This is a genomic window from Promicromonospora umidemergens (assembly GCF_024171995.1).
In the GTDB taxonomy this organism is placed as follows: Bacteria; Actinomycetota; Actinomycetes; order Actinomycetales; family Cellulomonadaceae; genus Promicromonospora; species Promicromonospora umidemergens.
The window spans coordinates 1-57,671 of sequence record NZ_JAMTCT010000012.1; the positions used below are offsets into that span (position 1 = coordinate 1).

General features: G+C 71.3%; 47 protein-coding genes (1 of these 47 running past the window's edge). 30 read left to right on the plus strand and 17 right to left on the minus strand.

The window, feature by feature from the left end:
• Positions 1 to 189 precede the first annotated feature (189 nt).
• Positions 190 to 2,244 carry an acyltransferase family protein gene (locus APR04_RS17850; protein ID WP_253872529.1) on the minus strand — a complete coding sequence of 685 codons (2,055 nt, stop codon included), beginning with the start codon at positions 2,242 to 2,244 and terminating at the stop codon, positions 190 to 192.
• 281 nt (positions 2,245 to 2,525) lie between these two features.
• Here APR04_RS17850 and APR04_RS17855 point away from each other — a divergent pair, with 281 nt between their 5' ends.
• From APR04_RS17855 to APR04_RS17865, 3 genes are all read left to right on the plus strand, one after another.
• Positions 2,526 to 3,770, plus strand: a complete 1,245-nt coding sequence (locus APR04_RS17855; protein WP_253872531.1) for an acylneuraminate cytidylyltransferase — start codon at positions 2,526 to 2,528, stop codon at positions 3,768 to 3,770.
• A 57-nt stretch (positions 3,771 to 3,827) separates the two neighbouring features.
• Positions 3,828 to 4,721, plus strand: coding sequence for an N-acetylneuraminate synthase family protein (locus tag APR04_RS17860; RefSeq protein ID WP_253872534.1), 894 nt, complete (start codon positions 3,828 to 3,830; stop codon positions 4,719 to 4,721).
• Between the two features lie 334 nt (positions 4,722 to 5,055).
• Positions 5,056 to 6,072: a glycosyltransferase family 2 protein gene (locus APR04_RS17865; protein WP_253872536.1), complete on the plus strand. Its 1,017-nt coding sequence runs from the start codon at positions 5,056 to 5,058 to the stop codon at positions 6,070 to 6,072.
• 52 nt (positions 6,073 to 6,124) lie between these two features.
• Here the strand turns inward: APR04_RS17865 and APR04_RS17870 are convergent, their stop codons facing one another.
• The 3 genes from APR04_RS17870 to APR04_RS17880 all read right to left on the minus strand — a co-directional run bounded on the left by APR04_RS17870 (position 6,125) and on the right by APR04_RS17880 (position 9,592).
• The gene (locus tag APR04_RS17870; protein WP_253872537.1) at positions 6,125 to 7,165 is read right to left on the minus strand and encodes an LAVTG motif-containing sortase-dependent surface protein; all 1,041 of its coding nucleotides are present in this window, start codon (positions 7,163 to 7,165) and stop codon (positions 6,125 to 6,127) included.
• Between the two features lie 142 nt (positions 7,166 to 7,307).
• Complete coding sequence (locus tag APR04_RS17875; RefSeq protein ID WP_253872539.1) at positions 7,308 to 8,540, minus strand: DUF6716 putative glycosyltransferase; 1,233 nt, start codon at positions 8,538 to 8,540, stop codon at positions 7,308 to 7,310.
• Positions 8,537 to 9,592: a hypothetical protein gene (locus APR04_RS17880; protein WP_253872541.1), complete on the minus strand. Its 1,056-nt coding sequence runs from the start codon at positions 9,590 to 9,592 to the stop codon at positions 8,537 to 8,539. Before APR04_RS17880 ends, APR04_RS17875 begins: the two co-directional genes overlap by 4 nt.
• Before the next feature lie 155 nt (positions 9,593 to 9,747).
• Between APR04_RS17880 and APR04_RS17885 the strand changes: the two genes are divergently transcribed.
• Positions 9,748 to 10,743 (plus strand): ABC transporter permease, encoded by a 996-nt coding sequence (locus tag APR04_RS17885; RefSeq protein ID WP_253872542.1) that lies wholly within the window; start codon positions 9,748 to 9,750, stop codon positions 10,741 to 10,743.
• Positions 10,736 to 11,716, plus strand: coding sequence for an ABC transporter ATP-binding protein (locus tag APR04_RS17890; RefSeq protein WP_253872544.1), 981 nt, complete (start codon positions 10,736 to 10,738; stop codon positions 11,714 to 11,716). Before APR04_RS17885 ends, APR04_RS17890 begins: the two co-directional genes overlap by 8 nt.
• 85 nt (positions 11,717 to 11,801) lie before the next feature.
• On the opposite strand, the gene APR04_RS17895 is transcribed toward APR04_RS17890, so the two are convergent.
• The 3 genes from APR04_RS17895 to APR04_RS17905 form a co-directional block, all read right to left on the minus strand.
• Positions 11,802 to 13,169, minus strand: coding sequence for a hypothetical protein (locus APR04_RS17895; RefSeq protein ID WP_253872546.1), 1,368 nt, complete (start codon positions 13,167 to 13,169; stop codon positions 11,802 to 11,804).
• Between the two features lie 70 nt (positions 13,170 to 13,239).
• Positions 13,240 to 14,502, minus strand: a complete 1,263-nt coding sequence (cysC, locus tag APR04_RS17900) for an adenylyl-sulfate kinase (RefSeq protein ID WP_253872548.1) — start codon at positions 14,500 to 14,502, stop codon at positions 13,240 to 13,242.
• On the minus strand, positions 14,499 to 15,509 hold the full coding sequence (locus APR04_RS17905) for a sulfite exporter TauE/SafE family protein (RefSeq protein ID WP_253872551.1): 1,011 nt from the start codon (positions 15,507 to 15,509) through the stop codon (positions 14,499 to 14,501). Before APR04_RS17905 ends, cysC begins: the two co-directional genes overlap by 4 nt.
• A gap of 253 nt (positions 15,510 to 15,762) precedes the next feature.
• Here APR04_RS17905 and APR04_RS17910 point away from each other — a divergent pair, with 253 nt between their 5' ends.
• From APR04_RS17910 to APR04_RS17925, 4 genes are all read left to right on the plus strand, one after another.
• Entirely contained in the window at positions 15,763 to 16,644 is an 882-nt protein-coding gene (locus APR04_RS17910) for a 3'(2'),5'-bisphosphate nucleotidase CysQ (RefSeq protein WP_253872553.1), read from the plus strand.
• Positions 16,641 to 17,543: a sulfate adenylyltransferase subunit CysD gene (cysD, locus tag APR04_RS17915; RefSeq protein WP_253872556.1), complete on the plus strand. Its 903-nt coding sequence runs from the start codon at positions 16,641 to 16,643 to the stop codon at positions 17,541 to 17,543. The genes APR04_RS17910 and cysD overlap by 4 nt, the downstream gene beginning before the upstream one ends.
• Positions 17,543 to 18,865 (plus strand): sulfate adenylyltransferase subunit CysN, encoded by a 1,323-nt coding sequence (gene cysN, locus APR04_RS17920; RefSeq protein WP_253872559.1) that lies wholly within the window; start codon positions 17,543 to 17,545, stop codon positions 18,863 to 18,865. Before cysD ends, cysN begins: the two co-directional genes overlap by 1 nt.
• Before the next feature lie 303 nt (positions 18,866 to 19,168).
• The gene (locus APR04_RS17925; RefSeq protein WP_253872562.1) at positions 19,169 to 21,250 is read left to right on the plus strand and encodes an acyltransferase family protein; all 2,082 of its coding nucleotides are present in this window, start codon (positions 19,169 to 19,171) and stop codon (positions 21,248 to 21,250) included.
• A 93-nt stretch (positions 21,251 to 21,343) separates the two neighbouring features.
• Here APR04_RS17925 and APR04_RS17930 read toward each other — a convergent pair whose 3' ends face one another.
• The gene (locus APR04_RS17930) at positions 21,344 to 22,846 is read right to left on the minus strand and encodes a S8 family peptidase (RefSeq protein WP_253872564.1); all 1,503 of its coding nucleotides are present in this window, start codon (positions 22,844 to 22,846) and stop codon (positions 21,344 to 21,346) included.
• Positions 22,847 to 23,060: 214 nt separating this feature from the next.
• On the opposite strand from APR04_RS17930, the gene APR04_RS17935 reads away from it, so the two are divergent.
• The gene (locus APR04_RS17935; RefSeq protein ID WP_253872567.1) at positions 23,061 to 25,187 is read left to right on the plus strand and encodes an acyltransferase family protein; all 2,127 of its coding nucleotides are present in this window, start codon (positions 23,061 to 23,063) and stop codon (positions 25,185 to 25,187) included.
• On the opposite strand, the gene APR04_RS17940 is transcribed toward APR04_RS17935, so the two are convergent.
• Positions 25,126 to 27,378: an acyltransferase family protein gene (locus APR04_RS17940; RefSeq protein ID WP_253872569.1), complete on the minus strand. Its 2,253-nt coding sequence runs from the start codon at positions 27,376 to 27,378 to the stop codon at positions 25,126 to 25,128. The genes APR04_RS17935 and APR04_RS17940 overlap by 62 nt on opposite strands.
• A gap of 210 nt (positions 27,379 to 27,588) precedes the next feature.
• Between APR04_RS17940 and APR04_RS17945 the strand changes: the two genes are divergently transcribed.
• The 4 genes from APR04_RS17945 (at position 27,589) to APR04_RS17960 (ending at position 30,617) form a co-directional block, all read left to right on the plus strand.
• Complete coding sequence (locus tag APR04_RS17945; protein ID WP_253872572.1) at positions 27,589 to 28,299, plus strand: FMN-binding negative transcriptional regulator; 711 nt, start codon at positions 27,589 to 27,591, stop codon at positions 28,297 to 28,299.
• The gene (locus tag APR04_RS17950) at positions 28,296 to 29,912 is read left to right on the plus strand and encodes an amidohydrolase (protein WP_372496128.1); all 1,617 of its coding nucleotides are present in this window, start codon (positions 28,296 to 28,298) and stop codon (positions 29,910 to 29,912) included. Before APR04_RS17945 ends, APR04_RS17950 begins: the two co-directional genes overlap by 4 nt.
• Before the next feature lie 190 nt (positions 29,913 to 30,102).
• A complete protein-coding gene (locus tag APR04_RS17955) occupies positions 30,103 to 30,366 on the plus strand; it encodes a ribbon-helix-helix domain-containing protein (RefSeq protein WP_253872575.1) in 264 nt (87 codons plus the stop codon).
• Entirely contained in the window at positions 30,363 to 30,617 is a 255-nt protein-coding gene (locus APR04_RS17960; RefSeq protein ID WP_308292366.1) for a toxin, read from the plus strand. The genes APR04_RS17955 and APR04_RS17960 overlap by 4 nt, the downstream gene beginning before the upstream one ends.
• 243 nt (positions 30,618 to 30,860) lie before the next feature.
• On the opposite strand, the gene APR04_RS17965 is transcribed toward APR04_RS17960, so the two are convergent.
• The 3 genes from APR04_RS17965 to APR04_RS17975 are packed head-to-tail and all read right to left on the minus strand — an operon-like array spanning position 30,861 to position 32,556.
• Entirely contained in the window at positions 30,861 to 31,202 is a 342-nt protein-coding gene (locus APR04_RS17965; RefSeq protein ID WP_253872578.1) for a DUF202 domain-containing protein, read from the minus strand.
• Positions 31,199 to 31,558, minus strand: coding sequence for a YidH family protein (locus APR04_RS17970; RefSeq protein ID WP_253872581.1), 360 nt, complete (start codon positions 31,556 to 31,558; stop codon positions 31,199 to 31,201). The genes APR04_RS17965 and APR04_RS17970 overlap by 4 nt, the downstream gene beginning before the upstream one ends.
• Entirely contained in the window at positions 31,555 to 32,556 is a 1,002-nt protein-coding gene (locus APR04_RS17975; protein WP_253872869.1) for a formylglycine-generating enzyme family protein, read from the minus strand. The genes APR04_RS17970 and APR04_RS17975 overlap by 4 nt, the downstream gene beginning before the upstream one ends.
• 126 nt (positions 32,557 to 32,682) lie before the next feature.
• On the opposite strand from APR04_RS17975, the gene APR04_RS17980 reads away from it, so the two are divergent.
• Positions 32,683 to 34,509 (plus strand): glycosyltransferase family 61 protein, encoded by a 1,827-nt coding sequence (locus APR04_RS17980; protein ID WP_253872583.1) that lies wholly within the window; start codon positions 32,683 to 32,685, stop codon positions 34,507 to 34,509.
• On the opposite strand, the gene APR04_RS17985 is transcribed toward APR04_RS17980, so the two are convergent.
• Positions 34,495 to 35,292: a GntR family transcriptional regulator gene (locus APR04_RS17985; protein ID WP_253872586.1), complete on the minus strand. Its 798-nt coding sequence runs from the start codon at positions 35,290 to 35,292 to the stop codon at positions 34,495 to 34,497. The two genes, APR04_RS17980 and APR04_RS17985, sit on opposite strands and share 15 nt — an antisense overlap.
• Positions 35,276 to 37,114, minus strand: a complete 1,839-nt coding sequence (locus APR04_RS17990) for a gamma-glutamyltransferase family protein (protein ID WP_253872872.1) — start codon at positions 37,112 to 37,114, stop codon at positions 35,276 to 35,278. Before APR04_RS17990 ends, APR04_RS17985 begins: the two co-directional genes overlap by 17 nt.
• Before the next feature lie 425 nt (positions 37,115 to 37,539).
• On the opposite strand from APR04_RS17990, the gene APR04_RS17995 reads away from it, so the two are divergent.
• From APR04_RS17995 to APR04_RS18015, 5 genes are all read left to right on the plus strand, one after another.
• Positions 37,540 to 38,184 carry an ABC transporter permease gene (locus tag APR04_RS17995; protein ID WP_253872588.1) on the plus strand — a complete coding sequence of 215 codons (645 nt, stop codon included), beginning with the start codon at positions 37,540 to 37,542 and terminating at the stop codon, positions 38,182 to 38,184.
• Entirely contained in the window at positions 38,181 to 39,419 is a 1,239-nt protein-coding gene (locus tag APR04_RS18000) for an ABC transporter ATP-binding protein (protein WP_253872590.1), read from the plus strand. Before APR04_RS17995 ends, APR04_RS18000 begins: the two co-directional genes overlap by 4 nt.
• Positions 39,419 to 40,243, plus strand: a complete 825-nt coding sequence (locus APR04_RS18005) for an ABC transporter permease (protein WP_253872593.1) — start codon at positions 39,419 to 39,421, stop codon at positions 40,241 to 40,243. Before APR04_RS18000 ends, APR04_RS18005 begins: the two co-directional genes overlap by 1 nt.
• 75 nt (positions 40,244 to 40,318) lie before the next feature.
• Positions 40,319 to 41,263 (plus strand): glycine betaine ABC transporter substrate-binding protein, encoded by a 945-nt coding sequence (locus tag APR04_RS18010; RefSeq protein ID WP_253872595.1) that lies wholly within the window; start codon positions 40,319 to 40,321, stop codon positions 41,261 to 41,263.
• Between the two features lie 105 nt (positions 41,264 to 41,368).
• Positions 41,369 to 42,700, plus strand: coding sequence for an Nramp family divalent metal transporter (locus APR04_RS18015; protein WP_253872598.1), 1,332 nt, complete (start codon positions 41,369 to 41,371; stop codon positions 42,698 to 42,700).
• Positions 42,701 to 42,791: 91 nt separating this feature from the next.
• Here APR04_RS18015 and APR04_RS18020 read toward each other — a convergent pair whose 3' ends face one another.
• The gene (locus APR04_RS18020) at positions 42,792 to 43,730 is read right to left on the minus strand and encodes an alpha/beta fold hydrolase (RefSeq protein ID WP_253872601.1); all 939 of its coding nucleotides are present in this window, start codon (positions 43,728 to 43,730) and stop codon (positions 42,792 to 42,794) included.
• A 168-nt stretch (positions 43,731 to 43,898) separates the two neighbouring features.
• Between APR04_RS18020 and APR04_RS18025 the strand changes: the two genes are divergently transcribed.
• From APR04_RS18025 to APR04_RS18040, 4 genes are all read left to right on the plus strand, one after another.
• The gene (locus tag APR04_RS18025) at positions 43,899 to 44,849 is read left to right on the plus strand and encodes a DMT family protein (RefSeq protein ID WP_253872603.1); all 951 of its coding nucleotides are present in this window, start codon (positions 43,899 to 43,901) and stop codon (positions 44,847 to 44,849) included.
• 88 nt (positions 44,850 to 44,937) lie between these two features.
• Positions 44,938 to 46,158, plus strand: a complete 1,221-nt coding sequence (locus tag APR04_RS18030) for a glycosyltransferase (RefSeq protein WP_253872605.1) — start codon at positions 44,938 to 44,940, stop codon at positions 46,156 to 46,158.
• A complete protein-coding gene (locus APR04_RS18035) occupies positions 46,155 to 47,468 on the plus strand; it encodes a glycosyltransferase family 4 protein (RefSeq protein ID WP_253872608.1) in 1,314 nt (437 codons plus the stop codon). The genes APR04_RS18030 and APR04_RS18035 overlap by 4 nt, the downstream gene beginning before the upstream one ends.
• A gap of 79 nt (positions 47,469 to 47,547) precedes the next feature.
• Positions 47,548 to 48,735 (plus strand): acyltransferase family protein, encoded by a 1,188-nt coding sequence (locus tag APR04_RS18040; protein ID WP_253872611.1) that lies wholly within the window; start codon positions 47,548 to 47,550, stop codon positions 48,733 to 48,735.
• 70 nt (positions 48,736 to 48,805) lie between these two features.
• On the opposite strand, the gene APR04_RS18045 is transcribed toward APR04_RS18040, so the two are convergent.
• Positions 48,806 to 49,633: an RDD family protein gene (locus APR04_RS18045; RefSeq protein ID WP_253872613.1), complete on the minus strand. Its 828-nt coding sequence runs from the start codon at positions 49,631 to 49,633 to the stop codon at positions 48,806 to 48,808.
• A 64-nt stretch (positions 49,634 to 49,697) separates the two neighbouring features.
• On the opposite strand from APR04_RS18045, the gene APR04_RS18050 reads away from it, so the two are divergent.
• From APR04_RS18050 to APR04_RS18075, 6 genes are all read left to right on the plus strand, one after another.
• Positions 49,698 to 50,687, plus strand: coding sequence for a stage II sporulation protein M (locus APR04_RS18050; RefSeq protein WP_253872616.1), 990 nt, complete (start codon positions 49,698 to 49,700; stop codon positions 50,685 to 50,687).
• 113 nt (positions 50,688 to 50,800) lie between these two features.
• Positions 50,801 to 52,033 carry a DUF7544 domain-containing protein gene (locus tag APR04_RS18055; protein ID WP_253872618.1) on the plus strand — a complete coding sequence of 411 codons (1,233 nt, stop codon included), beginning with the start codon at positions 50,801 to 50,803 and terminating at the stop codon, positions 52,031 to 52,033.
• Position 52,034: 1 nt separating this feature from the next.
• Positions 52,035 to 52,697, plus strand: a complete 663-nt coding sequence (locus APR04_RS18060; RefSeq protein WP_253872621.1) for a DUF4129 domain-containing protein — start codon at positions 52,035 to 52,037, stop codon at positions 52,695 to 52,697.
• Positions 52,694 to 53,983, plus strand: coding sequence for a DUF4350 domain-containing protein (locus APR04_RS18065; protein WP_253872624.1), 1,290 nt, complete (start codon positions 52,694 to 52,696; stop codon positions 53,981 to 53,983). The genes APR04_RS18060 and APR04_RS18065 overlap by 4 nt, the downstream gene beginning before the upstream one ends.
• Positions 53,980 to 55,038, plus strand: coding sequence for an AAA family ATPase (locus tag APR04_RS18070; protein WP_372496129.1), 1,059 nt, complete (start codon positions 53,980 to 53,982; stop codon positions 55,036 to 55,038). The genes APR04_RS18065 and APR04_RS18070 overlap by 4 nt, the downstream gene beginning before the upstream one ends.
• Before the next feature lie 12 nt (positions 55,039 to 55,050).
• Positions 55,051 to 56,403: a DUF58 domain-containing protein gene (locus APR04_RS18075; protein ID WP_253872628.1), complete on the plus strand. Its 1,353-nt coding sequence runs from the start codon at positions 55,051 to 55,053 to the stop codon at positions 56,401 to 56,403.
• A gap of 123 nt (positions 56,404 to 56,526) precedes the next feature.
• Here APR04_RS18075 and APR04_RS18080 read toward each other — a convergent pair whose 3' ends face one another.
• A protein-coding gene (locus APR04_RS18080; protein ID WP_253872630.1) for a trypsin-like serine peptidase crosses the window boundary here: on the minus strand, positions 56,527 to 57,671 show its 3' portion. Its footprint extends 16 nt past the window's final position; only the last 1,145 of its 1,161 coding nucleotides appear in the window; its start codon lies beyond the right edge, outside the window — the gene reads right to left on this strand; the stop codon is at positions 56,527 to 56,529.

Below are 57,671 nucleotides of genomic sequence, written 5' to 3' on the forward strand. Positions count from 1 at the left end.
CAAGGTCCAGGGTCCAGACCTCATGGTTCTGCGCGAGCAGCACCGCGTTGGACAGACCCACGTAACCCGTACCGACAACAGCAATCTTCACGACGAATCCTCTCGATCTCTGCGGCGCGCTCGCCTCTGCGGAGGCTCGGCGCGTGCGGTGCTCCGGTTCAGAACGGGGCGCCTTCCCGCCTGTACAGGTCAGCCGCCGACCGCGGCGGTGAACGGGCGAAGCTGCCTTTCCAGCGCCGGCTGGAGCGTCTTGGCGAACGTGTCGGTCACGTGGCTGCTCCCGTCCCGGTAGACGAACACGGAGCCCACGACGGCGGGGCAGCGGTCGTCAGTGCAGAAGCGGTCACCGAGGTCTGCCAGCGTCACGTCGTCCGCACCACGTGCGGCCTCATGGAAGTAGTCCGGCAGGGAGAAGGCCTCGGCGCGGTCGACACCGCACGACGCGGTGTCCGACGACGTCGTGACGCACTCGCGAGCGTCGTTGGGCATCCTCGGGGTGTCCGCGAGGACTGCTACGGGAAGGCCTGCGGCAGTCAGCTCTGCCCACCGGTCGCGGAAGCCGCCCACTGCGACGCCGCGGTCCGGATCGCCACCTTCGTCGACGAACAGGTAGCCGGCCCGGGAGGACGTCAGCACCCCGTCGAAGCCCCCGGTCAGGATCCGGTCGAGAACCTCGTCGTTCCAGGTGATGCAGGTGGCCTCCTCGAAGTTCGACTCCAGGTCTTCCACGGCCGCCGTGAACGGGCAGGCGCCCTTGAAGTAGAGGGTGATGCGCCAGCCGTTGGCCTTGGCTATCTCGGACACGGGCGTGGCCCACTGGGCGAGGTGGGAGTCGCCCACCATGGCGATGGAGTGCTCACCGTCAGGGTCGCCGAGCACGCACTCGAGCACGCCTTCGCCCTCGGGCTGGACCCTGCACTCGTCCGTGTAGACGGGCGGCAGGTCCTCCTTGGCGACGGCCGGCTCCGGCACGATCTCGGTGACGGAATCGGGGGAGCAGATGGACCCGTCCGGCTGGATCGCGGCGGCGCCGAAGCACTCCGTGCCGATCGCCTGTTCAGCCAGCTGCTCGCTCTCCCGCTCCTGCGCGTTGATGACCGACACACCGATGACCGGCGCAGCCAGGGCGAGGGCTGTCGTGCCGGCCAGCACGGCGTACGTCACGCGCGGGCGCCTGGCGGCCAGGACGGGCGTGCGGCGCACCGGGTCCTCGACGTACAGCTTGGTCAGCCAGGCGAGCACCAGGGTGGCGACGAGGATCACCAGCTTGTGGCGGTAGTCGAGCTCGCCGCCGAGCACGAACGGAAGGATCACGATCGGCGGCCAGTGCCACAGGTAGATCGAGTACGAGTTGTCGCCCAGCCACCGGACGGGTGCCAGGTTGTAGAGCCGGGTCGGTGCGAGGCGGTGGTTCGACTCGCCCGCCGCGACGACCAGGAGCACGCCGGCCACCGGCAGGAGGGCCGCGACACCCGGGAACGGTGTCCCGCTGCCGTAGGCGAAGGTGGACACGACGAGGGCCGCCACGCCCGTCCACGACACGATGGCGGAGAGCCCGCCCCGGTTCGCGAGGGTCGTGCTGACGAAGGCCAGGAGCGCGCCGGCGCCGAACTGCCAGGCGCGGGTCGGGGTCACGAAGTACGCGGCGGCCGGATCCGTGGCAGTCAGCACGATCCCGTAGATCAGGGAGGCGACGGTCGTCACGGCGAGGACGGCGAAGATCATCGACCGGCGGGACTTCCCGGCCCGGGCGGCGAGCCACATCGCGCCGACGATCAGGAGCGGCCAGACCAGGTAGAACTGCTCCTCGACGCTGAGCGACCAGTAGTGCTGGACCGGTGAGGCGGCGTTCTCAGCGGCCAGGTAGTCGACGGCCTGTGCGGCGAGGGCCCAGTTCAGTACGTAGACGGTCGCCGCGATGGTGTCCTGCAGGAACGTCTGCCACAGCTCGCGCGGCACGACCGCGATGACGGCGACGGCGGAGACGACCACGACCACCAGCGAGGCAGGCAGGAGCCGCCGGACACGTCGCGCCCAGAACTGCGCCAGGTCGATCTTCGCAGTCCGGTCCACCTCCCGCAGGAGGTGGGAGGTGATCAGGAAGCCGGAGATCACGAAGAAGGCGTCGACCCCGATATAGCCGCCCGGCACATGCATCGGCCAGAGGTGGTAGAGCACCACCGCCATCACCGCGAAGGCGCGGAGCGCCTGGATGTCCCCTCGCACGCCACGGGCGGCTTTCATACGACTCGTCACTTCATACCTTTCGGCACACGCGGTGTGCGCGGGCCTTCGACTTTTGGCTGCCGGAGAGCCCGCTGTGCGGGTCTCGGCGGCTGCGAGCATACCAACGGGGTCGTTCGGTCGGCGTCCGCGCAGTGGGCCGGGCGTGCAGTGGGCCGGGCGTGCAAAGACGCTACAGTAGTCGGGTGCTATCCAGGACGTGGGGCCGCTCCCGGAACCGGCAAGGCACCTCATTCGATAGGGTCGCTCCAGCTTCCGCCCCTACCACCAGAGGTTAGGTCATGCCCGACCAGGCATCCCCATCAGCGATCGTCATCATCCCAGCACGCGGCGGTTCCCAGGGTGTCCCCCTGAAGAACCTCGCACGGGTGGACGGCATCACGCTCGTCGGGCGGGCGGTCCAGGCCTCGCTCGCCGCTTCATCGGTGGCCGAGGTCATCGTCTCGACGGACCATGACGAGATCGCAGCCGAGGCTCGGCAGCACGGAGCGCGCGTCGTGGCCCGCCCCGCGGAGATCGCGGGTGGCACCGCGTCGTCGGAGTCGGCCCTGCTGCACGTCCTCGACCGGGTCGAGGCCGGCGACGGCGGCCTGCCCGCCCAGGAGATCCCGCCCGTGACGGTGCTGGTGCAGTGCACCTCACCGTTCATCGACCCGGAAGACCTCGACACCGCGATCCGCCGGGTCACCGCGGGCGAGAAGGACGTGGTGGTGGCGGTGTCCGAGACCCACGACTTCCAGTGGCGGATCGACGACGGTGTCGCCAGCCCCGTAGGACACACCACCGAGTACCGGCCGCGTCGCCAGGAGCGGGCGCCGCACTTCCGGGAGACCGGTGCCTTCTATGTGATGAGTACGGAAGGGTTCCGCGCAGGCAGCACGCGGTTCTTCGGCGACGTCGGCATCCAGCCGGTCGCCTCCGAGTGGGCCATCGAGATCGACGAGCCCCGCGACCTCTGGCTCGCGCGGCAGCTCGTCGACCAGGACGTCGACGCGGCCCGGCAGCCGCTCGACGTCGACGCCCTCGTCACAGACTTCGACGGCGTGCACACCGACGACCACGCGTTCGTCGACCAGGACGGCACCGAGCAGGTTCGAGTGAGCCGCGGCGACGGCATGGGCGTCGCCCTCCTGCGCCGCACGGGCCTGCCGATCCTCATCCTGTCGACGGAGACCAACAAGGTGGTCGCCTCGCGCGCTGACAAGCTGAAGGTGCAGGTCATGCACGGTGTCGAGAACAAGGCCGCTGCTCTGCGGGCCTGGATCGCCGAGCAGGACCTCGACCCGGCGCGCGTCGCGTACGTCGGCAACGACGTCAACGACCTCGCCGCCATGGCGATCGTCGGCTGGCCGGTCGCGGTTGCGGACGCGCGCCCTGAGGTCAAGGCTCAGGCGAGGCTAGTACTGTCCCGCGAGGGCGGGAACGGTGCGGTTCGTGAGATCTGTGACCGTATACTCGCTGCGCGTCCGGGTGCAGCGACCTTCCTCAGCACGGCAGCTGCCCAGACCCCCGTCGTCACCGGTTAGTCCCGACGACACGTAACAGCACTACCCTGTGCTCGACCCTTTCGGAAGGACCTTCTTATGAGCGCGACGAACGCGCAGCCCGCGCCGGTCACCATCGGCGACCTGCAGGTGGGCGCCGACCAGCCCGTGTACGTGATCGGTGAGATCGGCATCAACCACAACGGTGACGTCGAGATCGCCAAGAAGCTGATCGACGTCGCGGTCGAGGCCGGATGCCAGGCCGTGAAGTTCCAGAAGCGCACTCCGGAGATCAGTACTCCGAAGGACCAGCGCGACAAGATTCGTCAGACGCCCTGGGGCGAGATGACGTACCTCGAGTACAAGTACAAGGTTGAGTTCGAGGAGCCGGAGTACACGGAGATCGACGCGTACGCCAAGGAGAAGGGCGTGCAGTGGTTCGCGTCTCCGTGGGACGCGCCGTCGGTGGACTTCCTGGAGAAGATGGGCGTGCCGACCCACAAGGTCGCCTCCGCCTCGGTCACGGACCACGAGATGCTTCGCGCACTCGCCGCGACCGGCAAGCCGATCATCCTCTCGACCGGTATGTCGACGCTCGAGCAGATCGACGCCGCCGTGGAGATCCTGGACACGAGCAAGCTCGTGATCCTGCACTCCACGTCGACCTACCCGCTTCCTCCCGAGGAGGCGAACCTGCGCACCATCACGACGCTGCAGGAGCGCTACGGCGTGCCCGTCGGCTACTCGGGCCACGAGACCGGTCTGCAGATCTCGATCGCGGCAGTGGCGCTGGGCGCCGTCGCCGTGGAGCGGCACATCACGCTCGACCGTTCCATGTGGGGCTCGGACCACGCCTCCTCGCTCGAGCCCAAGGGCCTCGAGAACCTCGTGCGGGACATCCGCATCCTCGAGAAGGCTCTCGGCGACGGCCAGAAGCGCGTCATGCCCGGCGAGTTCTCGCCGATGTCGCGGCTGCGCCGCGTCGACGCCTGAGACGAAGGTGGAGCGAAGGGTGAGGGCCGAGGTACGAGGCACTCGCCCGGAGCGGAACCGCAGGCTCGGGCGTGTCATCCGGGTCTGAGACGAAGGTGAAGCGAAGGGTGAGGGCCGAGGTACGAGGCACTCGCCCGGAGCGGAACCGTAGGCTCAGGCGTTCGAGCACTGCCTGAGCCGAACCCGCAGGAACTAGTTCATCGTCGGAGGCGGGCGCCGCACGCGCGGTGCCCGCCTCCGATGTTCCCGGATCCGGCAGGACCGGAACCCGGGCCGAACCGGCCCGGTCATCGTGAGAGGGAGCCACGTGCCCGAGCGGGTTGAGGCGGCAAGCATGCCGTTGGTGACGGTAGTCGCCGTCGTACGTGATGAGGAGCCGTACCTCGACGCGATGGTGCGTTCGATCCTGGGCCAGGACTATCCGCACCCTCTGCACATGGTGCTCGCGGTGGGCCCCTCGAAGGACCGGACCCGCGAGATCGCCGAGAAGCTCTCTGTCGAGACCGGCCGCGTCACCGTGGTGGACAACCCGACCGGTTCGAAGCCGCTCGGCCTGAACGCGGGTCTCGAGCGGATGCCGGAGGGGCACTCGATCTTCGTCCGGGTCGACGGCCACACCGTGGCAGAGCCCACGTACGTGCGCCGCGCGGTGGAGGCGCTCCAGACCGCCGGAGCCGACGGCGTCGGCGGGCAGATGCTTCCCGTCGGTGACACGCCCGTCCAGAAGGCCGTCGCACGCGCGATGACCCACCCGGCCGGCCTCGGTGCGGCATCGTTCCACACGGGCGGCAGCGCCGGACCGGCCGAGACGGTCTACCTCGGTACCTTCCGCCGTGACGCGCTGGAGCGTGTGGGTGGATACTCTCCCGTCTACGTCCGCGCCCAGGACTGGGAGCTGTGCCTGCGTCTGCGGAACAGCGGCAGCCTCCTGTGGTTCGATCCGTCGCTGGTGGTCGAGTACAAGCCACGCCGCACGCTGGGCGCCGTCGCCACGCAGTTCTGGCGCACCGGCATGTGGCGCCGTGAGGTCGTCCGCCGGAACCCGGGTACCGCGAACCTGCGCTACCTGGCCCCGCCGACCGCCGTGCTCGTGCTCAGCGTCTCGATCCTGCTGGCCGTCGTCGGTGCCGTGGTCGGCTGGCTTCCCATGACGCTGATCGGCCTGGTCGCGCCCGCCACGTATCTGCTCGGGGTGCTCGCGGCCTCGGCGCACGCCGCGACCCGTCGCCCGCGGCTCGACCTGAGCTCGGCCCTGACGCTGCCCGTCACGCTGGTCACCATGCACATGGCGTGGGGCGCGGGTTTCCTGCGCGGCCTTACCGAACGGGTACGGACCGACGACGGCGTCTGACCGCGGCTGCTGGGGCGCTCACGCGGAGTGAGCGCCCCAGCAACGGCACCGTTCAGCTGTGCAGGCGGCGTCGTGCGATGACGAGTGCCGCGCCGGCGGCAACGAGCAGCGCGGCGACGCCGGCCGTCAGCAGCGCTGCCTCGGGGCCGGTCGCGGCGAGCTCGTCGTCGGAGCCGCCGCCTTCCGCCACACCGATGCCGCCGTCACTGCTGCCGTCGTCACTGTTGCCGTCGTCACCGTTGCCGCCGTCGTCCTCGAGGCACGGGTCGTCGGCCTGGAAGGGAAGCTTGACCAGCGCCTCGTGTGCGTCCTGGCCCGAGCCGGTGCTGATCGAGAAGATCGGGTCGTGGACGTCGGGCAGATCGGCTCCCGAACCGATCGGGCCGATCGGGCTCGTCATCCCCGGCGTGCTGCCGTCCCAGGCGAGGCGACCGGACAGCTCGTTCCCCTGGTAGACGTCGTGCCCCCGAAGGGCCTCGTCCTTGGTGTACGGGAAGACGGAGACGGTCGTGTCCTCGGTGGCCCACCACGCGTCGATGTCGTACACGAGATAGCCGGTACCGTCCGCGCACTCGGTCGCGAGCGTGACCTGCGTCTCGTCGTCATGGTTGCAGTTCGGGAAGGCCATGTCGGCGACCGGGACCCTGATCTGGTCGGTCGGGCCGTACTCCGGGACGCGGAAACCGGGAGGGAAGTCGTCGTAGCCCGGGTCGACCCAGGGATCGCTGAAGAACCAGTCGGCCCACTCGTACCCCTCGGCGAGCGTGGCGACGAACACGCCGTCCTCGAGGGTGTAGGTGACGCCTTCCGTGTTCTCCGGGAGCACGAGGTCGTCGCTCGGATCGGTGTCACACGTGAAGGTGGGCACCTCCAGGCCGGCCACGGAAGGCCGCTCGGCCGGTGTCGTCGCTGATGGCTCAGCGCTGGGCGAGGCCGACGGCGACGCGGAGACGTCCGGCACGGGGGAGATGCTCGGTGCGGGAGATACGGACGGTGACGGCGACGGCGACTCGTCGAGAGCAGCCGCCGTGCTGGTCCCGGCGATCAGGAGCGAGAAGGCAAGAGCCGTGGTGCCGATGAGGACACGCTTCATGGGATCTTCCTGACGTAGGGCACGGAGCCTGGTCAAGGCTCCCGACCGACGTTATGCCCAGCGCGTCGGCCGGGCAACGAAGATGTCGCCCGACCGAAACAATTCACCCTGGTTTCAGGCTCGGCTCACCGGGTGGGGCGAGTCACTGGTTCGCGAGCGACGGTGCTACCCGGCCGAGCATCCGCTTGACCGGCCGCCCGACGACCAGGATGGCCCGGTAGGCCGGTGCGGGCAGCACGGACTGCAGCACCACCCGCAGGTGCCGCGGCCACAGCCACGGCCGCACGTCCGGCAGAGGACGCAGCTCGCCGGCCGCGCGCTGCGCGGCGAGGCGCGAGACGGTCCCTGGCAGCTCCGAATCCGTGCTGTGCAGGTAGTTCTCGTCGAGCCACGCGGCGTCGGTCACGGGCCCCTCCTCGCGGAAGAGCTTTCCGGCGTCGGCCAGCGAGACCAGGCAGCCGCTGCCGGTGAAGGGCTCGTTGAGCAGCTCCTCGGCGACGCCGAAGTCGTCGACGAGCGCGGTCGGCAGCTTCAGCGCCAGGGACTCGAGCGCGGCCGTCGAGCTCACCGTCACGAGAGCCGTGCCGGGCTGCAGCCACTCGGCCATGGGTCCGTCGACGAAGCGCAGGGTTCCGACGGCGTGGCCGAGCCGTGCGTGCTCTGCCTCCCACAGGTCGTCGTAGGGGTGCTCCTCGTTGTGCGTCTGTCGTTCGCCCTTGCGGGCGCGAAGCTTGACGATCACGTCGAAGCCCTCGGCGGCGATGTTCGCCAGGCCGTCGAGCAGCCGCAGGCGTTCGGCGCGCCCGGCAGGCACCTTGGCCTGCGCGGCGAAGACGACGCGGTCGATGGGCCGGGGAGTCATCGCCGCGTGCCGCTCCAGGAACGGCAGGTGGGCCAGGACCACCTGGGGCTCGACGCCGTGCGCGGCGAACGCGTCCTGGTAGGCCAGCCGCTCCCTGCGGCTGTGCACCACGAACGCGTCGCACCAGCGCCGCCACGCCGTCCCGCGCGGGGTAGCCGGCAGGGCCATCCCCGGCAGCCCGGTGACGAGCGCCGGCCGACGCCTCGGGTCCGCCCGGACCACGGCGCGTGCGATCATCTCCGCGATCGGTCCGGTAGCGGCGACCAGCACGACGTCAGGCCTGACGTCCCTGACGTGGGCCTGCAACGCGCGCAGGCCGAGCACGCGCGGCCGCACGATCGAGGATCCGGCGACGGCGGCCGCGATCTGGCTCGTCGTCGGCACGATCGGGGTGCTGATGAGCACCGCAGAACGGTCAAGTGGCGCTTCGGGGTCACCGAGGCTGTCGAGCGTGGAGCACGCCCACTTGAGGTAGGAGTCGCTGTCCGCGACGGCGAGCACGCGGATGGTCATCCGTGGTCCTCCGGGTTGGTCGAGTCGGGTCCGGTCCTGGCGGCGTGCGTCTCCGCCGCGAGCCGGAGCACGCTCGAGAGGTGGGCGCGCAGGCTCGGCGTCGCGCGATCGGTCCACCAGCTGTCCGGCACGGCCTGGGGGCTGACCGCCACGCCAGCGGGGGCGAGGATGGTGGTCAGGAGCACGGCTGCCGTGGATGGAAGACTGACGACGCGCTGCGATGCCGTCATGCCGCGCAAGCGTAGCTCGACCGGGGCACCCGCCGCGTCGAGCACGAGCCCGTCGACGCTCGAGAGCCTGTTCAGCACCGCCTCGGGCTCCCGGCGATGGGGCAGATAGCGCAGCGGTCCGTCTGCCGCGAGCGACCGGACCCAGTCGACGTAGCGGTCGGCGTCGATCAGCCCGTCGCCGGCGAGCGCGGAGCCGATCACGACGGTCGGCTCGGACGGGGCATCGGCAGCCGGGACCTGGGCGAGCCAGGAGAACGTATTGCGTACCAGCTCGAAGCCCATCGCCAGCAGGCGGTCGCTGACCGCGACGTCGAGCGGAAGAGCTGTGAACAGGGTGGCTCGTCCGTCGGCGGCCAGGCTGCGCAGCCTGCGGGCGGCGACGGTCCCCAGGCTGCGCCGCGCCGCGCCGGCCGTGGCCCGGGGACGGATCAGGGGTTCGCGTTCCGCGATACGGCGGGCCAGGTCGAGCGTGGCGAGCCCGTCGTCGACGAGGACCACCTGGGTCAGGCCCCTGCGCAGGGGCGCTGTCGCCTGGAACAGCCCGGAGAAGGCGTCGCCCACCAACCAGACCGGTTCGTTGGCGGTGAGGGCGGCGCGCCGTCCGGTCAGCTCGGCCGAGAGGCCGCCGGGGAGCCCGAAGCCGCGCACCGCGTCGAGGGCGTTGCCCAGCGAGGGGACGTCGTCGCGCACGTGGACCCGCGTCGGGTTTCCGCCAAGGCCCGCGGCATGGGCTTCAATGGTGCAGAGAAGCTGGAGCGGCGACTCGACCAGTGCACTAGCGGTCCGCATCGGATGTGGCGGGTTGTGGTGGGCGGTCGGCACGTCGGGCAGTCTCTCACGGTCGGGGACCACCAGGCCTCGCCAGGCGATGGTCCGAGGTTCCCTACCAACCTGGTAGGTTTCCGGGCCGACCCGCTAGGATTTTGACGGCCGGTTCCACGCCGGCCCGCCCTCCACAGACAGGTATTCCACCCACCGTGACCACACCTACCACCGATGCGACCGCAGCCGGTGTCCGCCCTGCTCGAGGCGGTACGCCAGAACCGCCGCCGCCGCTGGCCCCCGACACGACCTCGGCCGAGCGGCTGGCCATGGCAGAGCAGTACGGCCTGCGTCCCCTGAACGTCCGCCCACCACTCGGGGAGTACATCCGCGACCTGATGGGTCGCTGGTCCTTCATCCGGGTCCTGGCCACGTCGACCGCATACGCCAGGAACCAGACCAACTATCTCGGTCAGCTCTGGGCGGTGCTGAACCCGATCCTCAACGCTGCCGTCTACGTGCTGATCTTCGGCATCCTGCTGGGCGTCACCCGCGACATGGGCAACTCGATCGCGTTCATCGTGGTCGGCGTCTTCACCTACCGTTTCATCGAGTCGTCGGTGACCGGTGGCGCCAAGTCGATCAGCGGCAAGACGCAGCTCCTGCGGTCCCTGCACTTCCCGCGGGCCGTCATGCCCATCTCCACCGTGCTGTCGCTGCTCGCGACCCTCATACCCGCGCTCGCGGTCATGTGCGTCATGGTGCTGCTGAGCGGATACATCCCGGGCTATCAGACGATGAAGGTGACCTGGTGGTGGCTGCTCCTGCCCGCGGCCGTCGTGCTCCTGTGGATCTTCAACACCGGTCTCGCGTTCATGATGGCCCGTGCCGTGGCCACGACACCGGACCTGGACAACATCATCGGTTTCGTGATGCGGGTGGTGATGTACGGGTCGGGCGTGATCTTTCCGCTCGCCGGGTACATCGAGAGGATGGGGGTGTCGGACACCGTCAAGGGGATCCTTGGTGCGGTGCTCGAGCACCAGCCGGTGGCTGTGTACCTCTATCTCGTGCGGTCCTGCCTGACGCAGGAGGAGAGCATCCCGCAGAGCGGCCTGATGTGGGCGCTCGGGGCCGTGTGGGCAGTGTTGTTCTTCGTGATCGGCTTCGTCGTGTTCTGGCGGGGCGAGGAGAGGTACGGACGTGACTGAGGCCGACGCACACATGGACTTCGACCTCGAGCTGGAGCCCGACGACCTGGACGAGGAAGCTCCCGAGGCTCCGATCGGTGACCCCTGCCTGGTGGTGGACGACCTGCACGTCGTCTACCGCGTGGTCGGCAGCCGTGCCAGAAAAGAGGCGGAGAAGGGCGCGGAGGTCCGTGAGGCGCAGACCAAGCCCTCCTTCGTGAAGCGACTCGTCACCGCCAGCCGCCAGCACACCGGCGGGGTGAGCGAGGTGCATGCGGTCCGCGGCATCTCGTTCACCGTGCGGCACGGTGAGTCCGTCGGCATCGTCGGTATCAACGGCTCGGGAAAGAGCACGCTGCTGCGCGCGATCGCCGGCCTGATGCCGCCGTCGTCGGGGAGCGTGCACGTGTCGGGTGAGCCGTCGCTGCTCGGCGTCAACGCGGCGCTCATGCCGCAGCTGACCGGCGAACGGAACATCATGATCGGCGGCCTGGCTCTCGGTCTCACACCCAAGCAGGTCGAGGAGCGCTTCGACGAGGTCGTGGAGTTCGCGGGGATCGGTGACTTCGTGTATCTCCCGATGCGGACGTACTCCTCGGGCATGGCCGCCCGGCTGCGCTTCGCCATCTCGTCGTCGGCTTCCCCGGACATCCTGATGATCGACGAGGCGCTCGCCACCGGTGACGCCGCGTTCAAGGCGCGGTCGAAGGCGCGGATCGAGGACGTGCGCCAGAACGCCGGGACGGTGTTCCTCGTCAGTCACTCGATCTCGACGGTCGAGGCCATGTGCACCCGGGTCCTGTGGGTCCATCAGGGAAAGCTCGTGATGGACGGCCCGACGCACGAGGTGGCCGAGCGGTACAAGGACTACGTCCGGAGCTTGCGGCCGGTGGGTCGCAAGGGCGGCAAGGGCGGCAAGGGCGGCGGCAGGGCGGGCGGCCGGAACGGGAAGGGCGCCCGGAAGGTGGGCGTCGGAGGAGCGACCGGCAGCTGAACGTACGGAGGGCCGCGGCTGTGGAGCCGCGGCCCTCCGTGCACTCACCCGGCCTGACCGAGCAGGCCCGGGACCGGGCGGGTGGTCAGTGCGATGCGACCAGGTCGATGAGGGACGCGTGGTCCCGCTCGAACCGTGCGGTGTACTCGTCGTACAGGATCTGGTCGACGCCGTTCGCGTCGCGGAGCCTGCGTACGGCGTCGGACTCGTCGTCGGTCCGCTCAGGCTGACCCGATCTGCCCCGGTGGCCCACGCGGTCGGCGGTGTACGAGCCGGTCGAGGCAGTCGCGGCGATGTGGCTGGCCTCGAGGTGCCGCATGGTTCCGACCAGGTGGAACCGCTCGTCGAGCGTCTCACGACACATGCGCAGCAGGTCGTTCTCGCTCAGAGCGGCGGTCGCCTCGAGCCAGAACATGTCCTCCTCGGCACGGACGGACTCGAACGTGCCGGAGCCCGAGAAGCGCTTGCGATAGGTGCTGGACAGGTCGGGGTGCGTCGTGACGATCTGGCGGGCGAGCATGTTCGTCATGCGCTGCTTGATCGTGTAGTCGATGTGCTGGTCGAATGTCGGGGACTCGTCGCGCGTCGGCAGGATGCCGGGGGTCGAGAGGCGCTTGAAGTACCCGGACCTGATCTGCGACACCGGGTCGCGGAGGACCGTGAAGTGGCTGAGCTCTCGGCCGGGCAGCTGAAACGCGAACGGGTGGTGCTGGTGGACGAGCATCAGCCGTGCGGTGTCCTCCGTCGACAGCTGCAGGGCGTGCTCCATCTGCAGCAGGCCGTAGCGCCGGTTGATCTGCACCATGCGGCCCCACGGGATGATGCTCTTGAGCGACACGATCATGCTGGTGCCGCCGCAGAACGGCAGATGGAAGAACACGGGCAGCACCGTGCCGCTGGGCGCCTGCTCCCGCAGCCGCGCGAACTCCTTGGAGAGGGCGTCGTCGCCCCAGACCGTCAGGTTCGATCCGTCCTCCGGGAAGTGCTCGTCGAGGCGCTCGACGAGGGAGCGGGCCAGGTCTTCGCGGCCGGACCCCGCGAGCGCAGTGACGACGACCAGCCAGTCCTTGCGCTGCGGGCCGTTGGTGACGAACTCCGGCTCGATGTCGACCACCTCGTCGAACCTGCCGGCGGCGGCCAGCAGCGCGGGCAGCCAGGCCCGGGCCGGCTTGTTGCGGAACGTGGTGGCCAGCGTCGAGATGACGGCGATGATCAGACCGTCCCAGTCGCTGAACCGCTTGGACAGCGCCCGGCGGTGCAGGGACTTCACCGCGCTGGACGGGATCTCCTCGCCGCGGGCATGCCGGACCATCAGGTCCGAGAATTCTTGGAGCACATCGTCCCGGCGGTTACGACTGGTCACCTCGGGGCCGAAAGCGCTCCGGAACTTCGCGCCGGTCACCTTGCCCCGCGCGAACCCTTGTCGCCAGTCCAGTGTTCTCGTCGTAGTCATGCAGTGGTCTCCAGGTTGGTCGGGTCTCTTCCAGTGCCGGGCCGTTGCGGAGGCTCGAGCGGAGCGCCTCTCACCCGGCGGTTCCAAGGTGGGTACGAACGGTGCTCACGGCCTCCTCCATGGACAGCACGGAGGTGTCGATGACGAGGTCGGCGTCATCGGGGGTCTCGTAGGGCGAGGAGATACCCGTGAAGTCGGGGATCTCGCCGGCGCGTGCCCGGGCGTAGAGGCCCTTGCGGTCGCGCGCCTCGCACACCTCCAGCGGCGTGCTGATGTGTACCAGGACGAACCGCGCACCCGTCTCCTCCGCCAGGGCCCGCACCGTGGCCCGGCCTGACGCGAACGGTGCGATCGGAGCAGCCACGGCGATGCCGCCGTGCTTGGCCACGAGCGCAGCGACGTAGCCGATGCGCTCCACGTTGGTCTCGCGGGACTCGCGGTCGAACCCGAGGCCCTTTGACAGGTGGTGGCGTACGGCGTCGCCGTCGAGCAGGGTCGTCCGCAGGCCGTCGTCCTCGAGCTCGGCCGCCAGGGCGCGGGCCACCGTCGACTTGCCCGAGCCGGACAGGCCGGTGAAGAAGACGACGGTGCCCCTGCGGCGGTCGGCCGCCGCTGCGCGCACCACCTCGGCGGCAGAGGCCGGCGGGTAGAGAGCGGCTACGGCGTCGTCCAGCACATGGGGGAGGCCGGAGACGGCAGTGGCGGTAGCAGCGGTGCGCTGCGCGAGGAGCGGCCTGGCGTCCGCAGCGCCGTACGCGGCCGCGACCTCCTCGAGAGTCACCCCGCCGAGCCCGGACCACGGTAGGACCACCGTGCTCACCCGCGCTCGTGTGCGCTCGGTCAGGGCGACCGCGAGCCCTGCGGCCGCCCGTACGAGACCGGGGGCCCCGACCGGACCGGGCGCCGGGGTGCGGCGCGCGACCGGGACGAGGAGCAGCACGGTGCGGGCGTGCTCGGCCAGGGCGACGACGGCGTCGGTGTCCTGCCGTGTGGGCACCTCGGTGACGAGCAGGCCGAGCGGATCCGGAGCGCCGGCGTCGTCCCCGGCCGCCAGCTCCGCACGGACCTCCCGGGCGGGGCGTCGTACGGCGTCGTCCCACTGCGGGCCGATCGCCGGAGCGAGCGGTTTGAGCGGTTCGAGCGTGGCCCGCCCGCCGTCCGCCGGCAGGGTGAGGCGGGCCAACGGGCTGTTCTCCGCGTCTGTCAGGACGGCGCCCGCGGGAGCGTCCGGCCAGACGGTCGCGAGTACCGACGGCGCGACGGCTCCGCCGAGGGCCAGCTCGAGCAGGTCGAGCTGGTCGTCGGACAGGACGCGGGCGGGGAAGTCGGTCATTCGCGGCGGCTCGTTTCTGCTGGGTCGTCAGCTGGGCCGGCGGCCCGGCTCTGTGCTGGACCGTCCGCTGGGTCGTGGCCCTCAGCGTGCACTGCCGGAGCTGAGCGCGCCACGGGTGGCACTCCGAAGCGGCGCCTGACCCAGAACCAGATCAGGTTACCGCCGACCAGCGCGGCCACGGCGGCACCGAGGACGACGGGGATGCTCGCGCCCAGCAGCTTGAGCGCCGAGGCCAGCAGGAGGATCGCGAGGGCGCGGCGGATGATCCCGCCCGGTGCGCGCGAGGACACGTGCGCACCGAACCACGCGCCAGGGATGGCTCCGATGAGCAGGGAGGTCGTCAGACCGAGCGAGAAGTCGCCGTACAGGACGTGCCCCAGCGACGCCGCCGCGACGAGCGGCACCGCCTGGACCAGGTCCGTCCCGACCAGCTGCGACGCCTTCAGCGCCGGGTAGAGCAGAAGGAGGACGACGATGACGATCGATCCAGCGCCGACCGACGTCATGCCGACCAGGAGGCCGGCCACGGCGCCGAGAAGCGCAGTGGGGACGGGGCGCACCACGAGCTCCTGCGGGGCGGACGGCCGGGCGGGGCCCTCGCCGAACGCCGACCGGCTGCGGACCATCTGCAGAACCGCGCGGACCACGAGGCCACCGGACGCGATGAGCAGCGCGACGCCGAGGATCCGGAGGAGTGCGGCGTCGAGCGATTCCCCGAACGGCAGCACCTTGATCAGCAGGGCGCCGGAGAAGGCGGCGGGGACCGAGCCGACACACAGCCACAGGACGAGCTTGAGGTTCACCGTCTTGCGGCGGAGGTGCACGATCGCGCCGGCCGGCTTCATGAACAGGCTGGCGACCACGTCGCTGGAGACCGCCACGAGCGGATCCACCCGGAAGACGAAGATGAGCATCGGGGTCATCAGGGCGCCGCCGCCCATCCCGGTGAGCCCCACGATGAACCCGACGAGGAGCCCACCGACGATCAGTGCTGGGTCGATGCTCACGGGTGGGACCCCTCACGCTCGTCGCGAGGGGCCACGCCCCCGCCAATTCCGATGAACTCGGTCGGTTTAGAGGACATGCGTGTTCCCGGGTTCTCGATCAGCATGGAACTGGCCCTCTGACAATGCATCGCATGCACGAATGGTAGCCTCGGCGCGTTCGCCGGAGTTCACTCGGATACCGCTCGGAAGCCTCATTTCGGGCAGGGATCTCTCCCCCGTGAACCACACCAAGATTCCGCAGACCAGGAGATCGATGAACGCGCCGTCACCCATGCTTCCCTCGGCGTCGCTCGATGACGGCGCCCTCGCGCACGCACTGGCCTCGGGAGCCGCGGAGGTGCTCCTCGCGCTACGCGCCGAGGTGGCCGCCGGCGCCTCCTTCGTCGCCAAGGAGCTCAAGGACGCCGGCGACGCCGCGGCCCAGGCCTGGCTCGCGGCCGCGCTGGCCGGTGCTCGGCCCACCGACGCCGTCCTCTCGGAGGAGGCCAAGGACGACCTGGCTCGCACCGGTGCAGACCGGGTGTGGATCATCGACCCGCTCGACGGCACCCGCGAGTTCGCGGAACGGCACGCCGAGGGGGCCCTGGCCGGGCAGTGGCGCGACGACTTCGCCGTGCACATCGCGCTCTGGGAGCGCGGTCCCGGGCTGACGGTCGGCGCCGTAGCACTGCCGGCCCGCGGGCAGGTGCTGACCACGGCAGACGGTGCGGTGCCTGCTGGAGCCGGCAGCGCCGACGTGCTGTCCGGCAGCCGTCCGCTGCGGATCGCGGCGAGCCGCAGCCGTCCGCCCGAGTTCGTCGCGGCCCTGGCCGAACGGGGCGACGTCGAGCTCGTGCCGATGGGCTCGGCGGGCGTCAAGATGATGGCTGTCGCCGACGGTACAGTTGACGCTTACGTCCACGGCGGTGGGCAGTACGAGTGGGACTCTGCCGCACCAGTAGCCGTTGCCCGGTCCAGGGGAATCGTCTGCACGCGTCTCGACGGATCCGAGCTCGAGTACAACCGGGAGAGCCCCTGGCTCCCTGACCTGTTCGTATGCCCCCCGGCTCTGGCTCAGCGCTTGCGCGAGCTGCTCGACACCGTTGGTGTCGTGTCCGTGGTCGGGGCAGATAGCAAGGAAGGTGCCCAGCCGTGAAGAGTCACGTTCTGAGCCAGCTGCGCAGCCTGGAAGCCGAGAGCATCCACATCATGCGCGAGGTGGTCGCCGAGATGGAACGGCCGTGCCTGCTGTTCTCCGGTGGCAAGGACTCCATCGTCATGCTGCATCTCGCGGTCAAGGCGTTCGCGCCGGCGCGAGTCCCGTTCCCGATCATGCACGTCGACACAGGGCTGAACTTCCAGACCGTGCTCGACTGCCGTGACCGGTGGGTGGAGCGCACAGGAGTGCAGCTGGTCGTCGCCTCCGTACAGGAGGGGATCGACCGCGGTCTGGTCCAGGAGGAGCCCAACGGCTCACGCAACCGGATCCAGACGCCGGTGCTGCTGGAGGCCGTGGAGAAGCACGGCTTCGACGCCCTGTTCGGCGGGGGACGCCGCGACGAGGAGAAGGCCCGCGCCAAGGAGCGCGTGTTCTCCTTCCGCGACGACTTCGGCCAGTGGGACCCGAAGAACCAGCGCCCGGAGATCTGGAGCCTGTACAACGGCCGCGTCCACCAGGGCGAGTCCATCCGCGTGTTCCCGCTGTCCAACTGGACCGAGCTGGACATCTGGGCCTACCTCGAGGCCGAGGAGATCGACCTGCCGGACCTCTACCTCGCCAAGGAGCGCGAGGTCGTGGAGCGCGGCGGCATGCTCTTCGAGGTCAACGGCTTCACCCCCCTCAAGGAGGGCGAGACCGCCGAGGTCCGGTCCACGCGTTACCGCACGGTGGGCGACGCGAACCTCACCGCATGTGTCGAGTCCGCGGCAACCACGCTCCACGGCGTCGTCGAGGAGGTCGCGGCGGTCCGTCTCACCGAGCGCGGCGCCACGCGCGGCGACGACAAGGTGAGCGAGGCCGCCATGGAGGACCGCAAGAAGGAAGGCTACTTCTGATGACGACGACCTTGCCCGAGGACACGGGCACCTCCGAGACCCTCAACGAGGTCGTCAGCGGCGACCTCCTACGGTTCGCCACCGCCGGTTCGGTCGACGACGGCAAGTCGACGCTGATCGGCCGCCTGCTGTTCGACAGCAAGTCCATCTTCGCCGACCAGCTCGAGTCGGTGGAGCAGGTCAGCAAGGACCGCGGCAACGACTACGCCGACCTGTCGCTCCTGACGGACGGCCTGCGCGCCGAGCGCGAGCAGGGCATCACCATCGACGTGGCGTACCGCTACTTCGCGACGCCCAAGCGCAAGTTCATCATCGCGGACACGCCGGGCCACACCCAGTACACGCGGAACATGGTCACGGGCGCCTCGACGGCGGACGTGGCGCTGATCCTCGTGGATGCGCGAAAGGGTGTCGTCGAGCAGTCGCGTCGACACACGTTCCTCGCCACCCTGCTGGGCGTGCCGCACGTGGTGGTCTGCGTGAACAAGATGGACCTGGTCGACTACGACGAGCAGGTGTTCGAACAGATCCGTGCCGAGTTCACCGAGTTCGCGTCGCGCCTGCGGGTGCCGGACCTGACCTTCATCCCGGTGTCGGCCCTGGTGGGCGACAACGTCGTGACCCGGTCGGAGAAGATGCCCTGGTTCGACGGCTCGCCGCTGCTCAGCCACCTCGAGCGGCTGCACGTCGCCTCGGACCGCAACCTCGTCGACGTACGGTTCCCGGTGCAGTACGTGATCCGGCCGCAGCAGACCGACGCGCGCGACTACCGCGGCTACGCGGGCACCGTCGCGTCCGGCGTCATGAAGCCCGGCGACCGGGTGCTGGCCCTCCCCGCCGGCCTGGAGACGACCATCGAGTCGATCGACACGGCCGACGGTCCGGTCGCCGAGGCGTACCCGCCCATGTCGGTGACGGTGCGGCTGGCGGACGAGATCGACATCTCGCGTGGCGACATGATCTGCCGCCCGAACAACGCCCCGACGGTCACGCAGGACGTCGACGCCCAGATCTGCTGGATGGACGAGTCGGCGTCACTGGTGCAGGGCAAGAAGTACGCGATCAAGCACACCACCCGGTGGGCGCGCGCGATGGTGAAGACCATCAGCTACCGCGTCGACGTGAACACGCTGCACCGGGACGAGGAAGCCACGGAGATCAAGCTGAACGAGATCGCGCGCATCAAGATGCGCGTGACCAAGCCGCTCTTCGTCGACTCCTACCAGGCGAACCGCCAGACAGGCGCCTTCATCCTCGTCGACGAGGCGACCAACAAGACGGTCGCCGCCGGCATGATCGGCGGACCTGCTCACCAGTACTGAGGCACAGGACGGAACGTGACCGGTGGCCACGGGCCCCTGATACGCTCCGCTACGCCGGAGGGTCGCCGACTATGCGTCGGCGACCCTCCCATGCTGCGGAGATGCTGCCTGGTCCGGACACCACATCGCGACAACATCGGAGCCGTGCGGGCCAGGGCCGCACGCTGACCGGAGGTACCCCAGGTGACGGTCGTCTCGAGCTCGCTGGAGCCCTCGTCCGGGCCGGCGGATCCGGGTACCACTCGGGGCACCACGGCACGGTCCGTGCCGAGCGGCGGAGTCCGCCTGTCGGACGCTGATCCCGTGGGGCGGACCTCCGCCACGCACATCCCCGAGCTGCACGGACTGCGCGGCGTGGCGCTCGCCCTCGTCGTCGCGTTCCATCTGTTCGGCAACGGCCGGGTGTCGGGTGGCGTCGACGTCTTCCTGGTCCTGTCCGGGTTCCTGGCGACCGGGTCCCTGCTGCGCCGTGCCGCGCGCCGCGAGCTGCGCCTCGGCGAGCACTACGGACGGACGTTCTCCCGGCTCGTGCCCCCGGCCCTCCTGGTGCTCGCCGCTACGGCGGGCCTGGCCTGGTGGATCATGCCAGAGGGCACCTGGGCGCAGACCGGCCGGGAGATCGTGGCCTCGGCGCTGTACTACGTGAACTGGGAGATGATCTCGAGCCAGCTCGTCTACGGCGCGGCGGGGCCTGAGACCAGCCCGCTGCAGCACTTCTGGTCGATGTCGGTCCAGGCGCAGTTCTTCCTGGCCTGGCCCGTGGTGGTGCTGATCGTGGTCGGGCTCGCTCGCGCGGTACGAATCCGTCCCCGTGCCCTGCTGCTCGTGGTGGTCGGGGCAGCGACCGCTGCGTCGTTCGTCTTCGCGCAGGACCTGCACGCCGCGGACCAGCCGGTCGCGTACTTCCACTCCTGGGCTCGGTTCTGGGAGCTGGGCCTGGGCGGATTCCTCGCCCTGGCACTGCCGTGGCTGCGGCTGCCTGGGTTCTTGCGCCCGGTCCTCGGGTGGGCAGGCCTCGGGTTGGTCGTCTCCAGCGGGTTCGTGCTCGACGGGGGTGCTCTGTTCCCAGGGCAGTGGGCGCTGTGGCCGGTGGCGGGTGCTCTCCTCGTGCTGCTGGGCTCCGGCGGTACCGCCGTCTGGGGACCACGTCGTCTGCTGCAGGTGGCGCCGCTGCGCTTCGTCGCCGACATCTCCTATGCGCTGTACCTGTGGCACTGGCCCTTGCTCATCGCCTACCTGCACTACACGGGCGCGGAGCGGCTGGACTGGTTCGGCGCCGGGGCGATCATGGCGACGTCGGTGGTCCTGTCCTGGCTCACGAACAAGCTGGTGGCCGACCCGGCGCAGCGGTTCCGGGAGGCGTTCGGCGGGGTTCGCGCGCTGGTGGCCGCCGCTGCCTGCGTCTCTCTCGTCGTCGGCAGCGCCGTCGTGGGGCTGACCGCGCTCGAACGGCGGGACCTGGCACAGCTTGCCGCCGCGCAGGCGGCGGCGGGCGCGGTAGACGAGGACGGGGCGGCCGAGTACCCCGGTGCGCGCGCACTGAGCCCGTTGTACCGCGACCCGGTGCCGGAGGACGTGGAGATCCAGCCCGCACCTGCGGTCGCGTCGCAGGACCGGCCCTCCGTCGACGGCGACGGCTGCATCGAGGGGAGTGCCGCGACGTCCCCCTCGGGTGTTCCCATGACCTGCACCCTGACCGATGTGCCGGACCCGAAGCGGGTAGTGGTCCTCGTGGGCGACTCGCACAGCATCCAATGGGCGCCTGCGATGACCGAGATCGGCCGGGACGAGCAGTGGCAGGTGCTGTTGCTGGCGCGGCGCGGCTGCCGGCTCGCTGCCCCCGCTGAGCCGCTCACCAAGGGCAGCAACTGCTGGGACTGGCGAGCCAACGCGCTGAAGCTGCTCGAGCAGATGCGGCCGGACGCGGTGATGGTCATCGGGAGCCGGACGTCGCCGGAGGCGTCCGGCGACGAGGTGAACCCGGACGAGGCACGCGCGTGGCGGCAGCTGGCCGAGGTGGGTGTCCGGGTGGTCACCGTGCGGGACAACCCACGGTTCGAGTTCGACGTCCCGGCGTGCGTGGAGGAGTCCTACGGCGTGGCCTGCACGCGGCCACGAGCGGACATCTTCTCGCCGGTCAACCCGGTCGAGAAGGCACAGGGGGTGCCGCCCTCGGCGGCGCACCTCGATCTGACCCCGTTCATCTGCGACGCGCAGCTGTGTGCCGGCGTGGTGGGCAACGTCCTGATCTATCGCGACGACGACCATCTGACGGCCACCTATGTGACGACTCTCGAGCGGCCGCTGCACAACCAGCTACGAGCAGAGGCCGAGTGGCTCTTCGCGGACCCGATGCGCAGCCCACCGGTACGCATGCGCTTCTGAGCTTCCGGCGGCTGATCCTGCCCCCGTCGGTCGGGCTCGCCGAGACCACCAGGCCCCGGCGAGCCCGACCGCTTACCGCGTCGGGAGAGCGCCCTAGCCTAGGGTCACCGCGTCCAGGGCGTCGGCGATGCCGTCACCGTAGAAGCTGTTCTCCGCGAGCCCGCCGACGCAGGGCGCCCCGGCGGTCGTGGTGGTGCACTCGTGGTCGTCGGCCTGGGTGCGGACCGCTGCCTCGAGCTGCGCGGGCTTCCAGCGCGGGTGCGCCGACTTCATGAGCGCCAGGACGCCCGCGACGTGCGGGGACGCCATCGACGTGCCGCTCTTGAGGTCCCAGGTGCCGTCGAGCTCCGTGGACAGGATCCCGCTGCCCGGGGCGGCGACGTCGATCTTGCCGAGGCCACGGTTCGAGAACGAGCTCAGGTCCGAGGCCTGGGTCAGGGACGAGACCGTCACGACGCCGTCCAGCTCCGCGGGGATGTCCTCGCAACCGGAGTTGATCACCCGGTCCACGGCCGTCGAGTCGTTCGGGCTCGCCGCGTCGGTGGTGTTGTTGGCCAGGTCGGTGGCGGCGTTGCCGGCCGCGGCGGCGTGCACCACACCGCGCTCGGTCGAGAAGTCCACCGCGCGACGCACGGCCTCCTTCGCGGCAGCCTGGTCAGGCTGGTCCTCGCACCAGTACATGAACGGGTCGATGTAGTACGAGTTGTTCGTGACGTCCATGTGGGTCATGCCGGCCCAGACGAACCCGCAGATCGCGTACTCGGGGTAGATGAACCCGTCGTCGTTCACGACCTTGACCGAGGCCATCTTGACGCCCGGCGCGACGCCCACGATGCCGACGCCGTTCTGCGCGGCGGCGATGGTGCCGGCGACGTGCGTGCCGTGGTCGGAGGTCGTGGGCAGCCAGCCGGTCGCCGACCTGTCCGGCCTACCGCCGTCGGTGCAGTTCACCGACCGGGCGGTGTCGACCTGGGTGGCCAGGTCGGGGTGCGACGCGTCGATCCCGGAGTCCAGCACGCCGACGACGACGCGGGACGAGCCGGGATTGACGTCCAGGGCCTGGTCGGCCTTGATCATCTCCATGTCCCACTGCGTCGCCTCACCCGGGTCGGGGACGGCGGTCGTGCCGGCGGGCTCGTCGACGGTCCAGCCGGTGGTGTCCTTCTTGGCCTTGCCCTTGACGGCCATGTCCTTCTTGACGCCCGCGGCGGAGTCGCTGCCGGGTGTGCCCTCGGTGGGGCTGACGGTGCGGGTTGCACCGACGGACTCGATGACGCCGACCCGGTCGGCCGCGAGCACGTCCTCGCGGAACGACCCGTTGGCCGAGTGCGCCACGATCACGCCGATCTGGGGCCACGCCTGCACGACGACGCCGTCGGCCCGCTTGATCGCCCTGACCGCCTTGACGGCGTCACGGACCTTGGTGTCCTCCGTGTTGACGACGTAGGAGAACAGTGCCCCGTCGGGTGTGACGATCGGGACGGGCGTTGATTCCGGCTCGTCCGCCGCGTACCCGGCGCCGGTGCCGAACGCGGTGAGCGCGAGCGTCGCCGCGGTAGCGACGGCGAGTGCTCGCCGGGAGTGGGAGATGCGCATGGATCACTCTCCTGGATGAAGACGGGCCCCCGGGTGGGGCCCGTACGGCAACCTACGCGTCCCGGCAGAAATTGCCCACCGCACCTCCACAGATGAAACGGAAGGAGACCCCGATTCCTTCACCCGCGTGCCCGGGATATTTCATCCTCGGCCTCGGCGCTCTGTGGCACAGTGGTCCCTCCTGCCCCCGAGACGAAGAGCGCGACAACACCACATGACGGCACCGACGACCACGCCCGCCGCCGAGTCGAGCCAGGTGGCCGGACCCTCGGTCCGCCCACGCAAGTTCCGCCCAGAGGTCCAGGCTCTGCGCGCCCTCGCGGTGCTGCTGGTGCTCGTCTACCACATCGACCCAGCGGTCCTGCCGGGCGGCTATATCGGAGTGGACGTCTTCTTCGTCATCTCCGGCTTCCTCATCACCGGCCACCTGTGGCGGGAGGCGTCGACCACCGGCACGGTCAGCCTCAAGAAGTTCTGGGCGGCCCGCGCCCGGCGGATCCTCCCTGCGTCGCTCGTCACCGTCGTCGGGGTGATCGTGCTCGCGCAGCTCCTGCTCCCGCGGTCGCTGCTGGAGACGTGGTGGCACCAGGCGCTCGCGTCCGTGCTCTACGTCGAGAACTGGGCGCTCGCCAGGGACGCCGTCGATTACCAGGCGGCGTCCAACGCGCCGACCGCGTTCCAGCACTTCTGGTCCCTCGGCGTCGAGGAGCAGTTCTACCTGGTGTGGCCGCTGCTCGTGGTCCTGGCCGTCGGGCTGTGGGGCGGAGCGCGGCGCGCGACCGCCACGCGCGACCCCGAGGTCCTGCGCGCCCTGCTGCTGGTGCTGTTCTCCCTGGTGGGCGTCGCGTCCTTCGCGTGGGGCGTCAAGCAGTCCATGGACGGCGACCCGGTCGCGTACTACTCGACGTTCACCCGGGTGTGGGAGCTCGCGGTCGGCGGCATCCTCGCCCTCGTCATCCGCGACACGGCGCGCCTGCGGTCGCTGCGCAGCACGCTCGCGGTGTTCGGGGTCACCACCATCGTCGTGGCGGCCTGCGTGCTCGACGACGGAACGCCGTTCCCCGGGGTCGCGGCGCTCGCGCCGACGCTCGGCGCCTGTGCGGTCATCGCAGCGGGCCGGACGGCGGGCCCCGGCTCGCTCCGACGGATCGTCGATACCTGGGCGGTCCAGCGGCTCGGTGACATCTCGTACTCGCTGTACCTCTGGCACTTCCCGGTGATCGTGTTCTTCGGCATCCATACCGGCCGCGAACCGGGCGTGACGGACGTCCTGGCGATCATCGCGACCTCGTTCGCGATGGCCATCGCCAGCTACGTCCTCGTGGAGCAGCCGATCCGGGTCTCGGGCTGGTTCCGGGCCGACGGCCGCATGCTCGTGGCCTCCCTGGTCGCCATGGCGCTCGTCGTCGGCCTCGCGGCGACCCTCCCGTTCCGGGTGAGCGGGACGAACGACCAGTGGGACCGCAACGCGTCGGCGATCTCCGGCGAGGAGGAGGAGCGGGTCAAGGAGGGTCTCGAGGAAGGGTTCACCCCCTTCGTCGACGGCGACACGGTGATCAAGCCGAACCCGCTCAAGGCCGGGTACGACAAGAGCTCGACGCTCGGCGACTGCCTCGGCACGGCGTCCGACGGTCCGGTGGAGCCCTGCGAGTACGGCGAGACGGAGAACCCGACCGCCACGGTCGCCGTCGTCGGGGACTCGCACGCCGGAGTGCTGGCGGAGCCGATCCTTACCGTGGCGGCGGAGCGCGGGTGGCGCGTCGTCACCTACCTGTACGGGTCCTGCCCGTTCACGAACGCACTCCGTGCGGACGGCGACGCGGCGGACATCGAGGGTTGCTACGAGGCCAACCAGAACACCCGGGCCGCGCTGCGTGAGCTCGACCCGGAGCTCGTCGTCACGACGTACCTCGAGCGGACCCGCTTCGAGGCCGGACCCGCCGAGGACGTGGCGGGCGCCGCGGGCCTGGCCGAGGTGTGGAACGAGCTGGTGGCGCGTGGCACCCGCGTCGTGGCGTTCCGGGACACCCCCCAGGCGCGCAAGGACGTCGTGGCGTGCGTCAGTGACAACTACACCGACCCGGAGGAGTGCGGGATGCCGCGCGAGGAGGCGCTCGGAGGCCGTGGCGTGGTGCCCGCAGCCGCGAAGCTCGCCCCTCGGGTCGAGGTCGTCCACCTGTGGGACAAGTTCTGCGACGACGTGACCTGTCCGGCGGTCATCGGCAACGTGCTGGTTTACCGGGACGGCAACCACGTGACGCGCACCTACATGGACCAGGTCACTGACGACGTCCGGCGGGTCCTGCCGGAGCGCTTCGATCGATCCGGTGGGCGGTCGTGATCGTGCCGGCGGTGCGCTGACCGGAGGCGGTGCCGCCGTCGAACAGCGATGGCACCGCCTGGCGCAGCTGGTTGCCCAGGAAAGGGCCGAGCGTCCGTACGTACGTGTTGGTCAGGTGATCGTCGTCGCGGTAGACGAGCACGTTGCCGACCACGGGGTCGCACCTCACCGGTCCGCAGATCGAGTCGGTGAGGTCCAGGTGGACGGCGGTGCCCGGCACGCCGGGTGCGGTCGTGACGGGCGAGACGTCGGCGAGCTGCTCCGCGCGCGGCCGGCCGCAGACCTCTGGGGAGACGGCGTCGACCATGCACTCCGGGACGAACCACTCGAAGCGGGGGTTGTCCCGGATCGTGACCACGGTGATCCCGGCGTCGTCCAGCGTGCGCCACGCCTCGGCCTGGCCGGGTAGCACCTCTTCCGGTGCGCCGTCCTCGTGGGTCCGCGTGCCCACCACGACCACGACGTCGGGGCGGGCCGCGACCAGCGCGTCCAGCGCGCCCTCGTTCCACGTGGCGCACGCCGACCGGTGCGCCACGCTGCCCTCGCCCGACGTCGCCAGGCGGCATCCGTGCTTGATCATCTCGCGCAGCTCCCAGCCGTGCTCGTGGGCGAGCGCGACGAAGGCCTCCTCGTACTGCTGCTCGTGCGACGCGCCGGCGAGGTAGACCACGGCTGTCGGGTCGGTCGGGTCGGCGGGCGAGACCACCGTGCACTCCAGCACCTCGGCCCGGTCGCCGTCCTGGGCGCAGTCCGGCCGGTCCGGGTGGTCGTCGTAGGCCACCCACGTCGCGGGGCGGAACGGGGCGCCGGGCTGCGTGTCGGCGGGAGGAGCGTCCGGTGCGAGCGCGGCGGCCCCTGGGTGGTCGGGTGACGGCACGAGCAGCGCGGCGATGTCGTGCCGCACCGTCGCGTCGTGCCCGGCCGCCGCGACCTGGGTGCTGCAGAGCACCAGCACCGCGGCACCGGCCAGGGCCGCGAGCGTCCGCCTGCCCGACGGCGTCGTGGCGGCCCGGTGGCCGACGTCGTCGCCCCGGGGTGCCAGGTCCGGCGCCGCCGCTCGCCGGGCCGACAGGCGGTCCGTGACCCGGGTCAGGAGCGGTTCGGCGACGTACCGCGTCGTGAGCCACGCGAGGACCGTCGAGGCGGTGAGGATCGTGCCCGCCGCCATCGGGCCCACCTGCCGCGTGTCGGTCGTCAGGAGCCAGAAGATCAGGATCGGCCAGTGCCAGAGGTACAGGGCGTAGGAGATGCGCGCGCCGAAGAGCAGCGGAGCGCTGTCCAGCAGCCGCTCGACGCCTCGGGCGGGAGCTGCCGCGGGGGTCCGCTGCCCTGCCGGGACGGATGCGGTCGCGATGAGCACGAGCGCAGCACCGCTGACGGGGACGAGGGCCCAGGCGCCGGGGAACACGTTGGCGCCGTCCACCAGGAAGCCCGACCCGACCACCAGGGCGAGACCGACCCATCCGAGTACGTCGCGCAGCGGACCCTGTCGGGGTACGCGGGCACGGAGGGCCAGGGCGAGCAGCGCGCCCGCGCCGATCTCCCAGAACCGGGTGAACGTGCTGAAGTAGGCGACCGGCTGGTCCACGGTGACGAGCCACAGGGCGCCGGCGAACGAGGCCGCCGTGGCGACGCCGGTGACCGCGGCGAGCAGCACGGCCGGGCTGCTCGCGCCGGTGGTGGGCCGGGTGCCGCGGTGCCTCCCGAGCCGCCGGCTGCCTGCGACCAGACCCAGCACCACCAGCGGCCAGACGGCGAAGAACTGGCCCTGCACCGACAGCGACCAGAAGTGCTGCAGCGGGCTCGTCCCGGGCCCCGCGGCACCGTAGGCGAGCGAGGCGTGCACCAGCTCCCAGTTCTCCCAGAAGGTCGCCGACGCCCCGATCTCGCGCAGTCCCGCCGACCAGCTCATCCGGGGAGCCAGCGTGAGCAGGGCGATCGTGACGGCGGTCAGCACCACCAGCGCTGCCGGGAGCAGCCGGGCGAGGGTACGTGCGTAGTGCGCCGCCAGCCGCAGGCTGCCTGCCTCGGCACGGCGGAACAGCGTTCCCGTCGCGAAGTACCCGGACAGCAGGAGGAAGACGTCGACACCGCCCGAGACCCGACCCTGGCCGAACAGGTGGAACGCGACCACGAGGATCAGCGCCAGGCCGCGCAGGCCGTCGACGGCGCCGATCCGCGGCTCAGCCACTGGCGGTGCGACGCGACGCGTCCTGGTGTGGGCGGGAAGGGCTGGGCAGTGGCGCCGTCGGCGCGCCGGTGGCTGGCACGCCGACGAATGTAGAGCCGGGGCCTTACGTGCAGGTGGCGAGCGGGCGAAGCCCAGGTCTCGATCTCACCCGCGCGGCCCGCCGCCGTCCGCAGGTCCTGCGCGGGGCGCCCGCGGTGGTTCGATGGCACCGTGATCGACACCGGTGACTACGAGATCGAGGACGAGGCCCGCGTGCGCGACCTGGTCCGCAACCATGGCTGGGCCACCCTCGTCTCGGTGGCCGACGACGGAGCGCCCGTCGCCTCCCATCTGCCGGTCCTGCTGGAGGACACGCCGCAGGGGGAGCCGATGAGCCTGCTCAGCCACGTCGGCAGGCCCGACGAGGTGCTGCACCGGCTGGACAGCGGCCGCGAGTCGCTGCTGATCGTGCAGGGCCCGCACGGCTACGTGTCGCCGGGCTGGTACGACCTGACCCCCGCCGTGCCGACCTGGAACTACCTCGCCGTCCACCTGCACTGCGCGGTCGAGCTCCTCGCGCCGGCGGAGTCGTACCGGGTCCTGTCCGACACCGTCGACCGCTACGAGTCGGTCATGCCGCGGCCCGTTCGCCTGCCCCACGTCGAGGAGTACGCCCGGCGCATCGCCAAGGGCGCGGCGGGGTTCCGCCTGCGCGTCACCCGGTGGCAGGGCAAGGCCAAGCTGAGCCAGGACAAGCCCCGCGCCGTCGCCGAACGGGTGATCGCCGCGCTGGAGGCGGACCCGCACTACGCACAGCCGGCGCTCGCGGCCGAGATGCGCGCAGAGCTCGGCAGGCGCGTCGACGGCCTCGGCGGAGGTCCGGCCGGTTCAGCCGGTTCGCCCGGGGTGGCGAGCGGCGGTTCGAGCGGCGGCGAGGCGTGACCGGCGTGGGCGGCCTGGTCGAGCCGCTGCTGCTGACCGGCGCGCGCCTCGTCGGGCACACCGAGCCCGTGGACCTGCTGCTGCGGAACGGTCGGGTGCGCGCGGTCGCGCCATCGGGCACGCTCGCCGGTGGTGACCTCGGCGGTGCCGCGGCCGGGCGCGGCGAGGGGGCCGGGCCGGTGGAGCGCCTCGACCTGGACGGCCGTACCGTCCTGCCAGGGCTCTGGGACAAGCACGTGCACCTCACCCAGTGGGCGCTGGTGCGGCGTCGGCTCGACCTGTCCGGCGCGAGCTCCGCCGCAGAGGCCGTCCGGCTCGTGCGCGACCGCCTCGCCGAGGGCCCGCCCGATCCGGGAGCCGCGCTGGTCGGCTACGGGTTCCGGGACGGGCTGTGGCCCGACACCCCTGCTGCCGCGCTGCTCGACGCCGTGGCGGGCGCCGTCCCCGTCGTGCTCGTGTCCGGCGACCTGCACTGTGCGTGGCTCAGCACCGCCGGCCTGCGGTTCGTCGGCGTCGGCTCGCACCCCACCGGAGTGCTGCGGGAGAGCGAGTGGCTGCCGTTGTCCGCCGTCGTCGACCGGGTGGCCGACCACCTCGCCGACACCTGGGTGGCCGACGCCGCCGCGGCGGCAGCGGCCCGGGGCGTGGTCGGCGTCGTCGACCTGGAGATCGTCGACAACCGCACGGTCTGGCGCCGCCGGTTCGCGGGTGGGTTCGATGCGTTGCGCGTCCGGGCCGGCGTCTGGACGCCCTGGCTGGACGACGTCCTCGCCGAGGGCCTGCGCACCGGCGACGTGCTGCCAGGCACGGGCGGCCTCCTGGAGCAGGGTCCGTACAAGGTGGTCACCGACGGGTCGCTCAACACCCGCACCGCCTACTGTCACGACGCGTACCCGGGCCTGGCCGGGCCAGAGGCGCACGGGATCCTGTCGGTGCCGCCCGACGACCTGGTCCCGCTCATGAAGCGCGCCCACCACGGCGGGCTGCGGTGCGCGATCCACGCGATCGGCGACCACGCCAACGCCCTGGCGCTGGACGCGTTCGCGGCGACCGGCGCCCGCGGCTCGATCGAGCACGCGCAGCTGCTCGACGCGGCTGACCTCGCCCGGTTCGCCGAGCTCGGCGTGGTCGCGTCCGTCCAGCCGGAGCACGCCATGGACGACCGCGACATCGCCGACCGGCACTGGGCCGGGCGCACCGGACGGGCCTTTCCCTACGGCGCCCTTGACGACGCCGGGGCCGTGCTCGCTCTGGGCTCGGACGCGCCGGTCGCCCCGCTCGACCCGTGGCTGGCCGTCGCCGCGGCCGTCAGCCGGTCCAGGGACGGGCGTTCCCCCTGGCACCCGGAGCAGCGGATCGGGCTGCGGACGGCGCTGGCGGCCTCGACGGACGGGCGGGGGCTGTTCCCGACGGCGGGCGGGCCGGCGGACCTCGTGGTGCTGGACGCGGACCCGCTCGGGGTCGGTGGCGGTGTCGACGGCTCGAATGACGACAGGTTCGATGGCGACAGGTTCGATGGCGGCGGGTTCGACGACGGCGTCGCGGAGACGCTGCGGCAGATGCCGGTGGCGGGCACCCTGCTGGCGGGCCGCTGGACCCACCGAGCACTCTGAGGTCTCGACTGCGTCTCTCCGTGGCTGTCGACCCCTACGTACCGCACGCGACACGCCGACGAAGAGGTGCATTGCGTAGGGGTCGCCGTCGACGAGCCACGGCAGCGACGTCGGACACGCGGGCGTTGACAACGCGAGCGGCATGGGCACCGCCTGTTGACCGACAGATATTTACGTATACGATATTCATATGAGCGATAGGAAGATCCGCGGGCGGGCGGTGAGCGACGAACAGATCCAGGCGTGGGCCGAGGAGGCCGAGGCCGGCTACGACGTGACCAAGTTGCGCGGCCGCGGCCGTCCGCCTGCTGGTGACGGGCCGGGCGAGGTGGTACCGGCTCGACTGGACGCTGCGACGCTCGCCGCGCTGGACAGGCAGGCTGCTGCTGAAGGGCTGGCGAACCGGTCCGAGGCGATCCGTGCGGCGGTGCGTGCCTGGGCGCACGTCGCGTGAAGCTGCACGGCTCTGCCCGTAAGCATTTCAAGCGGGATCGACTGACCGAGGCTGGTGTCCTGCGCGCCGTCGAACAGCCCACCTACCGCGCCGCGCTGGACGACGAGGACGACCCGCGCCGCTGGTTATTGCTCGGGTTCGACGACGCCGGGCGGATGCTTGAGCTCGTAATCCTGGTGTTCGACTCCGGGGAGGCGCTGGTCATCCACGCGATGAAAGCCCGCGCGCAGTACCTCGACCTGCTGCTCTGACCCAAGTAGTGGCCTCGGGACCGAGGCCATCACGTTGCCGTCGACCTCGTGGGCATCACAGCGCAGACGCCGATCTAGCGTCGGATGGCGACCGCGGCTGAACGTAGGGTTGGTCGCTCTCAGAGGTCCCTAGGAGCGACTATCCCTACGTTCGACGGGGAGTTCGATCGATGGGGTGTCGCAGAACTGCCGGAGGGCGGTGGCGATGAAGAGCACCTACCAGTGCGACGGCGACGGCGACGGTCAGCGCAGTGTGCTCAGGATCAGGTAGCCCGCGCAGGCGATGCCCAGGACGAGTGCCGCAGCGGTGGCCAGGGCGATCGGCGCGGCCCCGTGGTCGAGCGACCCGGTGCTGTGCAGCGCGGTGTTGGCCCTGCGGTAGCCGACGGCGGCGGCGACGTAGGCGGCGACCGCGAGCCCGGCACCTGTGACGCCCGCGAAGACGGCGAGGACGCCGGCGGTCTCCACGGTGAAGCGCATGGCGACGAGGCTGGCGACGCCGAACGAGAGGCACGTGCGGCGCCAGGCGAGGAGGGTGCGCTCGGTCTGGAGCCCGGGATCGTAGACACCGTGGTCCTGGCTCATACGAACAGCCCGATCGTGACGAGGACGACGGCGACGACGATGCCCACGACGAGCAGCCCGCCGACGGCGAGGCCGGGGAGCGGCCGGCCCCGGCGCAGCGCCGACTCGGTGGCGGACCAGCCCAGCCAGGCCTGCACGGCGGCGATCGTGCCGAGGACGAGGAAGACGCCGGCCGCTGCGACGCGCCAGCCGGTCGCGGCGGGGAGCGAGAGCGCCTCGAGCGCGAACGCGCCCGCGTACAGCCCGAGCGCGGTGCGTAGCCAGGCCAGGAACGTGCGCTCGTTGGCGAGGCTGAACCGGGGGTCCGGCTCCTCGCCGTCGCGGTAGACGCGCTGGGGAAATCTCTTCGAGCTCATGCCCGTGCGCCGGCTGAGGTGAGCGCGACGGTGCGGAAGCCGGCGTTGCCCATCGAGGAGTCTGGGGTGTTCGACGACCGCGCGGAGCTGCGGTAGCGGTTGCAGTACGAGAGGTGGCACAGGTAGCTGCCGCCACGGAGGATCCGCACCGTGCCCTGCTCCGGGCCTGGCGGGTCGGCCGCGGGGGAGCCCTGGTAGTAGCTCGGGTCGAACCAGTCGTTGCACCATTCCCAGACGTTGCCGACGGGCTGCCAGAGGCCGTAGCCGTTGGGCTCGAAGCTCCGCACCGGTGCGGTGGTGAGCCAGCCGTCGTCCAGGGTGTTCACCTGCGGGAACGTGCCCTGCCAGATGTTCGCGCGCCATCCGCCGGCATTGACCTCCGCGTCGCCCCAGGGGTACTTGGCGCCGTCGATCCCGCCGCGGGCCGCGTACTCCCACTCGGCCTCCGTCGGCAGGCGCCGGCCGGCCCAGGCGCAATAGGCGACGGCGTCGTTCCAGCTGACGTGGGTGGCCGGATGGTCGTCGAGCCCGTCGACGTTCGAGAGAGGGCCGCCGGGGTGTGCCCAGTCGGCGCCGCGCACGCCGAACCACCACGGGGCGCCGCTCGGCTGGCCCAGGACATCGGCCGGGTCGGCCGCCACGGCGAGGTGGAACACGGCGGAGAAGCGATAGGTCTCCGCCTCGGTGCGGTACCCGGTGTCACCGACGAAGCGCGCGAAGTCCGCGTTCGTGACGGTCGTCGCGTCGATCTCGAACGCGGCGAGCGTGACCTCGTGCAGCGGGACCTCGCCGTCGGCGGCGTTCCGGTCGCCCGACGAGTCACCCATCGTGAAGGTGCCGGCGGGGATGCTCAGCTGCTCGACGGCGTGCCTGCCACCGGCCGGGATCGTGGCGTCGGCGTGGGCCGGGCGGGAGCCGAGCTTGACGAACGCGTCCCGCCCCGGGGTGCCGCATCCGCATCCGCATCCGTCGTGCTCCGCTCCGGTCTGCGCGTTCATCGTCACGCTCCCACGGTAACCGGGTCCGGGAAGAGCACGACCAGCGTGTCTGTTCCGGAGTGAAATCACCCGCTGCCCTACCTTATTTACGAGGCGACTGAGGATGGCCGGAGCGAGGATTGCGAGATGAGCCACCCCAGGCGCGGACCCCTCAGATCCATCGTCCCGGAGGTGCGCGCGAAGAGCCCCGGAGCAGCGGCAGGCCCCGGGGGAGACGGGGAGCGGGAGCTGCCGGTCACCCGCCAGCAGCTCGAGCTCTTCCAGCGTGCGGCGAGTCCGACGGACGTCAGGGTCCTTGTCGTCATCTGCGACGACCGGCCCGTCATCCTGGGACGCAACTTCCAGGACCAGTACCCGGATTCCGACCTCACGGTCCTGTCCGAGGCCCGGGTCAAGCAGGGCGGGCGGCCGTTCGGCCTGACCCGGATCAAGAGCGACCACGGCATCGTGCGTACCCTCGCGTCGCTACCCCCGGCCGACCTGGTCGTCGACATGCGGCAGGGGCGTCCGGCCGACGTGCGAAACACCTTTCGCCGGACCTTCCTCGCTCTGGCCGACGGCGGCCGGTACATCACCCGGCAGGAGCCCGGCACCCCGGCCGACGGCGGCGACATCGTCGACGACGTCCGGAACCTGGCCGATCACCAGGCCGTGCCGACGGCGCGGCGGCGGGCGCTGAGCGCCCTCGAGCTGGGCCTCGGCAGGGCGCTCGCCGACGTGTCCGTCAGCGGCGACTTCCTCGTGCTGCAGAAGCGCGGGGAGCACGTCATCAAGCTCGGTGTCGACGACACGCGCGCGGCGCTCGCGGCGCGCGGCGTCGAGCAGCGGGTGATCGCGCGCGTCGCGCCCGAACGGCGGGTGTCGGCGTCGTCCGTCTGGTCCAGCGACGCAGTGCTCGGCGCCGAGCGGCTCGGCGGGACCATCGAGGTGCAGGAGCTGGTCTGCACCGTCTACGAAGGCGTGCTCTGCGCACCACGTCAGGTGGCCGTGGTGGAACGGCTCCTGCTGCCGACGTCGTACTTCCTGCCGGGGCGGTCGAGCCGCACGACGCGTGGCCTGCCCAACCTCGGTAGTGACTTCTCCGCGCTCCCGGCGTTCGAGGCCGAGCCCGAGGAGCTGTCCGGGACCTACTACCACCTCGACAACCAGATCGCCGGCCACTACGGGCACGTCATCACGCACGACCTGTCGAAGCTGTGGGCGTGGGACGCGGCGCTCGCCGAGTACCCGGACCTGAAGGTGCTGATCAGCCCCCAGGTGAAGACGGGTGAGGTACCCGGCTACACGTACGAGCTGCTGGAGGCGTTCGGCATCGGCAGGGAGCGGGTCCACGTGATCACCGGTCCGGTGCGCGCCGAGCGCCTGATCACCGCGACCCAGGCCTTCCAGCAGCCGAACTTCCTCAGCCCGGTGGCGCGGGATGTCTGGGCGCGGGTGACGGCAGGCCTCCTGCCGCGGGCAGGACGGGGTCCGCTGCCGGAGCGGGTCTTCGTCTCACGCCGGGCGGCGAGCCGCCGGCGGTGCCTCAACGCGGACGAGGTGGAGCGGCGGTTCGAGGAGGCGGGTTTCGTCACGGTCTACCCCGAGGACTTCTCGCTGCCGGACCAGGCGCGGCTCTTCTCGAACGTCCCGGTGGTCGCGGGCTACGCGGGCTCGGGGCTGATCAACACCGTGTTCTCGTCGGGCCCGGCCACGCGGATCGTGCTGGCGTCGAAGAGCTACTGGGCCACCAACGAGTACCACATCGCCGCCGTGTACGGCGGTGACCTGCACTACTTCTGGTGCGACCCGGTGGTTCCGGACGCCTCGGCGGCCAGCCCGGCGACCGGCGGCATGTTCCACGCGGACTACGTGTTCGACGTCGAGCGCGACGGGCAGGCGCTCGACGAGCTCCTGCTGTCGCTCGAACCGCGTGCCCCGCGCCTCGGGCCCACCTGGTCAGCTGCCGGCTGACCGCCGGACCGCCGCGGCGACCGCCGGGTCCGAGCTCGGCGTCGTGACGCCGTACCGCAGCAGATAGCCGATCCGGGACTCACGCACGTGCGCGGCCATGAGGGCGGCGGCCCGCTCGCCGTCGCCGGCGTCGATGGCGCCGACGATCACGCGGTGCTCGGGCCAGAGCCGCTTGCCGCGGGGTTGCACCTCGGCGGCGTAGAGCCACTCGATCTTCCACGAGAGCTGGCGCAGCAGCCGTGTCAGGGTCGCGCTGCCGCTGAGCTCGGCGATCCCGATGTGGATCTGGTCGTTGATGACGACCAACGGGTCCAGGTCGTCGGCCGCGACGTGCGCGTCCCCTGCGTCGAGCAGGGCGGCGATCTCCCGGCGGATCCGCCACCAGTCCGCGGGGCTCTCGTCGCCCGAGTAGAGGGTCGCCGCTCGGCGCGCGGCGCTGCGCGCGGTCGACACCTCCAGGGCCTCGCGCACCGCGAACAGGTCGTCGGCGTCGTGCACCGGGATGGGCGCCACCCGGGAACCGACGTGGTGGCGCGAGTCGATGAAGCCCTCGCTCTCCAGTCCCCGCAGCGCCTCCCGGACCGGTACCCGCGAGACGTCGTAGCGCTGGGCGAGCGAGCTCTCGGTGACGCGGGCACCGGGTGTCAGCACGCCGGCGATGATGTCCCGCCGGATCGCGTCCTTGACCGACGCCGGCCGCGCGACGGCAACGGGCGCAGGCCCGTCCGACCGGTCGTGGGCGGGCACGTCCGGCTCGGCGGCGAGCTCAGCGTCCTGCGGCATAGCCCTGTGCGCCCCTCGGGTTGGCGGCGGCCCCCAGCATTCCGGTGGCCGGGTCGCGGGTCACCGCGGACAGGCGCCCGAGGGCCCAGTCCCCGGCCCGGGTCACCACGTGGCCGCGCCGCTCCAGGCCGGCGATGACGGCGTCGCCGAGCCGGTCCTCCACCGTGGCTCCGCCTGGTGTCCAGGTACGGGGCCAGAACGAGCCGGGGAACGACGTCGTGTGCAGGGCCGGTGCGTCGATCGCCTGCTGCGGCGTGTACCCGCCGACGAGCACGCGCAGCAGGAACAGCAGCTGCCACTGGTCCTGCTGGTCGCCGCCCGGCGAGCCGAGCGCGATCACCGGCTCACCGTCGCGCAGCACGAGCGTGGGCGTGAGCGTCGTCCTGGGCCGCCGGCCGGGCACGAGGGCCGACGGCGACGCCTCGTCCAGCCATGTCATCTGCAGCCGCGTGCCCAGGCAGAAGCCCAGGCCGGGCACCGTGGGGGAGGACTGCAGCCAGCCGCCCGACGGCGTCGCGGAGACCATGTTGCCCCAGCGGTCGACGACGTCGATGTGGCAGGTGTCGCCGCGGGTGGCACCGGTGTGCTCGGGGGAGTCGGGGCTCTCGACCCGTCCGACGGGCTCAGGGTAGGCCGGCTCGACCACCGGGACGGTCGGCTCGCCCACGCCGGCCGCCGCGCCACCGGTCGGGGCACCCGGCAGGGAGCCGATCGGCGCGCTGCTGGCGTACTCGGTGCGCAGGATCGGCACGGTGGGCGTGGGCCGGCCGGCCACGGCGCCGGGGCGCACCTCGTGGCTCGCGGTGTCGGTGATGAGCGCTCGGCGCTGCGCCGCGTAGTCCTCGCTGAGCAGGTGGGCCAGCGGTACGTCGTCCGCAGCGGGGTCGCCGTACCAGACGTCGCGGTCCGCCATCGCGAGCTTCTGCGCCTCGAGGATCGTGTGGGCGCCGAGCTCGGTGGACGGGTCGAGCGCCGCGTCGTCGAAGCCCTCCAGGATCTTGCACGCCGCCAGCAGCGCGGGACCCTGACCCCAGGGACCGGTCTTCGCGATCGTGTACCCGCGGAACGTCACGGTGGTCGCGTCCTCGTACGACGCCTCGAAGGCCGCGACGTCGGCGGCGGTCATGACGCCGGCGTGGTCGCCGCCGTCGGAGTGCCGGTGTGGTGTCCTGACGAACTCCTCGACGGCCGCGCCCACGCGCTCGCGCCAGGTGGCCCGCGCAAGATCGATCGCCTCCGTGCGGCTCCCTGCGCCCGAGCCGGCGGCCACGACGGCGTCCAGCAGGTCGGCGTACTCCGGGTTGGTGACGAGCGTCCCGGGGGCCGGGGCCTCGCCGTCGGGCAGCCAGCGCGCGGCCGAGGTGGGCCAGTGGTCGCGGAACAGCTCGGCGACCAGGGAGATGGTGGAGCTGACCCGGCCGAGCAGCGGATGCCCGTCGCGCGCGTAGCCGATGGCGTAGGCCAGCACGTCGGCGATGTCCCAGGTGCCGTGGTCGCGCAGGAGCAGCAGCCAGGCGTCGACGGCGCCCGGTACTGCCGCCGCCAGCGCTCCGGAGCCCGGGACGAGGTCCAGCCCTTCGGCCCGGTAGTGCTCGATGGTGGCGCCGGCGGGCGCAGGCCCCTGGCCCATCAGGACGCGGGGCGCCGACGGCGCGTCGGCCGTCACGAAGACGCCGGTCATGTCGCCGCCGGGCCCGTTGAGGTGCGGCTCCACGACGTGCAGCACGAAGGCCCCTGCCGCCGCCGCGTCGAAGGCGTTGCCGCCCCGTTCGAGCACTGCCTGGGCGCTCGCGGTGGCGACCCAGTGGGTGGAGGCCACCATCCCGAACGTGCCCTGGAGGTCGGGTCGGGACAGGGGGGAGGGCGGCGGGGTGAACGACGGGGTGCCGGCGGCCGGCGACGGAGTGCGCACTGGAGAATCCAATCCGAGTCTGACAAGGACGACTGAATACAATCATCGCGCATACCGCTGAGCTGTATGCAATCCGACCCGGGCCCTGCCTGCCTCCGCGTCGAGCCTCGAGGCGACGCGTTGAGGCACTGTTGAGCCGCGGTTTGGCGGGCGGTTCCGAGCGGGGCGTGGCTCCGAAGACTCCCGTGACCGGGCAAGATCTCACCTTACGATCGGGTCACAGATCGGGCTGCTGACGGTCATCTGGGTCCGTCGGTGCTCGGGGCACCCGTACGGTGGGCGCTGCGCGGGCTGCCACGCGGCCGAACGCAGCACCCCCTACGTAACGAGCCTTTGTGACCTTTGCCGAATACCTGACGCGTAACTATGACAACCTTCTGGAGCTCGGCCTCGAGCACCTCAACCTGGTCCTCATCTCCATGGGGATCGCGCTCGCCGTGGGCCTGCCACTCGGGATCGTGGCCCACCGCAACGGGTTCCTGCGCAACCCGATCCTCGCCGGCGCAGGATTCTTCCTGACCCTGCCGTCGCTGGCGCTCTTCTCGATCTTCATCCCGGTGCTCGGCATCGGTGCGCCGCCCGCGATCGCTGCCCTGAGCCTGTACGCGCTGCTGCCGATCGTGAGCAACACGGTCACGGGCCTCGCCTCGGTGAGCCCCGCGGTGGTCAAGGCGTCGCAGGGCATGGGGATGACCGGCTTCCAGCGACTGCTCAGGGTCGAGCTGCCGCTGGCCTGGCCGGTGATCCTCACCGGCATCCGGGTCTCCACGCAGGTGGTCATCGGGATCGCCGCCATCGCCGCCCTCGTGGGCGGCCCCGGCCTCGGCACCGAGATCTTCCGCGGCCTGCGCTCCCAGGGCAACGCGAGCGCCCCCAACCTGGTCTACGGCGGCACGCTCGGCGTCATCGTGCTGGCACTCCTGCTCGATGCCGCCTTCGTCCTGATCCGCCGACTCACCACTTCGCGAGGTATCCGATGACCACCACAGAGACGATGGCGCAGCCCGGTCCGACGGCGGCCGGCGCCAAGCCGATGATCGAGCTCGTCGGCCTCACCAAGCGGTTCCCCGGCACGGCAGAGGCGGCGGTGGACGGGCTCACCCTCACGGTCAACGAGGGTGAGATCACCGTGCTCGTCGGGCCCTCCGGCTGTGGCAAGACCACCTCGATGGAGCTCATCAACCGCCTCATCGAGCCGACGTCGGGCCAGATCCTCATCGACGGCGAGGACATGACCCACACGAACCCCGACGAGCTGCGCCGGCACATCGGGTACGTGATCCAGGAGACCGGGCTGCTGCCGCACCGGACCATCGCGCAGAACGTCGGGACCGTGCCGGGGCTGCTCGGCTGGGACAAGGCGCGCATCGCCGCCCGCGTGGACGAGCTGCTCGAGATGGTCGGCATGGACCCGGCCACCTACCGCGGCCGCTACCCCAAGGAGCTGTCCGGCGGCCAGCGCCAGCGCGTGGGAGTCGCCAGGGCGCTCGCTGCCGACCCGCCGGTGATGCTCATGGACGAGCCGTTCGGCGCGATCGACCCGATCACCCGGGAACGCCTGCAGAACGAGTTCCTGCGGCTGCAGCAGCAGGTGCGCAAGACCATCATCTTCGTCACGCACGACATCGACGAGGCGCTCAAGATGGGCGACCGCATCGCCGTGCTGCGCAACCAGTCGCACATCGCCCAGTACGACACCCCGGAGAACCTGCTCACCAGCCCTGCTGACGACTACGTGTCGGACTTCATCGGGGCAGGCGCCTCGCTGAAGCGGCTCAACCTGAGCCGCGTGCGGGACATCGAGATGGCGACGGACGCGCCGACGGCGAGCCTCTCGACGCCGGTGGCCGAGGTCCGGGCCGTTCTGCTGGCCTCCACCTGGACGTCCCTGCTGCTGCTCGACGCCACCGGCCGCCCCGCCAGATGGGTGAACAGCCGCGACCTCGCCCGTGCCGAGAAGGGCACGGCGCTCACGGAGCTGGGCCTGCCCGTCGAGGCGATCGTGGAGCCCCATGCGACGCTGGCCGACGCCCTCGACGAGCTCATCGCCTCCAACGTGGGCTGCACGGTGGTGGTCGACGGGACCGGCGCCTACCAAGGGGTCGTGGACCTGGAGACGATCATGACCGTGGTCAGGACGGTCCGGGACGAGTACGAGCGGTTCCACCTCGCTCAGAAGCTCGCCCAGCAGCCGGCCGACGGTCAGGTGCGCTGATGGCGGACACCGCACTCGCGACACAGGCGCTGCCAGGCACGGGGGGCACGGCAGGCACACCAGGCACGGCCGGCGCGCCCGGCCGGGCCGAGAGCCGTCGCGGCGGCTCGCCGCTGAGCTGGTTCGGCATGCCAGTGCTGCTCGCGGTGATCCTTGGCGGCACCTACCTCTGGGTGAGCTCGCTCGAGCTGGACACGATCGAGCAGCGCACGCTCAACGTCGAACAGCTGACGCGGAGCACCATCGAGCACCTGCACCTGACCGCGGTGTCCACGGCCATCGTGATCGTGCTCGCGATCCCGCTCGGCGTGCTGCTGTCGCGACCGTTCGCCCGCCCCGTGGTGCCTGCGGTGCTGGGGATCGCGAACATCGGCCAGGGTGTGCCGTCGTTCGGGCTGATCACCATCGTCATCCTGTGGACCTCGCTGGGCTTCTGGCCCATGATCATCGGTCTCGTGGCCTGCTCGACGCTGCCCATCCTGCGCAACACCATGGTGGGGCTGGAGCAGGTGGACCGGACGGCCGTCAAGGCGTCGCGCGGGATGGGGATGTCACCGCTGCAGGTGCTCCTCAAGGTCGAGCTGCCGCTGGCGTTCCCGGTCATGATCGCCGGCATCCGTACCGCCCTGATCATCAACGTCGGCACCGCGGCCCTCGGCACGTTCTTCGGCCAGGGCGGGCTCGGCTTCATCATCTACAACGGCATCACCCTCAACCGCACGCCCGTACTCGTCACGGGCGTGGTCCTGGTCTCGGCACTGGCGCTACTGATCGACTACCTGGCCGGCGCGCTCGGCCGGCTGCTCGCCCCACGGGGCTTGTGAGCGAACGCCCGCTACGGGGCACGCGTCGAGCAGCGCCATCGAAGAACAACGCTCTGGAAAGGAGCATCAATGCGCATGAAAAAGGTATTCGCAACGGCGGGCATGGTCACGCTGTCGTTCGGTCTGGCGGCCTGTGGCGGCAGTGACAACGCTGCGTCCGCGACCGGCGGCGCCCTCGACGGCGCCGAGATCGTCGTGGGGTCCAAGGACTTCGACGAGCAGCTCGTGCTGGGCAACATCACGAAGCTCGCGCTGGAGAACGCCGGCGCAGAAGTGGACGACCAGATCAACCTCGGCGGCACCGACGCCGCGCGCGCCGCGCTGACCTCCGGCGACATCGACACGTACTGGGAGTACAACGGCACCGCCTGGATCAGCTTCTTCGGTGAGACCGAGGCGATCCCCGACCGCATCGAGCAGTACGAGGCGGTGCGCGACCGCGACCTCGAGGAGAACCAGCTGGTCTGGATGCAGCCGGCGGAGTTCAACAACACCTACGCGCTCGCGTTCCCGACCGCGGCCGCGGAGGAGCTGGGCAACCCCACCAAGCTCTCCGACCTGGCCGGCCTCGTCGCCGACGACCCGGACGCCGCGACGGTCTGCGTGGAGAACGAGTTCTCCACGCGTGACGACGGCCTGCCGGGCCTGGAAGAGGCCTACGGGATCGCCTTCCCTGACGGCAACGTCACCGTGCTCGACACCGCGCTCGTGTACACGGCGGCGGCAGCGCAGGACCCCTGCAACTTCGGTGAGGTGTTCACCTCCGACGGTCGCGTGGCCTCGCTCGACCTGACGGTCCTCGAGGACGACAAGGGATTCTTCCCGCTGTACAACCCGAGCCCGGTCTTCCGCGAGGAGGTCTACGAGCAGTACGGCGACCAGCTCGACGAGATCTTCGACCCGATCTCCGCTGCGCTCACCCAGGAGGAGATGACCATGCTCAACGAGCGCGTCTCCGTGGACCTGGAGCAGCCGGCTGACGTGGCCGAGGACTGGCTGACCGAGCAGGGCCTGCTGTAGGCCCTCGGCTCCTGACGGCGCCCGCGCCCCCTCCCGCTGCTCCGTGCGGGACGGGTCGCGGGCGCGTCTCTTTCCGCCGGGTGAAACCGTGAGTACAGTCTCGCCATGGAAAAGGACAATGAGGTCACCTCACAAGGCCTGACCGGGGGATCGCCGCCGCCGGACGGTGCGACCGCCGCCGGGTACGACGGGTCCCTCGAGAAGCCCCGCTGGAAGATCGTCGGCCCTGGCCTCATCGTCGCGGCCACCGGCATCGGCGCCGGTGACCTCGTCGCCACGATGGTCGCGGGCAGCGCCTACGGGTACGCCCTGCTGTGGGCGGTGATCCTTGGGGTCGTCATCAAGATCGTGCTGGTCGAGGGCGCGGGGCGCTGGACGCTCGCGACCGGCCGCACGATCTTCGACGGCTGGAAGTCGCTGGGGCTGTGGGCCGTCGTCTACTTCGGCATCTACGTGGTGATCTGGGGCTTCAGCTACGGCGCCGCCGCCATGTCCGGCGTCGGCCTCGCGCTGAACGGCCTGTTCCCCGGTGTCGACCTGCGGTACTGGGCGATGCTCGCGGGAGTCGCGGGTCTGCTGCTGGTCTGGTTCGGCAAGTACAAGCCGTTCGAGAACGTCATGGCGGTCCTGATCGGCGTCATGTTCGTGACCGTCGTGGGCTCGGCCATCCTGACGACGCCCAACCTCGGCGAGATCGCGGCGGGCCTCGTGCCGATCATTCCCGAGGGTGCGGTCCTGAACACGCTCGGCCTCGCGGGCGGCGTCGGCGGCACGATCACCCTGGCCGCCTACGGCTACTGGCTCACCGAGAAGGGCTGGTCCACGCCCCGCTGGATGCGCGTCATGCGGCTCGACAACGTGTGGGCGTACGTCATGTCGGGCGTCTTCGTGGTGTCGATGCTGATCGTGGGCGCCGAGCTGCTGTTCTCCGCGGGTCTGACGGTGGCCGACGGTGAAGAGGGGCTCATCGACGTCGCTGACGTGCTCTCGCAGCGGTACGGGTCCTTCATGGCGCCGCTGTTCCTGGTCGGCTTCTTCGCCGCGACGTTCTCGTCGATCCTCGGGGTCTGGCACGGCGTGTCACTCATGTTCGCGGACTTCGTCGCCACGATGCGCAACCTGCCCAGCGACGACCGTCGCCGCGGCGCCGGCGGTACCTACTACCGGGCGTACATCCTGTGGCTGACGTTCCCGCCGATGGCGCTGCTGTTCCTCGACCGGCCGATCCTGCTCGTCGTGCTCTACGGCGCACTGGGCTCGCTGTTCATGCCGTTCCTCGCGCTGACGCTGCTGATCCTCATGAACTCGAAGGCGGTGCCGCTGCGGTGGCGCAACCGGTGGTGGGTCAACGTGATCCTCGTCCTGGTGGCCGCCATGTTCCTGTTCCTGGGCGGCACCGAGCTGATCAAGGCGGTGGCACCACTCTTCGGCGGCTGACCTTTGCCGTTTTGCTTCATTCCGAAAAGCCCAATTGATCTGATCGCCAAGGTCAGGGGCGGGGTTGTGTCGGTCATTCACCCCACAAGAGTCAAGCCTCGCTGAGGAACGCGGCGATCTCGCGGGCCACGGCGTCCGGGGTCTCGTAGTGCGTCAGGTGCCCCACGCCGGGCACCAGGACCAGCCGCGCGTCGCGGAACGCCGTGGTCAGCTCCTTCTGGTCGGATGCCGGAGCGAGGTCGTCACGCGCGCCTCCGACGAGCAGGGTGGGGACCTCGACGCCTGCTGCCCATTCCCGGACGCTGCCCGTTATCGAGGCGCGGAACGCCGTCAGCAGCGAGCGCCGGGTAGCGAACCCGGCGAAGTACCGGTCGTGCTCCTCGTGGATCCACCGGGTGAGGGTCTTCTCCGGCGTGCGAACCATGGCGACGCTCGCGATGCGGGTCAGCGCGGCGTGCCGGAGCAGTGCGGTACCGGCCGTCTCGGGCAGCGCGCCCGCCAGGGAGTGCAGTGCGGCGGTGGCACCGACCCCCAGCCGGCCTCGTCCTGACACCGGGGGCCGGGGGATCGGGTTGATCAGAACGAGCGCTCGCGCGAGCGGAGCCGCGGGCTCCTGCCCGCCGGGCACGGTCCCGGACATGGCGGCCGCCGCGACGACCGACCCGAACGAGTGCCCGGCCAGTGCCGCGGTGCCCCCCGGGGCCACCTCCCGGACGAGGTCGCGTGCCCAGGCGGCGTAACCGGGCACGTCGTGCCGTCCGTCGGGCAGCGGTGGCGACGCGCCGAAGCCGGGCAGGTCGGGCACGGTGACCCGAAGACCGGGACGTTCGCGGAGCAGGTGCGCCACGACCGGCTCCAGCCCGTGGTGGTCCCCGCGGAACCCGTGCAGCACGACCAGGTGGTCAGCGGACCGGTCGGACCCGTACTGCCACAGGTGAGTGGTGCCGCCGCACAGCGTGACCTGCGAGCGGGTCACCGGGGCCCCGGAGACCAGCGTCGCGTACGGCGAGGGAAGTGATTGGCGTGCCATCCGAAGAGCCTAACCAGCCGGAATGTCGAAAGAGCCGTTGTGACCAGACCTTTTGGGGAGTCCGGGAAAAGTGGGGGTGAACCCGACGAAAAGGTGGGGGGTGAACCCCTGATGAATAGGGGGAGACCCCTATGGTTGACGCGTGCCCCGACAGCCAAGATGGAGCCCATGACGATCCTCGCCATCGGCCTCACCCTCGTCGGGGCCGTGTGCTTCGCGGTGGCTTCGGTGCTCCAGCACCACGCCGTGACGACCACCGAGCACCCGGACGAGGCGCGCCGTGTCGGCGATGTCGGGCGGAACGACGAGCCCGCAGGCAGGCACCAGCTCTCCGGACGGCACCTCCTGGCGATCGTGCGGCGAAGGCGCTGGCTCCAGGGCGCAGGGCTCGCCGCGATCGGTTCGGTGGTCAACGGCGTCGCCCTGCTCCTTGCCCCGCTGCGGGTGGTGCAGCCGGTCGGTGTCCTGGCCGTCCCGCTGGCCGTGCTGCTGTCGGCCGCCAAGGCGCGGCGCAGGCCGTCCGGTGGCGTACTCATCGGTGCGGCCCTGACGGTCGGGGGCGTCGCGGTGTTCGTCGTGGCGTCGGCCGGCTCGGCCACCACCCACACGCCGTCGGCCACGGCGACGCTGACGGCCGGGCTGATCGTCATGGCGCTCGTCGTCCTGCTCGGGTTCGCGGGGCTGGCCCGGCACAGCCGCGGATCGCTGCGCTGCCTCGCGCTGGCCAGCGCCGTGGCCGCGGCGTACGGCCTTCTGTCCGCGCTCATCCGGGTCGCCGCTCAGGCGGCCGCCGACACGGGCATCCTGTCGCCCCTCGTGCTGGGCTGCGCAGCCGGCGCCCTCGCCGCGTTCGCCATCGGCGCCTGGCTCGTGCAGCACGCCTATCACGCGGGTGCGCCGGAGATCGTCATCGCCTGCCTGACCGTCGTCGACCCCATCGTCGCCGTGGTGCTCGGCGCCGTCCTGCTCGGTGAAGGGTCCACGACGCCCGTCGGCGCGTGGGTGCTGCTCGGTGCGGCGGCCGTCACCGCGGCGATCGGCGTCCTCATCCTTGCCCACCACCACCCCGACGCCGTGGCCGCCCGCGCGGAGCGGGACGCACTCATGATCGCTGCCTGACGAGTGGCTCCTCCGCGCCGTCGTCCCTGCCTGCCTGAACGTCTGAACCACACAATCGTCCAGAACCAGCCCCGCCCGGGGCGGAACCATGGGAGTCCCCACAGTGAACATGCTCCGGATCCTCGTCGCCGCCGACACGTTCGCCCCTGACGTCAACGGAGCCGCGCGCTTCGCGGACCGGCTCTCCGCCGGTCTGGCGGCCCGCGGCCACGACGTGCACGTCGTCGCACCCTCGCCCACCGGGAGCGCGTACACCGAGGTGCATGACGACGGCGTCGTGGTGCACCGTCTGGTATCCCGCCGCCTGCCCGGGCTGGACGCCATGCGCGTGTGCCTGCCGTGGGAGGTGTCGCCCGAGGTGAAGCGGGTCTTCGCCGAGGTGCGGCCCGACGTCGTCCACACGAACGGACACATGCTGCTCGGCCGGGCCGTGGTGCAGGCCGCGCTGCGTGCCGAGGTTCCGGTGGTCGCGACGAACCACCTCATGCCGGAGAACATCGTGGGCTACCTGCCGTTGGCCGGTCCGCTCCAGGACGTGTTCGCCGAGTGGATGTACCGCGATCTCGGTCGCGTGTACTCCCAGGCGGACGTCGTGACCGCGCCGACCCCGCGCGCCGTCGACCTGATCGCCCGCCGCTCCGGGCTGGCCGCTGCGTTCCCCGTGTCCAACGGCATCGACGCCGCCGCCTTCGAACAGGTGCGGACCGCGGTCGCCGCGCGCCGGAGCACACCCGGTGGCCCGGACACGCTGTACGAGCCGACGGTGCTGTTCGTCGGTCGGCTGGACCAGGAGAAGCGGGTCGACGAGCTCATCCGCGCTTTCGCCCGGATCGCCCCGGACGTGCCCGGCCGGCTCGAGGTGGTGGGCGACGGTGCGTGCCGGGCCACCTGGGAGGCGCTCGCCGACCGGCTCGGTGTGGCACAGCGCGTACGATTCCGCGGTCGGGTGTCCGACGACGAGCTGCTGGGTGCCTACGGGACGGCCGACCTGTTCTGCATGCCCGGCGTGTCCGAGCTGCAGAGCATCGTGACCATGGAGGCGATGGCGGCGGGACTTCCCGTGGTCGCCGCCGATGCGATGGCCCTGCCGCACCTGGTGCGGCCCGGCACCAACGGTGAGCTGTTCACACCGGGCGACATCGACGGGCTCGCCGTCCACCTGCGCACGCTGCTGACCGACGTCGCCCTGCGTGAGCGATACGGCAGCGCGGGCCGCGAGCTGATCGAGGCGCACACCATGGGGGCGACCCTCGGCATCTTCGAGGCGCTCTACGAGAAGGTGATGAACGGGGCGCCGGTGGCGGCATGACCACGGACCTCCCCGCTCCGGGAGATCCCACCCCAGGAGAGAAGCCAGTCATGGACCCGTCCGGTCCGGCGCGGTCCCCCGCCCGGCGCGTCGCAGTGATCTGCGACTACGCGCTGGACTACCTCGGCGGCGCACAGACCGCCCTGATCGAACAGGTGGCGGCGCTGGTCGCCCACGGCGCCGACGTGGTGGTGGTCGCGCCGTCCTCCCCGGAAGCCGCGGCACGAGCAGGGCTGAGCGAGGGCGTGACCTATGTCCAGGTGCCGGCGCGGTGGGTGCTGCCCGGCCTGGCCCTGCCTGTGGTCGCCAACTCGGCTGGACTGCGCCGCCTGCTGGCGGCCGTCTTCACCGAGCACCAGGTCGACGTGGTCCAGCTCCACTCCGAGTTCGGGGTGGCGGCGGGAGCGATCAGTGTCGCGAAAGGCCTGGGGCTCCCGGTGGTACACACCGTGCACACCTTCTTCTGGCAGACGTCGCTGCGGCCCCAGCGCCTCGTCGCCGCGCTCGTCCGAGCCTTCCACCGCGGCATCACCGGCTGGCGCCCGACACGGGCCGGCCTGGCGGACCGGGCGGCGGACGGCGCGCTCCGCAACATGACCCTCGGCGTGGCCCAGCGAGCCGATCAGGTGGTCTCACCCTCCGCTCATCAGGCCGAACGGCTCCGCGCTGCCGGGCTCGAGCGGGTTGCGGTGGTGCCCAACACGGTCAGGGCGTCCGGGCATGCGGCGCGGCCGCTGGAGGGTGTCGACATCCCGCTGCGGATCATCTGGATCGGCCGGTGCGAGCCGGAGAAGCGGATCCTGCCCTTCGTCCGGGCGCTCACCGCCGCGCAACGCCGGCTCGGACCGGGCCGGCTGCGCGGCGTGGTCGTCGGCGACGGGAGCCAGCTGGCGGAGGCGCGGCAGGCGGCGGGAGACGCCGAGATCGATTTTCTCGGCAGGCAGGATCACGACCGGGTTCCGGAGCTCCTCGCGCGGGCACATCTGGTGGCGCTGACGTCGTACGGCTTCGACAACCAGCCCATGACGATCGTCGAAGCAGTCGCCGCCGGACGCGGCGTCCTGTACTGCGATCCGGCGCTCAGCGAGGGACTGGCCGGACCCGGCATCGAGGTCCCCGTGTCCGAGGCGGGGATCAGCGCCGCACTGGTGGACCTCGTCGAACGGCCGGACCGGGTGCTGGCCGCTTCGCGGGCGACCGAGCAGGCCCGCGCCGAGTTCGCTCCGGAAGCTCACGCCCGCCGGATGTCTGACCTGTACGACGACGCGATCCGCCGGCTCCGGGGAGATCGGACCAGGGCCGCAGCGTAGGGCCGAGACACGTCGGCGAAGACACTTCTGGTAGGGTGAATTTTGACCGTTATCGTTCTGTGATCTAAGGTCTGCGGCGATGACCCGCCACGAAAGCCCGTCCGCCACCTTGCCCGAGGCGTCCTCTGCCACCACGGTAGGCAAGGACCGGAGATCCTCCGGTCGACTCGTGGGGATGGACGGCCTGCGCTTTGGCGCGGCGGCGGTGGTGCTGCTCTACCACTTCACGGCGACCTCGACGGTGACCGGCTACTGGGGTGTCGACCCCGTGGACGCGTTCCCGCTGCTCAACGAGGTCACGCGGTACGGGTGGCTCGCGGTCGAGCTGTTCTTCATGATCTCGGGGTTCGTGATCCTGCTCAGCGCCGACGGCCGGGGCGTCGCGGGCTTCGTCGCCTCCCGCGTGGGCCGGCTCTTCCCGGCGTACTGGGCCTGCATCGTGCTGACGGCGGGCCTGCAGCAGGTGTGGTCGGGCGGGCGCCGGACGAGCCTGACGGAGACCCTGGTCAACCTCACGATGGTGCAGGACCTGTTCCAGGTCACCGGCGTCCAGGTCGTGTTCTGGACCCTGCTGGTGGAGCTGAAGTTCTACCTGCTCGTGTTCGTGGTGCTGGCGCTCGGCCCGCTCACGCGCAACCGCGTGCTGGCGTTCGCCACGCTCTGGCCGCTCGCAGGCTGGGCCGCCCAGGCGTTCGGTGCCCAGTGGCTCACCGACTGGCTGGTGCCGAACTACGCACCGTACTTCGCCGTCGGCATGCTGCTGTTCCTCGTCTACCGCGACGGTTTCGACCTGGTCAGCGGCGTGCTGCTCATCGGAGGGATCACCCTGTGCGTGATGCGGGTCCTCGACGCCGCAGGCCGGGCGTCGGACCTCCAGGGCGTACCGGTGAGCCCCGTCATCGCCGTGATGCTCATGCTGGCGAGCATCGCAGCGGTCTGGGCGACCACCCTGCCCGGCCGGACCGTCCCGCCCCGGCGGGTGGCGGCCGTGCTCGGCACGGTCGGTGCCCTGACCTATCCCGTCTACCTGGTGCACACCCAGTTCGGCTATGCGGTGATCGACCTCCTGGCCCACGAGACCACCCGCACCGTCGCGCTGTTCGCGGCGGGTGGGATCAGCCTGCTCCTGGCCGTGGTGATCCACTACGGCGTCGAGCGCCCGACGTCGGCCCGGCTGCGCCGGGCGGTGCAGACCGGGTTGTTGCGCTGCTCGGCCGCCCTGCGCTCCCGTGGCCTGCTGCGGACCACGGACAACCTCCGGACCTGAGATCGGTCGATCGATGGACCGAGCTCATGGGGTCGGACCGATCTCGTGTCCGTGCGGGAGCAACCAGGCGTCAGCGCGGCGGGTCCGCCACCGCGAACGGCAGGCGGTGCAGCAGCTCGGCCTGTTCCTCGGCCCGCTTGCGCTCCCGCTGACCAGCGGCGAGCTCGCGGTCGCGGCGCTCGGCGAGGACTGCGTGCAGGAACGCCTCTGGATGAGTGCCGGGCGGCGGCCCGGGCGCCACGTAGCGCTCGATCCGGCCGGCGAGGTCGTCGGCGAGCCGGGCCCTGGACCCGGGTGCGAGGCGGGCGGCGCGGCCAAGGAGCTGGCGGGCGGCCAGCGCCAGCCCGTCCGGCAGCCGGCGCATGTCGGCTGTGTGGGCCCACGCGGCCAGGGCCTGCGGCATCACGATCGGTGCCGACAGCGGCGTGCCGCCCCGCACCCGCACCGCGTACGTGCCCGCGGCGAGGTCGCCGAGGCGCTTGCCCTTCGCGTTCGCCATCGACGCGATGGCCGCGACGCCGCCGATCGTCAGCCACAGCTCGAACACCCCGACCAGGGCGCGCACCAGTGCGTGACGGAACCTGACGGGCCCGCCGTCGTCGCGCACCACCCGGATGCCGCAGGCGAGCTTGCCGACGGACCGGCCGCGGGACAGCGTCTCGACGGTGACGGGCAGCCCCACGACGACGAACGCGCTCACCACCGAGAAGGTGATCAGCGCGAGGTCCTCGCTCATCGTGGCGGTCTCGAGAAACCACACCCCGGCCGAGGCCAGGACGATCGTGACGACGACGACCAGGATCAGGAAGTCGAGCATCGCTCCCATCGCGCGTGTGATGAATGACGCCGGGCGCGCGTCCAGGACCACGCCCTCGCCGATGACTATGCCGTCCTGCACGATTCCTCCGGTCGGGTGGGGGTCTCGGGGTCACGCCGCCATTCCTGTGCGGCAGACTACCGTCGTGGACATCGACGCCTTCACCGCCGTGCACGCAGCCGACTGGGACCGGCTCAAGGAGCTCTCGTCCCGGCGCCGTCTGGACGGCGCTGAGTCCGACGAGCTGGTGCGCCTGTACCAGTCGGTCGCCACGCACCTGTCTACCGTCCGGTCGGCCGCGCCGGACCCTGCACTGGTCACGCGGCTCTCCGACGTCCTGAACCGGGCCCGTACGCGCATCGCCGGCACGCACGAGCCCGCCTGGCGCGAGGTCGTGCGGTTCGCCGTGCTGTCGCTGCCCGCCGCGTTCTACCGGATCCGGTGGTGGTCGCACGCGGTGACGGCGGCCTGCCTGCTCGTGGCGATCGTCGCGGGCATCTATATCGCCACCGACGTCGACGCGATGAACGCGATGATGACGCCCGCGGCACAGGAGGAGTACGTGAACGACGCGTTCGCCTCCTACTACGAGCCGGGCCCAGGGTTCGCCGGCGTCGTGTTCACCAACAACGCGAGGATCGCGGCGCTGGCCGTGGCCGGCGGCATCACCGGTTACTTCACCCTGATGGTGCTCTGGCAGAACGCCGTGGGGATCGGCGCCACCGGCGGCATGATGGCCTCCCATGGTGAGCTCGACCTGTTCCTCACCCTCATCGCACCGCACGGCCTGCTCGAGCTGACCTGCATCTTCGTCGCGGGCGCCGCCGGGCTGCGGCTCTTCTGGACCCTGATCGACCCCGGGCACCGCAAGCGCTCCGTCGCCATGGCAGCCGAGGGGCGCGCCCTGATCACGACGGTCATCGGGCTCGCGGTGGCGCTCGGCGTCTCCGGTGTCGTGGAGGGCTTCGTCACCGGGTCCGACCTGTACTGGTGGCTCAAGATCGTGATCGGCATGATCGTGCTGGCCGCCTTCTGGGCCTACGTCTATGTGCTGGGCCGCAGGGCCGTCCGCGCCGGGGCAACGGGTGACCTCGCCGAGCACGAAGCCGGCGCCACAGTGGTCACGGCTGGGTGACAGTTGCGCGGAGCGACCGACGCGGGCGTGAATAACGCCGCCCGGCGTCAGTAGCGCGTACTAGGGTTGCCGCGCAGGCACGACCCCAAGACGACACCCGGGAGCACGCCCCCATGACGACGCCCGAGAGCGCACCCGACCAGCCGGCGCAGCCGACGCCCCCGCAGTCCGGAGGGTCCCAGCCCGCCGGCTGGGGCGAGCCGCCGCGGTACGGGCAGTACGCGCCCGGGTACGACGCGGCAGCGCCACCCGCGCAGGACCAGCCGCAGTACGGCACGCCGCAGACCGGCATCCCGCAGTACGGCACCCCGCAGGGTGAGCAGGCCGCGCAGTACGGTCAGAGCCAGTACGGGCAGTACTCCCCGTCCTCCCCGCAGGTGCCCGGCTATCGACCGCTGGCGGACAAACCCGGCATCGTCCCCCTGCGCCCGCTCAGCCTGGGCGAGCTGTACGACGGCGCGTTCGGAGCCGTCCGGCACAACCCGGGCGTGACGCTGGGCCTGACGGCGATCATCGTGGTCTTCGCCGTCGCCGTCGGCACGCTGATCAGCATCCCCCTCACCACGCTGTTCACCGATCTGTTCGCCGGTTTCTTCGCCGAGGTCGGGTCCGACCCCGCTCTCGAGGGCCTGGGCTTCACCCAGGACATGCTCGGCGTGACGTACGGGTCGGCGTTGGGCATCGGCCTGCTGGTCTCGCTCGCGATGCCGCTCGCGATGGGCGTCATGGCCATCGCCGTCAGCGACTCGGTGATCGGGCGCAAGATCCCGCTGTCCGAGGCCTGGCGGCGCGTGGTGAAGCGTGCGTGGTTCCTCATCGGCTTCTCGCTCTTGAGCGGCCTCGCCGCGTATCTGATCTTCTTCCTGGCCATCGGGATCGTCATCGCGGCGTTCGCGGTGGATCCGACGTTGGGCGGGATCAGCGTGCTCGTCGTGCTCGCCGGTCTGGTGGTGAGCTTCGCGTGGCTGCTCACCCGGGTGGCGCTCATCCCACCGGCGCTCGCGGTCGAGGGGGGCGGCTTCTGGGCCACCTGTGCGCGCGCCTGGAAGCTGACCCGCGGCACGTTCTGGCGGGTGCTGGGGATCTACCTGTTGACGGTGATCATCATGTGGATCATCTCCAACATCGTCCTCGTCCCGTTGCAGTTCGCCATGAGCTTTCTCCTGGTGACGGCGAACGACGTGGGGATAGCGATCAGCTACGGGCTCAGCTCTGTCATCTCCGGCGGGCTGAGCGCGTTGTTCGTCGGCGGCGTCATCGCGCTGCTCTACATCGACACCCGGATGCGTCGCGAGGGACTGGACGTGCAGCTGCAGACCGCGGCCGCGACCGCGGCGGAACAGTGAGATGAGGGCCGACCTACCCGTCGTCCCGGACCGGGACACCGCACGTGAGTGGCTCACCAGCGAGCTGCAGGGCGCCGAGTACGCGGAGCGCGAGTCCCTGCTGGCCCGCCTGATCGGCTGGGTGCTGGACTGGCTGAACAGCATCGACTGGCCCGACACGTCGATGTCGGGGCCTCAGCTGGGGGTGGTCGTCGTGGTGGTCGCCGTGGTGGCCCTCGTGCTCGCCTGGCTGGTGGCCGGACCGGTGCGCCTCGGGCGCAACCGCACGGGCTCCGCCGAGGTGCTCGACACCGATGACGCCCGCACCGCCTCACAGATGCGCGCGGCGGCCGACGCCGCCGCCGCGTCGGGCGACTGGCGGACGGCGGCCGTCGAGCGCTTCCGTGCGGTCGTCCGCTCTCTGGAGGAACGCGTGATCATCGACCCCCGACCCGGCCGCACGGCCCAGGAGGCCGCCGCCGACGCCGCCGTACGCCTGCCGGCTCAAGCCGACGGCCTGCGCGGGGGCGCCGACCTGTTCGACGGCGTCGAGTACGGCGACCGGGTGGCCACGCCGGGGGACGACGCGGACCTGCGCGCGCTCGACGCCGAGGTCACCAGGGCCCGGCCCGTGGCGCAGCCCGGTAGCGCGCAGGTGGAGGAGCAGCCGGGGGTGTCCGCATGACGGTCACGCCCCTCCCGCCGCCGCCCGCCCCCACGCCACCTGCGGCATCGTCCGGCGGGCGAACGGGCCCGGTCGACGAGCCGCCCGTCGTGATCGGCGACGACAGCACCGGCCGGTCACGCGCCGCGAGCACCTGGCGCCGGCTGCGCTGGCCGCTGACGGTGCTCGCCGCCATCGCCCTGCTCGTCCTGTTCCTCGCGGTGGTCCGCCCGCCGACGTCGGCTGCCCCGTACGCCCCGGACAACCCGGAGGAGAACGGGGGGATGGCCGTTGCCGAGGTCCTGAAGGACCAGGGCGTGCGGATCACTCACGTGACCACGGTGGCCGGCGCGGTGGCGGCCGCTGGGCCGGAGAGCACCCTTCTCGTCACGCCCAGCCCTAAATTTTTCGCCGACGACCAGATCTCGGCGCTGAACCGGACGGGCGCCGACCTCGTCGTGCTCGGTGCGGACTACGCCATGGTCGCGGCCGTGAGCCGGAACACCATCGACTCCACGTACGGCGAGGTGGACGGTCCCGTGCCGCCGCAGTGCGACGACCCGGCCGCGCAGGCCGCAGGCGAGGTGACGCTGCGGCCAGGGCTCTACGACGTGAACGCCGGGGCGGGCGGCGACGCCGTTCGCCCGGTGCTGTGCTGGCCCGACGGTCTGGGCGCCTACGCCTACGCGCGGCTGGACTTCCCGAACCGGTCGGTGACCGTGGTCGACGACCCGGCGGTGATCCGCAACGGCACGGTCCTGGACGAGGGCAACGCCGCGCTCGCGCTCTGGATGCTCGGGCAGCAGGAGGACCTGGTCTGGCTGGTGCCGGACCCGATGGACGTCAGCACCGGTGACGACGAGCCGACGCCCGCTGAGCGCGGCCAGGTCAACGCGATGATGCCGCCCGGCTCCGCACCCGTCGCGCTGGTGGCCGTGCTCACCGCCGTGCTGCTCGCGCTGTGGCGCGTGCGCCGCATGGGCCCGCTCGTCGTCGAGAACCTGCCGGTGCTCGTGCGGTCGGCCGAGGCCACGCGCGGGCGTGCCCGCCTGTACCGGGCGGCCCGCGCACGCGGGCACGCCGCGGCAGGCCTGCGCGCGTCGACGGCCGACCGGATAGCCTCGCGCCTCGGCCTGGCCCGTTCGTCCGACGCCACCTCGGTGGTCGACTCCGTCGTCGCCGCAACCAACCGCCCGTCGCAGCAGGTGGCAGACCTGCTCTACGGCCCACCCCCCGCTGACGACGCCGCGCTCGCCGAGCTCGCGCGCCGACTCGACATCCTGGAGAGCGAGGTCCACCGACCGTGACCGAACCAGCCTTCCCCCAACAGCCCGCAGCTGCGCCCGCTGAGCCCACGCCGGCTCAGCAGCCGAGCAACGAGCAGCCCCCCGCGCCCGAGCCGCCCGCACCGTCGCAGGAGCTGCGCGCCGCACTGGCGGCGGTCCGTACGGAGGTGGGCAAGGCCGTCGTCGGGCAGGACGCGGCGGTGACCAGCCTGCTCATCGCCCTGCTGTGCCAGGGACACGTACTCCTCGAGGGAGTGCCGGGTGTCGCGAAGACGCTCCTGGTGCGCACCCTGGCGGCAGCCCTGAAGCTGGACACCAAGCGCGTCCAGTTCACTCCCGACCTCATGCCGGGCGACGTGACGGGTTCGCTCGTCTACGACGCGCGCACCGCCGAGTTCTCGTTCCGCAAGGGCCCCGTGTTCACCAACCTGGTGCTGGCGGACGAGATCAACCGCACGCCCCCCAAGACCCAGGCGTCCCTCCTGGAGGCGATGGAGGAGCGTCAGGTGTCGGTGGACGGCACGCCCCGGCTGCTGCCCGACCCGTTCATGGTGATCGCCACGCAGAACCCCGTCGAGTACGAGGGCACCTACTCGCTGCCCGAGGCCCAGCTCGACCGGTTCCTGCTCAAGCTCGTGCTGCCGCTGCCCGAGCGGGACCAGGAGGTGGAGGTCCTCGCCCGGCACGCCGCCGGGTTCGACCCGCGCAACCTGGCCGCCGCCGGCGTCGCCCCCGTGGCCGACGCCGACATCCTGGAGCGCGCCCGCGCCGAGGTAGCCCGTGTCCAGGTGTCGCGCGAGGTGCTCGGGTATGCCGTGGACGTGTGCCGCGCGACCCGCTTCTCGCCGTCGCTCTCGCTCGGTGTCTCGCCGCGTGGCGCGACCGCGCTGCTGCGCACCGCGCGGGCGTGGGCGTGGCTGTCCGGGCGTTCCTTCGTGACGCCCGACGACATCAAGGCGCTCGCCCACCCGACGCTGCGGCACCGCGTGCAGCTGCGCGCGGAGGCCGAGCTCGAGGGTGTCACCGCCGAGGGCGTGCTGGACACGGTGCTGGCCTCCGTGCCCGTGCCGCGCTGAGGGGGAGCGCGCATGGTCGTGACGTGGCGGGCCGCCGCCCTGATGGGGCTCGGCGTGGTTCCCGTGCTGCTCCTGCCCGCGAACGGGACGGTGCTGGTGTGGACGGCCGTGGTGGTCCTGGTATGTGTCGTCGACGTCGTGCTGGCCGCCTCACCGCGGCGGGTGGCGGTGCAGCGGCGGGTACCCGGTTCGGTGCGGCTGCGCGCCGAGGCGACGAGCGAGCTGGTGCTCCGTAACGCCTCCGGACGGCGGCTGCGTGCCGTGGTCCGGGACGCGTGGGGGCCGTCGGCCGGTGCGGGGCAGGGCCGGGGCAGGTCGGAGCGTGTGCGCCCGGCGTCGGGTGGGTCCGGGCGGCACCACGTGAACCTGCCCGACGGCGAGGCCGCACGCCTGCCGACCACGCTCGTGCCGACGCGGCGGGGCGACCGGACGGCGGGCGGTGTGACCATCCGCAGCCTCGGGCCGCTCGGCCTGGCAGGCCGCCAGGTCACGCTGCCGGTGCCTGGCCGGCTGCGTGTGCTGCCGGAGTTCGCGAGCCGCAAGCACCTGCCCTCGCGCCTGGCGCGGCTGCGGGAGATGGACGGCCGTGCGGCGGTGCAGATCCGCGGCGAGGGCACCGAGTTCGACTCGCTGCGGGAGTACGTGGTGGGCGACGACGTCCGCTCGATCGACTGGCGCGCCACCGCCCGCCGGCGAGAGGTCGTGGTGCGCACCTGGCGGCCGGAGCGGGACCGGCGCGTGATGATCGTGCTGGACACGGGACGCACGTCCGCCGCCCGGGTGGGTGCGGCGGACTCCACGGGCGCACCCCGGCTGGACGCCAGCATCGAGGCGGCGCTGCTGCTCGCGGCGCTGGCCGGCCACGCGGGCGACCGGGTGGAGCTCGTGGCGTTCGACCGCACGGTCCGTTCCCGCGTGGTGGGCGCGGCCGGGCCGCGGCTCATGCCCGCGATGGCGGAATCCCTCGCGACCATCGACCCGGTGCTCCTGGAGACGGACTGGCCGGGTGTGGTGACGCAGGTACGGACCCGCATGACGCAGCGCGCGCTCGTGGTGCTGCTCACGAGCCTCGACCCCGCTGCGGTGGAGAACGGCCTGCTCCCCGTGGTGGACCAGCTCTCCCGGAACCACACCGTGGTCGTCGCGTCCGTCGCGGACGAGGAGGTGGCCGGGCTGCGGGCCGGACGCGAGACGGTCACCGAGGTCTACGACGCGGCGGCTGCCGCGCGGGGTGACCTGGAGCGCACGGCCGTCACGACGATGCTGCGCCGCTACGGGGCCGACGTCGTCGAGGCGCTGCCGGACGACCTGGCGCCCCGCCTGGCGGACGAGTACCTGGCGCTCAAGGCGGCAGGCCGGCTCTGACGCCGACCCCGACGCGCCGAGCCCCTACGCCGGCCCTGGACGCACCCGAGCCCCGTCCGGCACGGATCCCCACCGGAGATGCACCGGCGGGGATCCGTGCCGAACGGGGCTCGGCCGTACGTGTCAGAACGCGTTGTTGGCCTTGATGGCCAGGCTCCGCACCGCGACGTCGAAGTGCGGCGAACCGATGAACTTGTTGTTCGAGGGTCCGAACGACGTGACACCGATGGTGTACCCCAGCCGGGTGTCGCCGTTGTACTTCCAGAGCCACGGCCCGCCGGAGGATCCCTTGCCGAAGTTGCAGCCGACGATCTTGGACGTGTGCGGGATGGCCCTGGTCTTGGCTGCCTTACCGGTGCAGGCCCGCATCACCTCACCGTTGCTGAGGTTCGACGGGTAGCCGAAGACCGACGCGGTGAAGCTGTAGGACTTGTCGACCACGAGGCCGTTGCCGCCCACCACCCTGACGAGCCGCTTGTTGTTCGCGTTCGTGTAGGTGGAGATCAGCCCGACGTCCCGGCCCCAGCCGCGCGTGGTGCCGCCGTAGTTGATCCAGGCCTTGAAGGTGTGCAGGGTGCGGGCCTGGAACTTGCCGTACGGTGCCGGCCGGCTCGCGTTCCCGTTGTACCTCGGCACGAAGACCACGTTCTTCATCCAGTTGCCGCCCCGTCCCTCGTGCACGCAGTGCCCCGCGGTGATGACCACGCGCTTCGAGCGGGTGTTGAGAGCCGACGCCGAGCAGTACCGGTTGCCGTTGACCCCGCCGATGAAGAGCTTGCCGGTGGAGATCGGGAACCTCTTGACGCCGAGCGGCTGCACGCCCCCCGACTTACCTGCCGGCGTGGCGCCGGCGGCTGCCGCCGGCCGGGTGACTATCTCGGCGTCCGGCGCGCTCTCGGCCACCGTGGCATCGCCCATGGTGGCCGCAGAAGCCAGGTCCAGGGCGGCGTCGCGCGCCGTCCTGGACACCAGTGCGCGGTCGCCCGGCTCGTCCAGCGACGTAGCGCTGGCCATCCGCTCCGGCGTCCAGTAGTCGAGGACCGCGGGGTCGCCACCCTGGTCCTCGACCCGCTGCACCTCCTGCTGCGAGTACGTGCGGGCCGTCGAGCCGTTCCCCTTCAGGACCGGCGCGACGGTCGACGCGATGCCGCTGTCGGGCACGTCGGCGACGTCGGCCGGCGCGCCAGAAGTCGTGCCCCACGCCATCGGAACGCTGACCACGGTCGCCGTCAGGGTCATAGCGGTGGCCATGGCGGCCAGCCGCAGCT

Excerpts from the sequence above, each read along its gene's own strand:
- APR04_RS17850 (WP_253872529.1), bottom strand. The coding sequence starts at position 2,244 with ATGAAAGCCGCCCGTGGCGTGCGAGGGGACATCCAGGCGCTCCGCGCC.
- APR04_RS17855 (WP_253872531.1), top strand. The coding sequence starts at position 2,526 with ATGCCCGACCAGGCATCCCCATCAGCGATCGTCATCATCCCAGCACGC.
- APR04_RS17860 (WP_253872534.1), top strand. The coding sequence starts at position 3,828 with ATGAGCGCGACGAACGCGCAGCCCGCGCCGGTCACCATCGGCGACCTG.
- APR04_RS17865 (WP_253872536.1), top strand. The coding sequence starts at position 5,056 with ATGCCGTTGGTGACGGTAGTCGCCGTCGTACGTGATGAGGAGCCGTAC.
- APR04_RS17870 (WP_253872537.1), bottom strand. The coding sequence starts at position 7,165 with ATGAAGCGTGTCCTCATCGGCACCACGGCTCTTGCCTTCTCGCTCCTG.
- APR04_RS17875 (WP_253872539.1), bottom strand. The coding sequence starts at position 8,540 with ATGACCATCCGCGTGCTCGCCGTCGCGGACAGCGACTCCTACCTCAAG.
- APR04_RS17895 (WP_253872546.1), bottom strand. The coding sequence starts at position 13,169 with ATGACTACGACGAGAACACTGGACTGGCGACAAGGGTTCGCGCGGGGC.
- cysC (WP_253872548.1), bottom strand. The coding sequence starts at position 14,502 with ATGACCGACTTCCCCGCCCGCGTCCTGTCCGACGACCAGCTCGACCTG.
- APR04_RS17910 (WP_253872553.1), top strand. The coding sequence starts at position 15,763 with ATGAACGCGCCGTCACCCATGCTTCCCTCGGCGTCGCTCGATGACGGC.
- cysN (WP_253872559.1), top strand. The coding sequence starts at position 17,543 with ATGACGACGACCTTGCCCGAGGACACGGGCACCTCCGAGACCCTCAAC.
- APR04_RS17930 (WP_253872564.1), bottom strand. The coding sequence starts at position 22,846 with ATGCGCATCTCCCACTCCCGGCGAGCACTCGCCGTCGCTACCGCGGCG.
- APR04_RS17935 (WP_253872567.1), top strand. The coding sequence starts at position 23,061 with ATGACGGCACCGACGACCACGCCCGCCGCCGAGTCGAGCCAGGTGGCC.
- APR04_RS17955 (WP_253872575.1), top strand. The coding sequence starts at position 30,103 with ATGAGCGATAGGAAGATCCGCGGGCGGGCGGTGAGCGACGAACAGATC.
- APR04_RS17965 (WP_253872578.1), bottom strand. The coding sequence starts at position 31,202 with ATGAGCCAGGACCACGGTGTCTACGATCCCGGGCTCCAGACCGAGCGC.
- APR04_RS17970 (WP_253872581.1), bottom strand. The coding sequence starts at position 31,558 with ATGAGCTCGAAGAGATTTCCCCAGCGCGTCTACCGCGACGGCGAGGAG.
- APR04_RS17975 (WP_253872869.1), bottom strand. The coding sequence starts at position 32,556 with ATGAACGCGCAGACCGGAGCGGAGCACGACGGATGCGGATGCGGATGC.
- APR04_RS17980 (WP_253872583.1), top strand. The coding sequence starts at position 32,683 with ATGAGCCACCCCAGGCGCGGACCCCTCAGATCCATCGTCCCGGAGGTG.
- APR04_RS17985 (WP_253872586.1), bottom strand. The coding sequence starts at position 35,292 with ATGCCGCAGGACGCTGAGCTCGCCGCCGAGCCGGACGTGCCCGCCCAC.
- APR04_RS17990 (WP_253872872.1), bottom strand. The coding sequence starts at position 37,114 with ATGGTGGCCTCCACCCACTGGGTCGCCACCGCGAGCGCCCAGGCAGTG.
- APR04_RS18000 (WP_253872590.1), top strand. The coding sequence starts at position 38,181 with ATGACCACCACAGAGACGATGGCGCAGCCCGGTCCGACGGCGGCCGGC.
- APR04_RS18005 (WP_253872593.1), top strand. The coding sequence starts at position 39,419 with ATGGCGGACACCGCACTCGCGACACAGGCGCTGCCAGGCACGGGGGGC.
- APR04_RS18010 (WP_253872595.1), top strand. The coding sequence starts at position 40,319 with ATGAAAAAGGTATTCGCAACGGCGGGCATGGTCACGCTGTCGTTCGGT.
- APR04_RS18015 (WP_253872598.1), top strand. The coding sequence starts at position 41,369 with ATGGAAAAGGACAATGAGGTCACCTCACAAGGCCTGACCGGGGGATCG.
- APR04_RS18020 (WP_253872601.1), bottom strand. The coding sequence starts at position 43,730 with ATGGCACGCCAATCACTTCCCTCGCCGTACGCGACGCTGGTCTCCGGG.
- APR04_RS18025 (WP_253872603.1), top strand. The coding sequence starts at position 43,899 with ATGACGATCCTCGCCATCGGCCTCACCCTCGTCGGGGCCGTGTGCTTC.
- APR04_RS18030 (WP_253872605.1), top strand. The coding sequence starts at position 44,938 with ATGGGAGTCCCCACAGTGAACATGCTCCGGATCCTCGTCGCCGCCGAC.
- APR04_RS18035 (WP_253872608.1), top strand. The coding sequence starts at position 46,155 with ATGACCACGGACCTCCCCGCTCCGGGAGATCCCACCCCAGGAGAGAAG.
- APR04_RS18040 (WP_253872611.1), top strand. The coding sequence starts at position 47,548 with ATGACCCGCCACGAAAGCCCGTCCGCCACCTTGCCCGAGGCGTCCTCT.
- APR04_RS18055 (WP_253872618.1), top strand. The coding sequence starts at position 50,801 with ATGACGACGCCCGAGAGCGCACCCGACCAGCCGGCGCAGCCGACGCCC.
- APR04_RS18060 (WP_253872621.1), top strand. The coding sequence starts at position 52,035 with ATGAGGGCCGACCTACCCGTCGTCCCGGACCGGGACACCGCACGTGAG.
- APR04_RS18065 (WP_253872624.1), top strand. The coding sequence starts at position 52,694 with ATGACGGTCACGCCCCTCCCGCCGCCGCCCGCCCCCACGCCACCTGCG.
- APR04_RS18075 (WP_253872628.1), top strand. The coding sequence starts at position 55,051 with ATGGTCGTGACGTGGCGGGCCGCCGCCCTGATGGGGCTCGGCGTGGTT.